The following is a 57,671-nucleotide window of genomic DNA, read 5'->3' as shown; positions in this document are numbered from 1 at the left end:
CTTCAACAAAGCGCTGGAAATCGATCCATCTCATCCGCAAGCGCTGGAGATGATGAATAAAACCTATGAAGAACTTAAAGTTCTGGTCCCATCTCAACCTTAGCGTCACTTTAACAGGCTTCCTGTTTCTGTCGACCGCGACCGCCAGGGCCGATATCGCCTCTGGCGGCGATCATACGCTGACCAGAACTCTTATCGGCTGCACAGGGGTCAATCAAGTGACTTCCGCAGACTATTCCTCGGCCTATGCCGTGGGAGAGGATATCTCCGGCAGTGAATCCACCTTTGGGGATTGGGATGAACTCAACGGCTACTTCGGCGGTCGATTTGGCAATACCTCCTCTTTGAAGCTACTGAGCGCGCAAATTGGATCGACCCGAATTCTGCAGGACGGCTACCAGGTTGGGGTACCGCTCGACGCCGGCATCACGCTGGTCTTTTCGGATCTACTGGATCCCGCTTCGATCCCAACCAACATTCTTGTTTATCTGGATACGGATCACCTGGGGCAGCCACAGAACGTCATTGAGCCAACCTCCTTCCACTACGACATCACCGGTAGCACGGTAACGCTGACCCCTCAAAGTTCCTGGCAGGGAAATACGCTCTACGAGGTTGCTGTCCAGCCCGGGCTGCAAAACATCGATGATTTCTCTCTTGAATCCGCGGTGCATGTTCCCTTTATTACCGTTCTGGATCCCCGTCAGGATAATAATGTCCTCCATCCTTTGGCGGGGTCAGCAAGCGCCGGAGTCGCAACGAACAACTCTCTCCCGGCGATGAATGTTCATGTCCCCTCCGATGCGCTTTCCGATTATTCAACCCTGCTGTTCAGCCAAGACCCATTGAATAAACCGCTTCAAGTCGATCCGGCCATCCTGCAAACGGCGAATGAAAAAGCGCAGGCCACCGGAGGTCCTTACCGCACACCTCTGGCCATCAGTGAAATCTGCGCTTATAACCTGCAAGGCGTTCCCATCAACAGCCTCCATAAGCCGGTTTATTTTTCCATCAACACCAACAACATGGACAGCACCATCCCGCCACTGGTCCGTTCCAGAACGCTGGCGCTTTGGGCGCTCGACACGGAACATCAACTCTGGGTTAAAATTCCGGCCAGTCAGGCGGAGGGGACCCATGTGACCGCTCCCATCACGCGTTTCTCCGTCTTTGCGCTCATGGGTAGTGCAGACGGCAGCGCGGTGGATGTATATGTTTTCCCGACCCCCTGGCGGCCTCATGGACCGAACACCGGTACCGGCTCCGGGCAAACCGGGACGGAAGCGGCAGGCCTGACTTTTGCAAACCTGCCTTCGGAGTGCGCTATCCGCATCTACACACTCAGCGGGGAACTGGTACGTCAGATTCATCATTCGGACGTTACGGGATCCATGGGCCGTGAAAAATGGGACGGCAACACCACCGGCGGCGGCCACGCGGCCAGTGGAGTTTATCTCTGGCGGGTGGAATCCTCAACCGACGGCAAAACTGGCAAATTGATGATTATTCGATGATCTTCCCATGATAAAACGCTCCAGCCATCTCTTTTTCCTGTTGTCCGGACTGTTCTTGATCATGGGTCGTCCCGCAACAGCAAGCCAGAACACTTCTTCTTATCAAGACGGGGTTGCTGCTTTTGAACAACGACGATGGACGGAAGCGATGGAGAAGTTTTTGGAAGTCTTGAAAAAGGACCCTCAAAATCCGAAGGCGCATGCTTATGTGAATCTCATCGCCCGGCAGATCGAGATGCATCGGCGCTCCACGGTCAAGGAAAAACGTCTCGCGCTCCTGGCCAACGCATCCCAACGGCTGGAGGAAAATCGCCGGGACTCCGCCCCCATCACGAACGCTATTCTCGACACAACACAAGCGGAGGAACGCTCGCGAGAAGAGCGCTGGCGCTCTCTCTGCGAGCAGGCCCGTCTTGAACGCGACCTGGGGCATCTCCTGTCGGCCAATGATCTTATTTTAAGAGTGCTTTCTGAAAATCCATCGCATATCGAGTCCCAAAGGGAGCTGAGCGAGCTTCAAAGCCGTTTGCGGACGGCCCTCGATCACGGTGCCACCCTTTCCATAGAAGAGCGCTATTCGTACGAAGGGTTCTATGCTTTCGGCCAGGCCGATTACCCGGCCGCGCTGACCGCATGGCAGAAAGTTCATGCGCTTCTTGAACCCTCGCATGCGGTCGGCGAAGTTGTTCAACATCTCCGAGCCCTTCATTTTCTCACGTACGAAAAAATCGCCCGGGCCCATGCGGACGAAGAAAAGCGTGTGAATGACCTCAGGGCGCTTTTCCAGCGCGGGCTGGCGCTTTATGACCAACATCATTTTGTTGAGGCCCTGGATGTTTTCCGGCAATTGGCCATCCGCGATCCGGAGTATCCGCAGCTGGGAACTTATATTGTCCAGGCCGAGGCGGCCGCCGAGAAAGACCGCGCCCGACGCCTCGGCGAGGAAAAACACCAGCAAATTGCGCAGCTGATCCAGAAGGGTTCCGGGAGTCTTGCACATGAGCAATACCGTCAGGCTAGAGACTCTTTTCGAGAAGCGCTGACGATCGACCCTTCGCATTCACAGGCCCGCACGTATCTGGCGATGGTTGAAACGGAGATGCAGCGCCGCCAGGACCCCAAAGCCGCTCAGCTCCACTATGAAGCGGGTCTCATCGCCTACGCCAGCGGCCGGTTGGACGAAGCCCTGAGGGAATGGCGCGTCGCGACGCGACTGAATCCGAATTATGAGAAAGCTCTAAATGCTCTCGCCAAAGCGCAACGGGAATTGGCGTTTTCCAGGAATGCGCCATGAAGCTCTTCCCGAAGCTGGCTCTGATGGTTTCGAGTCTTTTGATCGGCACAACCTTGTGCCTCAGCGTGGCCTTCTACTTCTCGGAGCGCCGGTCCATAGAGCAGGAAGCGGAACAAGAGCGTCGGGTTGTTCTGCAGAATCTGATACATATCGCCCAAGAATCGTTCTTAACCAATGACGATTTGTTGCTCGTCAAATACACGGGATGGCTCCAAAAGTGGAATCCTTCCCTCATCAGTGCCAGCGTAATCGGGACTCAGGGAGAAATCCTTGCCCATTCGGAACCGACCCAGATCGGGAAAACCTCGGCCCCCCCTGAACTCTCTCGAACGGAGGTGCTGGTTTTGAGCGAACCCATCCGGCTTGGCAACCGCTGGATCGCCACCGCCCGGGCCGAATTTTCCGAGCTGTATTTTCAGAATCTGATTCGTGCCCGTCTTCTGCAACTCCAAAAACGCGTGTCACTGATCGCCGGGACAGCGTTTATTCTTGCGTTGGTGATTTGTTTCCTGCTGGCGCTATCCTGGACGCGACCGATCAGCCGTTTAGCAGAGGCGGCCGGCCTGATCGGGAGCGGGAAATACCAGTTGGACCTCGCCCCGATGGACCGCCGGCCGGATGAACTCGGGTTTCTGGCTCGCGCCTTCCGCCGCATGGCTGAGCAGCTGCGCGAACTGGACCAGATGAAGGAAGATTTTGTTTCGGCGGTCACACATGAGCTGCGTTCCCCGCTGGGCGCTATTGAGTCTTATCTCAATCTCATCGGCCACGAAGGACGGCAGGGCCTGGATCCCGCGAACTGGGACTTATATCTGGAGCGACTGCGCCTGAATACCCAGCGTCTCACCCGCTTTGTCAACGATCTGCTGGACGTGGCGGCCATTGAGCGGGGGAAAATTACCCTGGAACCCCGACGAACACATCTGGCTCACCTGGCGCAGGACGTTCTGGCGCTTTTTCATGCCAAACTCAGGGATAAACAACTGACCGCGGAAGTACAGGCCGCACAGGAAACACCGGAGGCCTTTGTTGACCCGGACAAACTTCGTCAAATTATTACGAATCTCGTGTCCAACGCGATCAAATTCACCCCGGAAAAAGGCTGCTTTGAAATCCGTTTAGAATCTGAAATCGGCCAAGATAGGCTGCGCGTTTCCGTCAAAGACTCCGGGATAGGGATTGCCTTGGAGGACCAGGCGAAAATTTTCAATAAATTTGAACAGGTGCACTCGGCACGGCAAAACGTCAAAGGCCCAAAAGGAACGGGGCTTGGACTTTCCATTTGCAAAGCCCTTGTCGAACTGCACGGCGGCACACTAAGTGTCTCCAGTCAACCGGGAGAAGGAAGTGTATTTTCTTTCACGGTCCCCTCGGCGAGTTCCCAGGCCGAGGCGTTCAAACAAAAGTCGTCACCCCCGAGTGCCACTGTCGGGGGTCTATCATCGCCGAAACAACCTGATAGATCCCCCGTCAGCGGCCACGGGGGATGACGCATTTGATCAGGCGAGGAAAATACCAATGAGCCTCAACCCCATTCTTTACATCGAAGACGAAGAGGATTATCAAATTCTCGTCAAACGCATTCTGGGTCATGCCGGTTTGGAGATTGTTATTGCAGACACCGGCAAACAGGGCTTGGCGCTCTTGCAGGAATGCCGGCCCGGCATGCTGATCCTCGACATTAATCTTCCGGACACCGACGGTTATTCGATTTGCCATCAGTTGCGTCAGGATCCGGCCTGGGAAGATCTTCCGATTCTCCTGTTGACGGTTCGCCGGCGACCGGAGGAGTGGCTGCGAGGGTTCTCCAGTGGCGCCAATGATTACATCTCCAAACCGTTGAACCCGCCTGAGCTTATCGAGCGCGTCGTCAACTGCCTGGAAGGCAAATCACAGCGGTTTAAGTCCGGGGCAACCGCGGAGTACCAACTCATTCAGGCCGCTTCTTCCGGGAATCGCGCGGCCTTCGACATTTTGATTCAGCAATACAAACCACGACTCATCGAAAGCATGCGGCAAACATCTCGAGACGAAACCGAGGCGGAAGACGTTGTCTCGTATGCTTTTATAAAGGCCTTCGAGAGACTTCATACGTTCCGCGGGGAAGCTTCTTTCTATACGTGGCTTTACCGCATCGCGCTAAATGAAGCGATGGCCAGAGGGAAGAAAGAAACTCTTTCAATTGAGGAATTGACCCGCGGAGATGAAACGTTTCTCCCGGCCGCGCTCACGGAGCGGGATTCCGTTCATCAGGAATTAGCTGACCAGGATTCGGTTGCCCATGTCCACGAGGCGTTGAGCCGGGTCCCGGAGCCCTATCGCCGGATGTTGGAACTGTTTTTCTTGAACAACCTGTCCTATGACCAGATCGCTCAACGGCTTCGGGTTCCGGAAGGAACCGTGATGTCCCGCCTATATAAAGCCCGCCGGCTGTTGAAGGAAGCCTGGGAACAAAAACAGGCGCCCGTGGGGGTGTCTGGAGCAGCTTAAAAGAGACATTGTGAAAGAGTGAAATCCCTTATAATCTTCTAAACAGTGGGGCGGCGTACGGAAACCGTTATTTCCCCAAAAATATTAAAAGCGCCCAGGAGAACATTCTCTTCATTCTGGTTGATCCGGTATCGATATGTCTGAGGAAATTCAAAAAAAGAAAACGGGAGTCCCGCGGGAGTATGTTCTAGGAAAAGCGGATTTCATGGAACATCCCTTTGAATGTACTCCTGACACATTGATTCCGAGAAACGAGACGCGGGTTCTTGTGGACACCGCGCTACAGGCGATTCTAGAGAAAGAGGCCTTTGAAAAAGAGCTTCTTTTAATAGAGATTGGAACGGGCTGCGGGAATATCGCCGCCTCCATCGCCATGGGGTCGAAACAGGTCAGGATTCTCGCTTCCGATATCAGCCCGAAGGCAGTGGCGATCGCCCAGCGCAATATCGATGCCTACAAGCTCGGGGACAGGGTTTCTTTATTTTGCGGCGATTTGTTCTCCCCTTTTCAGGACAAAGGATACGAAGGGAAAATCGACTTTATCGTATGCAATCCTCCCTATATCCCCACGGCTTCCCTGGAAAAACTGGCTTCTGAAATCATTGACCACGAGCCGCGCGTCGCGCTGGACGGCGGGCCGTATGGCATCAATATCTTCAGGGGATTAATCGCTGGCGCCTTGAGCCTGCTGAAGCCCAGTGGAATGCTTTTCTTCGAAATTGGCGAACGGCAGGAAAAACTGGCCGCGCGGCTTATTGAAAAAAATGGGGGGTATGAAGATATTTCATATTTCGAATACGAAGGAGCCATTCGCGTTCTGAGAGCCAAAAAACGGGGAGTCATCGCATGACCTGTACCGTGATACCGCTGCGGATGGCTGACCACCGTGAGGATCTGATCCGTCTTTGGACGAACTTTAACAATCTGCGCATCGCGGGCAAGGAAGGGGAACGCCTGAGCTGGTTTTACGACCAGAACCCTCTGGGACCGGCAAAAACCTGGCTGGTGGTCGACGACAACGATAACCGGATTATCGGTTGCGGGTCTATTTTCCCTACCAATAAACACGTGAATGGCCGCCTGCTGAAGGCTGGAGTACCCTCCGAGTTCGCGGTTGAATCCACGCGACGGACCGCGGGGCCCGCGGTAGCCCTCCAACGCGCTCTGCTGGCCGGCTATCCATCGGAAGGATTCGAATTCCTGATCGGGGCCGCCAATCACAAGTCGCTGCCTGTCTGCCTGCGGGTGGGATATCGCTCGATCGGGACCGCCACCCGCTGGGTCAAGCCTCTCCAAGGCGAGTACTGGCTTTCCCGCTATTTGAAGAGTCCGTTCTTGACGAAGGCCGCCGGCTTCCTTGTGACCTGCGCGTTCGCTCTTTTAGACCGCCGGCACTTTACGGAGAGGGGCTCTGTGTGGTCGTGCGAAGACCTTGAAAAAGTCGATGAGCGATTTGATGATCTCTGGAACCGGGGCAAACATCTCTGCCGTATCGCCGGCGAAAGGAACGCCCGTTACTTGAACTGGCGCTATACGGCTTGTCCGGAAAGAAAATACCGCTTTTACGTCCTGCTGGACCGCGACGATCAACGCCTGTTGGCTTATTTGGCTTATTCGATAAACGGACAAGAGGTGACGGTTGCCGATGTGTTCGGCGAGACTCCACAGAGCACCGCGATCGATGCGCTTCTGCTTCGGTTCTCGGATCGCATGCGAGCCGAGGGCCGGCATTCGCTGGCCCTCACCTATTTTGGGAACACGGTATTCGAAAAACACCTGCAACGACTCGGTTTTTTCCGCCGAGAAAAGAGCCAGACAGTTGTGCTGCACGCGGGCTCGGCTCTCCCCGAGGACATCCGAACCACACTTTCCAGCGCTGACCATTGGTGCCTGTTCAGCGGGGAGATGGATGTATGACGCGCCATAGGGCCCCCTTATGTGCGGAATAGCGGGGGCGCTGCATCTGGATGGCGCGAAGGCAGACGCCAGTCTCCTTCGCCGGATGATTGAGAAGATTCCATACCGCGGTCCTGATGACTCCGGTGTTTACACGGATCAACAGGTCGGTTTGGCCCACGTCCGGCTGAGCATCCTTGACCTGGCCGGCGGACACCAGCCCATGCATGACGACTCCGGATCCCTTTCGATCACATTTAACGGCGAAATTTTCAATTATAAAGAACTAAGAGAGGAATGGCTCCGCAAGGGACATCGCTTCGCGACGCACTCCGATACGGAGGTGATTCTGCATCACTATGCCGAAAAAGGGGAGAAGTGCGTAGAGGATTTTAACGGCCAGTGGGCCTTTGCCATCTGGGACAAGAAGAAGCGGAAGCTCTTCCTCTCGCGCGACCGGCTCGGAGTCCGGCCGCTTTTCTATACGCTCCAGGACCGGACCTTTCTCTTTGCTTCGGAGATGAAATCGCTCCTGGCCTATCCGGGAATGCCCCGCCAGATAGACCCTGTCGCTCTTGATCAAATTTTTACCTACTGGTCCGCGTTGCCGCCCAGGACCATTTTTAAAGGAATTCAGGAACTTCCTCCGGGGACCTCGCTTACCGTTCAAAACGGAACGTGTAAGACTCAACGCTACTGGCAGCTCAACTATCCTTCGGATGGCCACAGACCTGGAGGGCCCAAAACGGATCAGGAGTATACGTCGCGCCTGATGGAGCTGCTGGTGGACGCCGCGCGCCTCCGTCTTCGCGCGGACGTGCCGGTGGGAGCGTATTTAAGCGGCGGGCTTGATTCGAGCGTTATCGCCGCTGTGATTAAAAAATGCACGGACACTCCGCTCAAAACATTCTCGGTCGCCTTCGATGACCCGGAATTTGATGAGTCCTCTTATCAGAAGGAAGTCAGTAACGCCCTGGGCGTCGAGCGTCATGAAGTGCGCTGTACCCATGAGGCCATTGGCCAGGTCTTTCCGCGGGTCATCTGGCAAACGGAAAGACCGATCCTTCGAACGGCCCCTGCCCCGCTTTTTATCCTCTCGGAGCTGGTTCGAGACAACGGCTACAAGGTCGTCCTCACGGGCGAAGGCTCGGACGAGATGCTGGGCGGCTATGACATTTTCAAGGAAGCCAAGATTCGCCGGTTCTGGGGCGCGCGTCCGGATTCCAAGATCCGGCCGCTGCTCCTGAAAAAATTGTATCCGTATCTCCCCAGACTGCAAATGCAGTCGACGGAGTATCTCAAAGCGTTCTTCCGGGTGGATGAACAAGATCTCTCGAGCCCGTTTTTCTCGCACCTCCCGAGATGGGGACTGACCTCCATGCTCAAGATGTTTTTCTCCGATGACCTGCGGGCGGAGCTCCGCCGGGCTGAACCTCTCCCGCCGCTGGAGGCCGATTTGCCGGAGGACTACTTCCGCTGGGATCCCTTGTGCCAGGCCCAGTACCTCGAGTCCGCCTATCTGCTGCCGGGCTACATCCTCTCGTCACAAGGCGACCGGATGGCGATGGCTCATTCTATCGAAGGCCGATTTCCCTTTTTGGATCACCGGGTCGTCGAATTTGCGGCCTCTATCCCGCCGCGGCTCAAAATGAAAGCCTTGAATGAGAAATATATCTTGAAGCGCGGCTCGGAAGGCCTTATCCCGGATTCGGTCAGGAACAGGCCCAAACAGCCTTACCGGGCTCCGGAAGGAAAGAGTTTTTTCACGGCAGGGAAGGGCCGCGATTACGTGGAGTCGCTCTTAAGCCCGGATCGCATTCAAAAGAGCGGGCTCTTCCAGCCCGCCGCTGTAGAGAAACTGGTGGACAAATTCCGGCGCGGCCGGGCCATCGGGATCAAAGATAACATGGCACTGGTGGGGATCCTTTCCTCTCAACTCGTGTCAAATCAATTCGTTGAAAACCTAGGAGCGCAATCATGAAAGAGAATCTGCGGAAGTTCATTGTCGACAACTTTTCGTTCGGCCAGAGTGATGTCAAATTTTCCGATGACGAGTCCCTGCTGGAAAAAGGGCTGATCGACTCAACGGGAGTACTGGAGCTGGTGACGTTCCTCGAGACGAAGTATAAAATCCATATCGAGGACAATGAGTTAATCCCCGACAATCTGGATTCGATCGAGAAGATGATTCGGTTTGTAAACAGGAAAGTGGGCAAGGAGGCTTAACCATGCAAGTCGAAGACTTCCTGGAAGACAGCGCCCGCCGCTCGAGTGGCAAGACGGCCCTCGTGGCCGGCCTTCGCCGGCTGACATACAGGGAGCTTGACGAGCAGTGCAATCGGCTGGCGCAGGCCCTGGCGGCCGAAGGGGTGAGCCGCGGCGACCGGGTCGTCATCTATCTGGAAAACTCCGTCGAGGCGGTTGTTTCCATTTTTGCCGTTTTGAAAGCGGGGGCGGTGTTCGTGGTCGTCAATCCCACGACCAAGGCGGACAAGCTGCGCTACCTGGTGGCCAACTGCGCTGCTGTGGCCTTGATCACCCATGCCGCCAAGCTCGAGGCGGCTCGTGAAAGCCTCCAGGAACCTTCCCTTAAAGCTGTATTCGTTGATGGAACGGTAGAGGAGCAGATCAAGGGCATCGCGAAATCCGTGCGGCCTCTGGGGGAAATTCTTCAAGACAAGCGGACCGTGAATCCCCTGCCAAAGCGGTGCATTGATGTCGATTTGGCGGCCCTGATCTATACGTCGGGGTCCACCGGCGGGCCCAAAGGGGTGATGCTGACTCATCTCAACATCGTCTCCGCCGCCACATCCATTACCACTTATCTTGAGAACACGCCCGACGATATTATCCTGAATGTCCTTCCGCTGTCGTTCGACTACGGGCTTTATCAGGTCCTCATGGCTTTCAAGATCGGCGGAACGGTGGTCCTGGAACGTTCGTTCACCTATCCGGCGGCCTGTCTGGACAAGATTGTCCAGGAGAAGGTCACCGGGTTTCCGGTTGTCCCGACCATCGCCGCGATACTGCTTCAGATGGATTTCTCGAAATGGGACCTCTCCAGCCTGCGGTACATGTCCAACACAGCCGCGGCGCTCCCGACCGACCACATCGTGAAACTGCGAAAACTTTTTCCTTCGGTCAGGCTTTATTCGATGTACGGTCTGACGGAATGCAAGCGCGTTTCCTATCTGCCTCCGGATCAGATTGACCTCCGGCCCGGCTCGGTGGGCCGCGGGATGCCGAATGAAGAGGTCTATATTGTGGATGAGCAGGGGAACCGCGTGGGACCGGGCGTGGTGGGCGAGCTGGTGATTCGCGGATCGAATGTCATGAAGGGCTACTGGCAAAAACCGGAAGAGACCGCAAAGGTTCTCAAGCCCGGACCTTTCCCGTGTGAAAATGTCCTCTATTCGGGCGATCTCTTCCGAACCGATGAAGAAGGATACCTCTACTTCGTCGGCCGCAAAGATGACATCATTAAAACGCGCGGCGAGAAAGTCAGCCCCAAAGAAGTGGAAGATATTCTTTATTCGCTGCCCGGGGTCGTCGAGGCCGCCGTGATCGCGGTGCCGGATCCCATTTTGGGAAGTTCGATCAAGGCCGTACTCGTCACGAAGAAAGGTGTCCCGTTGACCGAGAAAGATGTCTTGCGCCACTGTGCCAGCCGGATGGAGGATTTTATGGTACCCAAGTTTGTCGAGTTTCGAGATGAACTTCCGAAAACGCCGAGCGGCAAGATTGCCAAGCGACTTTTGACCACGCCAACGGAGCGCCCATGAAAACTTCATTTTCTAAAGATGTCTTGACGTTGGATGCTCCCAGGGAAGCCGACCGGATCGCCGCGGCGATCCGCGAACAAATCGGGCAACAACTCAAGCGAAAAGGCGCGGTTGTAGGCCTGTCCGGGGGAATTGACAGCAGCGTTGCGGCAGCTTTGTGCGTCCGCGCCCTCGGGGCCGACCGGGTCCTGGGCCTTTTGATGCCGGAGGCGGATTCTTCGCCGGAGAGCCTGCGGCTGGGGCGCGAGCTCGCCCAATCACTCGGGATAACCGCCATCCTCGAAGATGTATCCCCGCTTTTGAAAGCCGCCAGATGTTACCAGCGGCGCGATGTGGCGATTCGCTCGCTCATCCCGGGATACACGGAAGACTACAAATGCAAACTGGTCCTGCCAAGTATCACAGAGGAATCGGCCTATGCGGTCTCCTCCGTCGTGGTGCAGTCGCCGGCGGGGGTTCAAACAAAAGCCCGCGTGACCGCCCAGGCCTATCGGGAAATTATCGCGGCCATGAACTTCAAACAGCGCGTGCGAATCATGATGGAGTATCACCATGCCGACCGGCTCCAGTATGCGGTGATAGGAACACCTAATCGGCTGGAATACGATCTTGGGTTCTTTGTCAAGAATGGAGACGGCGCCGCGGATCTCAAGCCGATCGCCCATCTGTACAAGACGCAGGTTTATCAGCTGGCCGCCTACTTCAACATCCTCCAGGAGATCCAGAGCCGCCCGCCAACAACGGATACATACTCGTTGGAGCAATCCCAGGAAGAGTTCTACTTTTCGCTACCGCTCGCCCAGATGGACTTGTGCCTTTACGGAAAGGACCACCACGTCCCTCCGGCAGAGCTGGCCGCGGCCCTCGGCTTGACGGAAGGGCAAGTGACGCAGGTGTATCAGCAGATTGACTCCAAGCGGAAGGTGTCGGGGTATCTCCACGCGCCGCCTTTATTAATCCAGCCTTAAGGGAATAAACGCGTCATGGTCGTGCGAACGGTTTGGAGCCATTCGTCGCGCTGGGCCGGAGTGCTGGTGACCACCACCCGGAAAATCTCGCGGTGATAATTTGTAACGCCGCATAAACCGAAAACGCAATTTTTCCAGATCGTTTCCAGCGGATCGCCAAAAACAGAGTCTTCCCGGGCCTTCGGCGTATTGGCTGTATTGAAAACAACCGCGGCCTTGGCTTTCATCAGGCCGACGGGAACGCCCTCCCCTGAATCGTTCGTCACAAACCGGTAGGCCTGGCCCGCGCGTAGGACCCGGTCGATCCAGCCGGTCAGAATCGCCGGCGGCTGGCCCCACCAATTGGGATGGACGATCACGATCCCGTCCGCTGAAACGATTTCCTTCCCCTGCGCAACGATGACCGGATGGAGCGTCGCACCGGGGAGTTCTTCGCCTTTGCGAAAGAGGGGATCGAACTTCTCGGTATACAGATCATGGAAATGGACCTCGTGACCGCGCTGCCGCAGTTCATCAGCGGCAGCTTCGGCGATGGCGTGATTAAAGCTTTGCGGATTCGGATGCGCTAAAATAATTGAAATGTTCACCTTCGCCTCCTATTCTCTATTGTTGCGACCATCGCTCACCAAATACAAAGGTGGCGATGGCCCGTACAAAGCGCTTGCGCGTTGTCCGGGTGGCCGGACTTATCGGCAAATTGGTTTGCCCTTTCAGGCGAACCATACCGATGGTTGGTTGATTTTATCTAAAATGACTTCATCCGCTATGGTTTTTCACCTTCATTTCTATTCCCTGCCCCTGAACGAGACGCGCCAGCTGCCGGCGGACTCCGCGTCCGTGCCGGCGTTCATCCAGGCCAGCGGCAAATCCCTTGGGACTATGGAATTTAAAGCCGGAGAAGCGATCCTGTTTTTGAGCGCCGCAGAAGATCTGACGGGACTGGAACTGATGGGGCTCCTCGAATCTCCGATCAGGGAAACCGAGCCGTCCGATGACTATCCCTTCGGCGGGATGGAGGCCGAGGAGATCCGGGCTGTCCGGGCCGCGATCGACGCCGTGTTGGGACAGATGGACGAGGAAACCGCCGGCCTGGCGCATATGGCGGAAGCGCATGATTTAACACCCGAACGGCTCCTGGCGTTGCTGAAAGTCCTCCACCAAATTATGGGTGAAGGACTTGAGGCGGGGGGAGAATTCGTGACCCTCTATAGTTAAAGTTTCCTCTCTTTTCCAAACGAAGGTGCTAGAATAGCCCCATGCCAGAGGCTCCCACCAGCCGTCTTCCAGCGGCCCGCCCAGCCTTATTTTCTTATGTCATCACCGGCCTGGCGGCGCTTCTCACCTTATCGGCGATGCTTTACGTCCGGCGAGTCACGCTGACCTCTGAGCAAACGCGCGTGTCTTCTTACTTCCTCGATACGCAGCAAAACATCCAGCCCAAGCTCGATGGCTATCTGGCGGCGCTTCGCGCGGCGGCCGGGTTCATCCAGGTCAATCCCAAGGTCACCGCCGCCCAGGTGCGCCGTTTCACGCAGCAGCTGGATTTGGAAAAACGTTACCCGGGCCTGCTCAGTCTGGGATTCGTCAAATACCAAAAACCAGCCGCTCGAAACGCCCAAGTGGGCCGCCGCACCCGAATTTTGCCGGGCAACACCCTCTCCTCAGACCCGGTCCGCCGAACGGCGATGGAGCGGGCCCGGGATACAGGCGCAGCCTCGGCTTCCGGCCGGGTTTCTCTTCCTCCTGAAATCGATAAGAATCGGTCCTCCGGTTTTTTCATTTATCTGCCCGTGTATACCGCCAAAGCACCTACCGGCACCCCGGAGCAGAGACGGCGGGCGCTGATTGGATTCGTTTCTGCGGCCTTTCGCGGCGACGATCTTTTACACGGCATTTTCCGCAAGGATTCCGAAGAACATTTTGACTACGCCCTTTATGATGGGGATCAAGCGGTCGACTCGAAGCTTTTGGCGCGCTCCGCTGAGCAACCAAAAGGATGGTTTCAGCGCGCTCGTTTCCGGTCCCTCCAGCCCCTGGAGATAGCGGGCCGCTCCTGGACCCTCGAACTTCGATCGCGTGTCCCCTTTGCGTTTTCCACGGTCTGGATCGGGCCCCTGTTCGTCGGCCTGGCCGGCTTTTTGACCAGCTGGCTGCTCTTTATCGCGCTGCGCATGAGCGAACGCAGGGCCCAGGCCTCTGATCAGAAAAGCGCGGAGCTCCAGCAGCTGAACAAAAATCTGGAACAGCGCTTTCAGGAGTTGGAGACGTTGTTCAGGGTCATGCCGGTCGGCATCGGCACAACCGAGGGCACCGAAGGCGAGCTCGTTTCGGGGAACCCTTATCTGGCGCATCTGCTGGGGCAAGAACCGGACGCTCCCCTGACCAAATCCTATCGGATCCTGCGCCAGGAAGACGAGGAGTTCCTGGCTGACGAACTCCCCATGCCGATGGCCGCGCGCACCGGCGAAGACGTACCCGGGATCGAATGTGACGTCGAACGCGCGGATGGATCGCGGCGCCATCTCTTATGCAGCGCCACCCCGTTGTTCAATCCGGACGGGACGGCCCGGGGCAGCCTGGGCGTTTTTACGGATATCACGGAGCAGAAACAAGCCCGGGAAGACCTCCAGCATTCAAGAGATGAACTTGAGAAGCTGGTTCTCAAACGCCTCGCCGAACTTCATAAAACGAACCAGGCGCTGACGGCTAAGGTTGAAGAACTTTCCAAATCCGCTCCGGATAAAACGGACGTGCCGAAAATCATCGCCCACTTCGATCCCTGATTCCTTCGGACGTATAACCCTGAAATCCTTTCCATCCCTCATGAAAAAAACATCGACCCTTGCGCTTATTATTGGTTGGAGCCTGCTGGTTCATTGGCCGGGGATTACCTCGCCGCTCCTGGACTATCACGCGCACCGCCAATGCCAGACCGCCTCCATGGCGCGCAACTATTTTCGCCACGGCATGCATTTCCTCAAACCGGAAGTGGATACCAACGGACCGGCGGTCTGGACAGGGACGGAGTTCCCGCTTTACAGCTACGGCGTGGCGATGCTCTACAAGCTCTTCGGGTTTCACGAAATTCTGGGACGGCTGCTGAGTATCGCGCTCACCGCCTGGTCCGCTGTTTTCCTGTATGGGCTTGTCCGCCGGCGTCTCGGGGAGACCGTCGGCCTCTGGAGCGCTCTCATCATGTGCGCGATCCCGGTCCACATTTACTTCACGCGCACCGTGCAGCCGGAGTCCATGGCGCTCTGGGCCTTTCTGGGATTCGTCTATTATCTGGACCGGCGACTGGCCGGAGAAGGCCGTCTGTGGGACTGGCCGGTTTTGATCGCCCTGGGAGCGCTGGGGCCGCTCCTGAAGCTGCCCTTCCTGTACCTGGTGGGAGGCCTCTGGCTTATTCTGGGTATCGAATACCGGCGAATCTTCCACCCCGGCTATTGGGGGGCGCTGATCGCGATAATCGGACTCACCGCGGCCTGGTATCACTACGCCCGGCAGGCGCCGGTGCAGGTGCTTCCGCTCGGGGCGGGAGAGCATTGGCAGAACTTAAAGGTTCTGCTGCAGCCGGATTTCTGGCAGGCGAAATTCATCTCGCGCTTCCCCGAGATCGACACGACTTACAGCGGGCTGCTCCTGGGAGCGATCGGGGTGCGGAGCTTATGGCGGTCTGCGGATCAAAAGCAGTCCCGGGATAACCGTCTCTTCTTTACGGGCTGGTGGCTCATCACCGCCGCTTACATCGTGCTTCTCGGCGCTTATGGATGGACCCACAAATACACCGACATCCCCTGGGCGCCCATTAACAGCATATTCATCGCTCTGGGCGTGTTAACAGCGTGGCGGTGGGCAACGTCTTCCGGGGGAAGGCGGGCCCTGGTGATCCTCCTGATCCTTGGAATTCCCGTGCATGCTGCGCTGCGCATCAAACACTGGTATCGCCTGGAACGGTTATGGTTATACCCGGCTCATGACCTTCTGCAGCGTATCAGCCACCCCGGGGACCTTGTGCTCACCAACACCCGAGAAACACCCGTCCTTCTCTATTACATCGACCGCTGCGGATACTGCGTGAATCTGGATACCGCCTCCCAGGTTGAAGTCGATCAATGGCTACCCAAAGTCCGTTTTTTTCTCACCCCGGTCGAGGGGAGCTGGACCCGTCATCCGGAGTGGGCTGCCTTCTTTGAAAAACGGGCGCGCCGGATCCGCAGCGATCCCGAGTATTGCCTCTATGAAGTTCGCCCGCCGCTCTCTTAACGTCATCCGCCGGGCTGTCCTCCTGAGTCTGGCAGGATGCTTGATTTACCTTCTGTGGCTGCCCAACGTCTACGCGCTGCGAAAGCATCACCCCGCGCAAAGCGCGTTCATGCGGCTCCGGGAAAACCAGGCTTTAAAGAACGGGCGGCATTTGAAGCCGCTTCTGATCTGGCGGGATCTCCGGAGTATTTCTCCCAATCTCATTCATGCTGTTTTGTTGGCGGAAGACGACACGTTTTATCAGCATCACGGTTTCGATTTTAAACAGATGCGGATCGCCCTGAAGACCAACTGGGAAAAACGCCGCTTCGCTTACGGAGGAAGCACGCTGACGCAGCAGCTGGCGCGGACGCTTTATCTGTCGCCCCGCAAGAGCCTGCTTCGGAAGGCCAAAGAAGCGCTCATCACCATCGAGTTGGAGTTGTTCCTCAGCAAGTCTCGCCTTCTGGAGCTTTACCTCAATTACGCGGAATGGGGGCGCGGGATCTATGGAGCGGAGGCCGCCGCACAAACGTATTTCAACACCTCCGCCAGCGATCTCACCCCGGACCAGGCGGTGGCATTGGCATCCATCCTGCCAAGCCCCAGGCGATGGAGTCCGATGAGCGAACGCGCCTTCATGTCCCGCCGCCGGGCGCAACTCAATGAACGCATGCGGCGGGAAGGCTACCTGCCGGACGAATTTTAATAGAATGGGCCTATGCGGAATTTTACGTCTAAACTGATCGGCGAAGGCGGTGTCCGTGTTTTTTCCGCCCTGTTCATTTTCCTGCTGGCACGCACCCTCGGCGCCGCTGCTTTTGGCTTTTATTCCACCGCGTTTGCCTTCGCCTCCCTTTTCCTGATCGTCGTTGACCTGGGCCTGAATTCCATTGTTACGCGGGAAATCGCGCGCCACGCGCCTGAACGGACCGCCATTCTGCGCTCGGCCAACACGATTAAATTTTCCGCCGCTCTGCTGGCGATTGTCTGCGTCCATTTCCTCTCCGGGGGGTACCCCTTTGCCCGAACGCATCGCTTGCTGGTCGATACCGTCGCGATCATGGTGGTGACCTACAGCCTCATCGATTATATGGGAGCGGCGCTGGCCGGCAAAGAAGAGATGGGATGGGAAGCTTGCCTGCGGACGCTGTGCCGCATGATCGTTGCCACCTGCGGCATACTCGTTCTGTACCGAACGAGATCGCTCATCCATGTCACCCTGTCCATGAGCATCGCCTCTGTTTTCAGCCTGGGGCTGGGGATGGTGATTTTACGGGCGCGCTTCGGCGGGTTCCCTCTGGGATGGGACAGCGTCATGGCCCGGCGGCTTTTCTCCAGCAGCCTGCCGCTTCTGGGTTCCGTCGTTTTCTGGATCCTCTACGACAACCAGGACATCCTGCTGCTGAATCACTACCATGTGGCCGCCAAAGACATCGGGCTTTATGTGTCCGCCACTAAAATTATCGATGTGCTCAAGGTCGCGCCGGTCCTTTTAGCGGGCGCTTTCTTCCCGGCCTTATCGCGCTACGCGCATGAGCACGAATCCTTTCTCAACAACACGCGCGCCCTGCTGGCGTACGCGATCCTTCTCCTGTTCGTCATCGCCGGCAGCGCCTTTCTGGCAGCCCCTTTTCTGGAAACCCTCCTCTACGGCCCCCAGTTCAGCGAGGCGACACCTCTGCTGCGGATTCTACTGGTGGCGTTTGCGGCGGTTTTCTTGAATCATCTTTGCCTGCAACTCCTGATCGCCAAAGACTGTGAACGCCAATTGCTGCTGGGAACGGTGATCGCGTGTGTGAGCAAGCTGTTGTTCAACATCTGGCTGATCCCGCGCTACGGGACACACGGCGCCTGCTATTCTCTGGTCGCCAGCGCGTTTATCTATCTGGCCTTCCAGGCGAGGATTCTGACCCAGGCGGTTCCGGGGCTGCTGCTGGATCCGTTGACCCTTCTGAACCCCTGGTCATTGATTCGGGAAGATTCGAAAGGAATAATAAAGAGATTCCGTGAAGGGGGCGGGGCGCCATGAAACCCATCGAAAAGCCATATGAATGCTTGTCGATCGAGCACGTGAATTGCGAGAATGGGGAGGAGTAAGCGGCGCTTATCGGCGACGGTTGCGACGCAGCAGTCGCCGGCGGATTCGGGCGGTTCGTTTCAGCATACTGAAGCTATAACCTGAAAAGAGTTTTTTTGCAATAGACCATTAAGGGAGGACTCATTATGAAACGAGAACTAGTTGCTCTATTGGTTTTGGCATTTCTGGCTTATCCCATTCCCCGCCTCTGTGCTGAAGAACCGAAGACGGATTCCACGCTGACCCAGTATCTGGAGCAGCTCCAGGTGAAGCTCGAACATGCGGCGGAGCGGGTCAACAAACCCAACGCGAGCGGCTCCAGCGTAGTCGGCTTACGCGGCGCCAAACAGGAACCCTTATCCCATCAGCTTTATTGGAAGGGAAAAAAGGGGGACACGCCGGTAACCCTCGACGAAGTCAAACTCCTGCGCCAGGCCGTCGAACAGGCACGCGCCGGGCAAAAGACCGAAGCGATTATCGCGCTCCAGTCGTTTGAAAAGAAATATCCCAAGAGCGCGCTTCTTCCGGATGCTCAGGTGACACTCCAGCAGCTCAGCGCTCAGGTCCCGCCGGCCAGCGTGGCGGTTTCGACATCGTCCGCACAGTAATTGGACCGTTCAGGCGAGCGAGTCACACTCGATATTGAGCGGCTCTCGCTCGGCGGCGAAGGCGTGGGGCGTTTAAACAAGCGCGTGATCTTTGTTCCCTACGCCGCGCCCGGAGACCGGCTTGACGTTCAAATCACCGAAACCCACGCGCGATATGCTCGCGCGCAGATCCTTCACGTTCTCAACCCTTCCCCCGATCGTATTACGCCTCCCTGCCCGTATCACTTCCAGTTACAAGTGCCAAGCAGCCGTTGTTGCGGCGGCTGCAACTGGCAGCATCTGCGCTATGACGCTCAGCTCGAAACCAAACGCGCGTTGGTCCAGGAGACGCTGGAGCGGCTGGGAGGGCTGGGCCGGATTCCCGTGAAGCCGGTGCTGGGGATGAAGGACCCCTGGCGCTATCGCAACAAAGTTCAGCAACCGGTGGGCTGGGATTGTCAAACGCGCCGGATGATCTCCGGTTTTTTCAGCCCCGGCACGCACGATATCTTCCCGATCGAAGACTGCCTGGTGCAGCCGGAACTCTCCGTGCGAATTTTAAACCGCACACGCCAACTTTTAGAGCACCACCGATTGCCAGCCTATGATGCCCTACGGTACACCGGCTGGATCCGGCACCTCTTGGTTCGAACGACGACCCCCAAGTCGTCATTTCCCGCAGCCACCCCAACGTCATTCCCCCCGGCCACTGGGGGGGAATCCAAGGATGAAACGACTTCCTGGATCCCCCGCCAGACCCCGCGGGGGATGACTGAACAAGCGGCTTTAATCTTCGTTTCCCGCACACCTGATTTCCCGCATGAGCAAGAGATCATCCAGACCTTGCTCCAGGAATTTCCCCAGCTGACCGGTGTTTATCAAAACGTCAATCCGGCTCGAACCAACGTCATCATCGGCCGGCGGTGGCGCAAGCTGACCGGCGCTGATTTTATCGAAGAGCGGCTGGGCCGGTTGACGTTCCGGCTCTCGCCGGGATCTTTCTTTCAAGTCAACAGCCGCCAGGCGGAGGTTCTCTACAACGTTGTCCGTTCGATGGCCGGCCAGGGGAAACGCCTGCTGGATTTGTACTGCGGCGTCGGTGGCATCGCGTTGTGGCTGGCCGACCATTTTGAAGAAGTCGGCGGAGTCGAAGAAGTGCCCGGCGCGATTCAAGATGCCGGCATCAACGCCGACGTGAACGGCATTCGCAACGCGTGTTTTCGCGCGGCGCCCGTTGAAGCGTTTCTGCGCGGGCTTGACCGCTCCGCGGGGGGGCCGGCGCTGACCGTCACGCTGGACCCGCCGCGGGCCGGCTGCGATCCGGCGGTGCTTAAATCCCTTTGGACCCTGAAACCCGGACGGATCGTCTACGTTTCCTGTGACCCGGGAACGCTGGCCCGGGATTTGGGAATTCTCGCCCAAGGGGGTTACCGGGTGGAAGAGGTGCAGCCGGTCGATTTATTTCCTCAGACCGCGCACATCGAAACCGCGGTAAAATTAACCCGATTATGAAACGGTGTATTCTTTATCTGATGTTTTTTGCGACGGCGGTTTCCGCGGCCTCCCGCGTCGAAATTCGAGACAAGCGGTTTTACGTCGATGGCGAACCTTTTTACATCCGGGGCATCGGCTACTCGCCATGGCGACCGCATCAGCATCCGGGGATTTCGTACGTCGACACGAACCGCCGCTGGACCGCGATGGACTTCAAGCGCATAAAGGAGGCTCATTTCAATGTGGTCCGCACCTGGGATGCCTTAAGCCCGGAGGAGCTGGCGCTGGCGAAAAAATACGGGTTGATGGTGCTTCAGGGAATCTGGCTGGATCCGCATCAGAATTTTGCGGACCAGCACAATCAGGACTCCTGCCTCGCCCAGGTCCAGAATGTAGCGGAACAATCCAGAGATTCCGATAACGTGCTCGGATACGTGATTATGACCGAACCCTGGCCGGAAGCTGTCGTCGAATCCGGCGAACAGGAAACATTGGAGTTCTTCCGCAGGCTCAAGCGCGCCATTCAGGCCATTGATCCGCGCCCGGTCTCGATGGACAGCTGGCCGCCGCTGGCTTTCCTCGATCATCATGCTTTTGATTTCGTAACGATCAATCATTTCTCCTTCTGGCCGAAATCGCTGAATCACGCACTGGGATTTGCTGGCGTGGTCCGCTGGTTTGCCGACCATCTCGCGCAGGATCGGCCCCTGATTATCGGCGAAACAGGCGGGTACGCGGTTTCCCAATCCACGAACGGAGCGCATGGCGGAGCGGGCGGCTATTCCGAATACGACCAGAGTATCAAAGACCTGGAGAGCCTGCGCGGGGCTGTCCAGGGGCACGCGGGAGGATCCGTTCTGGTCTCCTGGATCGACACCTGGCATTACCCCACGGATCCGGACACGCACGACAACGAGCCCTGGGAGTGGGACGGGGTTCTGGCGATCCCAACGGATAGCCGGAAAGACATGGACGGCATCCCCCGGCGTGTTTATCAGGATGTCTCCTCGTTTAACGAAGCCCTGCTGTTGGAACCCAAGGCCGATCATTATTACGGGCTGGCCTCACCCATCGCTGTCGAAGCCTGCGGAGCGGACAATGTGGCGGAGATGCGCCTGAGCGTCAACGGGGGAGACTGGAAACCGCTGGAAGGATCAGGCCATGGAGGATGGCGCGGCTTTTTCTCCCTTCCCAAGCTCGCGCGCCACCGCCAGAGGGTGGCGATTCAAGCGCTGGATTCCGGAGGAAGCCAGCTGAGCACTCAGTCGGTTTCCTTTATCGCGGCGGGGGGACCGGAACAAATTGTTCTTTCGTCCCAACCGGGCGGCCGCTCGAAAGAGGCGCTGACGTTTACTGCCACCGTTACGGACGCCCGCCATGAGCCAATCGCTCAGCGCAAAGTTCATTTCGGATTTTTCTATCCGATCAGCCTCCGGGAAACACAGGGAATCTTGCTTACGGATGACCAGGGACGCGCGACTTTGACCTGCTCTCTGCCGCCGGAACCCAAGGATCAATACCTGTTTGTCGCGGCCGGCACGGACAGCCCGGACCGCGTGCGAGCCGGGGACATGCGCATCTTCCGGCTTGGCCATGAGCGCTGACGATGTAACCTCGATTTAACAATCAACGAATCCCCTCCCGTAATCGGCTCTTTTCGTGCTCCGTGTTTCCTCCCCACTTGTAAGTTCCACCGATAGGTCTTACACTTAAGCATGCCCCGTTTTTCCTCTAAATTTCTTACCAAAAACGAGGGATTTCTGTCGTTGGAATCGATTCTCGGCCTTATTCTGTTGACACTGGTCAGCCTCGCCGCCGGTATTGTCATCATTAAGACCAGCCAGCAGATTGTTCATCAGCAGCTGGCGAAGAAAGCCGCCAAGCTGGGCGAAATGGTGCAGGAATTTTACCAGGACCAGTCGATCGGAGATTTCTATAACCTTGGGCAATGGAACCGTCCAACCCCGGTTCCGGTTCAAACCTTCCTGGGGCTTGCCTATAACCCGGGCAATTTCAGGATCACAACCAATGCCCAATGCGATTCTCAATTCTCCAACTGCATGGTGACGTCAACCATCACGTGGAACGACGGGCAGAAGAACAACTCGGTCATTTTCCGGAAGAATTTCGCCGAGCGGACTCTCGCCGTCCCCAGCGGGACGGCGATGGTGTACGCGGGACCGCCATGCGGGACGCTGACCGATCCTCAGGCGATTGTGGCCGCCTGTCCCAACATGGGCTTCCCGGGCATATTAATCAGCGCGCCAACGCAAGCCAATCCAAACGTCAAAGCCCAGGCGCTGACCGGTTCGGACGGGATCGCCACGCTCGGAGGGGTTCAACTCAGCAGCGGTCCTGGCGTTACAATTCCTTTTACCGCACAAGCGCCAACGACCCCGACGGATTTCGGGACTCCCCGCTCGGATCCGAACTTTGTACAAGGGTATTACCGATCCGGCTCGACGATTGACCCGATCTACGTGGTCACAACCGACAACCTTCCTGTCCCGGTCGTATTCGGGACGCAGGCTCGAGTCGCCTTCACCCAATTTCGCAAGATGGGGCTCATCCATGGAACGGTGGCAGGTCTTCCGTGTGGCGGCGGGAGCGGTTGCACCAGCGCAGAGGTTGAAATCGCGGGGTCCACTCAGTCCGCCGTCGTGGCGGATCCGGGAGCGACCAGCGCCCAGAACGGCTACCGGCCATGCGTCCCCATTTCGGACGTTTGCCGCGTTCATGTCGATGCCTCGGGCAACTATGAATTCAATAACGTGCTGCCCCTCAACACCGTCAACCTCGCGGTGCCCGGCATCACCGGAACTCCCACGGTAATTCTGCAGAATAAGAATGAAGGGACTGTGAGTCATATTTCGGTCCCAACGGAAAATGGATTTGTCAGAGGTTATTCCGATACAACGCCTGTCCCCGTGATCTGGAACGGTTCGACGTCGGACGTTGAACAGCCTTTGCAGGCGGTCGCGATGGGGGACGTACGGATTCGCCTGACGTATGGAGCAAATCCTCAATACGCGCACCCGAATATGTCCGTGATGTATTGGCCGGCGCGTTGGTGGTCAGCGGCTCAAGAAGCAGGGTGCTTTGTATTCCCACGGACGTACGGCCCCGGCGGCCAGTATGGATCAAACACAGGCCTTTTGTATTTGAGCAATGTTGTGACAGGGAACGGGTTATGCCAGGGACTTTCAACCGCAGCCATATACGCGTGGATCCCCATGAGTTGCAATCATCACAATAGCTCGGATCCGGATTACGATCCGTACTGCCGTGACTCCGAATATGAGCGCCCGTCCTGGTCTGCCCCGGATCCGACAAACTTCCCCCAAGGCGTGTTTGGAAGAGTCAACTGCACCGGCACGATGGGGAACACAACTGATTTGACCATCAATCTGACCCCGGGCGAGACACTAACCGGCCAACTTGTGGCTGGGCCTGGTATTGGCTCTATAAGCAACCTGGTGATTTCCTATTATCAGGTTCTTGTGCACTTCTACAATCGAGATGAAAGTGTGAATACGGCTGATCCCAGCGATCCTGTAAATTACGGTCGTTTTGCGCTTCCGTCATGGGCGCGGGTTAAGTTTTGGGACATTCCTCAACATGAAACAGATATTCTTTTTCGCCTTCAGCGTCCTAATAACCTCTCCATGCCGATCAGAATTCAAGCGATAGGAACAGAAGCGACTACGGTGAGCACCTATACGTACGGCTATTCCTGTGCCCAGCCCTGCAGCCATCCGATGAACCCTCGATTAGCTGGCGAAATACCTTTTACAATTAACGGCGGTGATCAGTGCCATACACATGACCACTGTGCCACCGGGTCAAATGGAATGTCCAATGTGATTACCTCCAATGGTCTTCCCTGGGCTTCTTTCAACCAGTATCCTGTCCCAACGGCTCCCTCTTCAGATCTGGGGACTATTATCATCAGTTCCCTGACTGTGATTATGGGTAGTCCGAACAATTCTCATGGTTATGAATGCGACGCGCTTGGGTCAGGCTCTGAATACAAGATATCCGTTAATGACATCAATAGTTTTTACCTTCTCTGCAACCTCAAGGGCTACAGGGTCTATGGCCATGTCAGGGACTTTCTGGGCAATGGCCTTCAAGGTGTTTCGGTTTTTGACTACAATGTTTCCCGCAGCCAGTCCTTGGATATCTCCAACAACCCGATAACGACTGACCCCCATGGCTACTACAGCGCCTATTTTAAACCCAGCAAACCCGGCTTCACGGCCATGGTCTCCGTGGGGACAACGGGGCAGCCGCATTCGACCAGCTACGGCAACATCAACGCGGATGGAAGCGTGACCCTTCTCCTGCCCAATCCACTGACGCCCGATACGGGCCTCGAACAGAATTTCACGCTGGATACCAAGCCGCCTCCTGCCGGTGGGGGAGGGATGTGAAACTCCATCGGGCAAGATCGTGCGCCGGCTTTACGATGATCGAGTTGACGGTTTATATCGGGGTGATCGGGATCGTCGGGCTTTGGGCCGCGAATTTCATGAAAATCCCCAACAAGATCGACCAGTTCCACCAGCAGGCCCGGCTGGAGCGCAATCTCAACAGCACTCTGGACGTGATCATGAGTGATTTGAGGGAAGCCAACCCCGCCAGCATCGACGGCGTCATCGCTACGCTGCCGTCGCCTTCCATCGCCTTCCACACCCGGCCTCCATTTGATATCAACAATCCCTCCGCGACCAGCTCCACGCAAATTGCCTATGGCGTTCAAGGGAGGACGCTGGTCCGGACGGTCACGACGGGCATTTCGGCTGATTCTCAGGTTCTGTTCAAAACGGTGGATGCCTCGACGCTGACGCTGACCTTCAGCGCGGTGGCCGGCTACAATAATACGATCAATGTTCGCCTTGATCATACGGCTCCACCCACGCCTACCGCTCCGATGCCCGTGACAACAACCGTCACCCGCCGGGCCGTCACCCGGAGTTAGCCATGAGCCTTCGACTTAATAATCACGGGAGCGCTGTATTGACCGCGATGATTCTGAGCCTCTTCGTGCTCAGCGCGATTACGCTCTACAGTATGTATGGCTGGTTCCGCGGCCGGGAAAACACCCAGGTTCTCACGCGTCAAAAGGCGCTCGATTACGCGGACGCCGGGCTTAATGACGCCCTGGCCTGGCTGCGCCGGCCCGACGCCGGGCAGCAATTGCGGCCGGGCAACAATATGATTCTGAGCGTGCCCCGGGAAAACGGGAGCTCCCGCACGACCCTCACCCGCTACGACGATGCCCACCGGATGTACATCTCCGCCGACGCCATCGGCTATTACGATCTCTCGACCGGAGACGCGACGGATCCGGTCACGCCGGGGCAACCGCGCGCCCGGATGGCCTCTGTCCATGCCACGATTCTGTTCACGAGCGTCTCGGAGTATGTCGCGGCCGTGAACAGCCCCCTGCATATCGCCGACGGGAGCCAGCTGGGCACCGGGGACGTTTACGCTCCGACATTAATATTTGATGGCGCGGCAACACTCGGCCGGGCTTTCGCCGTCGATCCAATCGATCTTGGCCCGCATCCTGGAACGGTCCACATGACCGGGATGGTCCAGTTGAATACCCCCCTGAATGTGGCGACGATCGACAGTTTTTCCACCCGCCCGTTATTTTTAAACAGAGGGACGGCTCCTCCGGCAGGAGGATTCAGCGGTTTGGTGCCGGAGCCGCCTCCGGACGCGCAGGGGAGATCCTCGCACGTGTATTATGTGCCCGACCCGGCGGGGGTGGATCTCGGGGCGTGGGGCGCCGGACTCACGGTGCGCGGCGTTTACACGATTTATGCGATAGGCCCGATCCGGGTCCATGGCGATATTTCGTTAGCCGACAAAAATTCGTGGGTGGCGCTCGTCAGCGAGGATACGATTTACGTGGCGGGGGATGGGAGTACTCTGGGGCGCGCGCCAGACGTGCTGTCCCTGAACGGGACTTTTGTGGCCAATGGCGGCCTCCAGGCCGAACCCGCCGTCCGGCCGGCAACCCCGGGGAACCCCTGCGCGCTGACGATGACGGGGGGAATCGTCGGCCAATCCCTCAATACCGCGTCCGTTTGGAAAACAGCCGCCGCCCCCAACAACTGTACCCGAACGTACACTTACCCTGACAATACGTATCTCGGCTTCTCAAGCCCTAACCTGTACCTGCCGAATGTCAGCACGCTGCTGGATTACAAGATCACACAGGGCCGCGCGGTGCCGCTCTCCCAGACAGGCCAGCAACCTCTCGCGCATCAGCAATAAGAGAAACGGCGCAATTACGCGATAACGCGATTTGGAACAGCGAAATAATCAACGTAATTGCGTTATGGCGTAATCGCGCCTTTTTCTCATCACGCTGTTAAGTGAAAAATGCTACAAGAATTTAAATGACCGCGACCCGAGACTCCCTTCTTTCCTCCGTACGCTCGCTATGTCCCATGCTTCCGGCCGGCAAACCCGCGAGGCTGACGGGACTGCCCGGAGGCAGCAAAGCCTTTTTTCTGCTGGGACTGGCCAAGCGTTCCCGCGAGTCGCTGGTGGTCGTTACGCGCGATGACGTGGAAGCCGAAGGACTCGTCGCGGACCTGGACGCCTGGGGAAGTTTGTGGCCGGGATCCGAGCGCCCTCTCTTTTTACTTTTCCCGGAGATCGACGAAGCCGCGCGGATTTCGTCGCTGGGCCTCTGGAACACGCGGGACACGTGGGCGATTCTGGTTTGTTCCAAAGACGCGCTGGACAAACCCGCGTTCTCCCCGGCGGATTTGCGGTCCCGGACGCTGGAGCTGCGCGCCGGACGGACCTATCCCCGCTCCTCCCTTCTCGAAAAACTGGCCCAGGGCGGTTACGAGCGCACGGAGATGGTGGAGATGGAAGGGGAAATGGCGGTGCGAGGGGAAGTCGTGGATCTCTGGCCGCCGAACGCTGAAAAACCCTGGCGGCTTCTTTTTGACGGCGACGCGCTTGAGTCCTTGCGCGAATTCAGCTCTGGGACCCAACGCTCGGAAGCGTATCTGGATGCCCGGCCGCTCCTGCCGTTTAAAGAAACCAAGGCCTCCGGGAAACTGATCGACCACATCCCTGAAAACATGACGTGGTTTTGGGATGAGGTGGACCCGGATGTTATCGCCAGCCAAGCCGGCCGTCAGGCAGGCGCGCGCCTTGATTCGTCATTCCCCGCGGGTTCTGGCGGGGAATCCATCATGCCGGGATGTTTAGATCCCCGGCCAGCTACCGCCGGGGATGACGGAGGGGTGGTTGCAGGGGATGACAAGGAGGGGACGGTCTCTCAGGTCATTCTTTACTCTGGTCTTCCCCGGCCGGACGCGCTGGATGCTGGATTTTATTCGTCGCCTTCGGTATCTGCCCCGGGCGTCGCCGGAGCGGCCGCAGAAGCCCGGCGCGTGCGATCCGAGAGTCACCCGGTCTTGTTTTTTAGCCACAACGCCGGGGAAAGCGAACGGCTGCAGGAGCTTCTGGAGGAACACCTGGGCTCCCACGGAACAGCCGGGATGGAATTCCTGCTGGGTCCTCTGCGCGCCGGTTTTTTTCATAAACCGGATCTGCTGGTTCTGACCAACGCTGAAATCTTCGGCCGCACCCGCCCCCGGCCGCGCCTGCCGAAATTCAAAGGCGGCGGAGTTATTCAGGAAATTCAGGACATCAAGCCGGGCCATTATGTCGTGCACGAACACTACGGTATCGGCCGGTACAAGGGACTGGAGCTTCTGCGGGCTGCCGGGCAGGAAGCCGAGTATTTGAAGCTCGAATACGCGAAAGGCGACCGGCTCTATGTCCCGCTGACGGATTTTAAACAGATCCAAAAATACTCCGGCGCGGAAGGGAAGTCTCCACGCCTCAACTCGATTGACACCGCGGCCTGGGAGCGCGTGAAAGAGCGCGTGAAGGAAAACGTCCAGGAGCTGGCCCGGGACCTTCTGCGCGTGCATGCGGCGCGGGCCGCGCTGCCGGGGGTAGCCTTTCCGCCGGACGCGCATCTTGAAGAAGAGTTCGCCGCTTCCTTCCTATACGAGGAAACCACCGATCAGCACCGCTCGATCGAGGCTGTTAAGCAGGACATGGAATCGCCTCATCCCATGGACCGGCTGATCCTGGGGGACGTCGGCTACGGTAAAACCGAAGTGGCGATGCGCGCCGCCTTTAAAGCCGTGGTGAATTCCAAACAAGTGGGGGTGCTCGTTCCGACCACCATTCTGGCGGAACAGCACTTCCGGACCTTTCAGGAACGCTTCGCGGATTACCCGGCGCGCATCGGCATGCTTTCACGCTTCCAGACCGCCCAGGAAGAAAAGGAAACGCTCCTCGGCATGGCCAACGGCACCCTTGACATCGTTATCGGAACACACCGTCTCTTTCAAAAGGACGTGGTCTTCAAGGATCTGGGCCTCTTGATCATCGACGAAGAGCACCGCTTTGGCGTCAAGCACAAGGAACAGCTCAAAAAGATGCGCGCGCATCTGGATGTGCTGACCATGACCGCCACCCCCATCCCGCGCACGCTGTCTTTCGCGCTCTCGGGGATGCGCGAGCTCTCCATAATCGAGACGCCGCCGACCGGCCGTCTGCCGATCTCCACGTTCGTCGGCCCGTACGAAGATTCGGTTATCAAGGAAGCGATCCAAAAGGAACTCGACCGGAACGGTCAGGTCTTTTACGTCCACAACCGCGTACAGTCCTTGAACACGCGGCTCCACTTCCTACAGCAACTTCTGCCGGGGGTCTCCATCGGGGTAGTCCACGGGCAGATGAGCGGCCCATTGATCGAAAAAGTCATGTGGGAATTCCTGCACCGCCGCCACGAGATCCTCTTAGCGACCAGCATCATCGAATCCGGCATCGACATCCCGACAGTCAACACGCTGATCGTGGAGGAAGCGGAAGAGTTCGGCCTGGCGCAGCTCTATCAGCTGCGTGGACGCGTCGGACGCGACCGGCAGAAAGCGTACTGCTACCTTTTCTATTCCCCATCCGTGCCGCTGACCGCGGATGCCCGGGCGCGCCTGGAAGCCCTGCGGGAATTCACGGAGCTTGGCAGCGGTTATCGCCTGGCTATGCGGGATATGGAAATCCGCGGAGCCGGGAATCTTCTGGGCCAGCAGCAGCACGGATTCATCGCTGCGGTCGGACTCGATCTTTATTCACAGATGCTGCAGGAGGAGATCGCCCGGCTCAAAGGAGAACCCGCTCCCTCCGCCGCCCGTTTCCCGAATCTGGATCTGGCGGTTCACGCTTTCTTGCCTCATGAGTACATGCCCAGCGAAGAACTGCGTATCCTCTTTTATAAAAAGCTGGTCTCCGCGGAAACCTCGGCGGCTCTAGAAGCGGTCAAAGCCGAACTGGAAGACCGCTTCGGCCCGCCGCCTCTGGAAGCCGAGATGCTCCTGGAAGTATCTGCCCTGCGCCTGACGGCCCGGGACCTTGGCGTGGCCGCGGTCATTCAGAAGCCCTCCTCACTCGATATTCAATTCCTGCAAAACACTCCGGTGGAACCGAATACGCTCCTCCAGCTGGCGCAGGAGCGCTCCAACATCCGCTTCCGCCCCGGTCCGCCTTTTACCCTCCAGGCCCAGCCGGTGGCCTATGAATCCAACGGCCCTGTTCATTACCTGAAGGATCTCTTCGCCCGCCTGGACAAATAAATACTGGCCCAATCGGGATCAGATCGCTTTTTCTGTTGATGGGTGAATATTTCTCCCCATTCGCCCTCTAAGAGATAGAAACCTGTGAATCCCTTATCCCCGTTGCCCCATCATCAGGATCATTTGCTTGGAGATATCCGGCTTCTGATCGAAACCACTAAGACGCAAGTCGCTCAAACAGTCAACGCAGGATTAACGTTGCTTTACTGGGATATTGGTCGCCGGATTCGGCGAAAGGAATCTGGCGCGGTTTCTTCTATTTGCAGAGCGGTTCCCGGATGGGAAAATCATTGTGGCGCTATCGCGACAATTAGGATGGAGCCACTTTGTGGAATTGATTTCACTGAAAGATCGTCTTCAAAGAGATTTCTATGCAGAAATGTGTCGTGTTGAGAGATGGAGCATAAGGGTCCTGCGGGCCAAAATTGGTTCCATGCTGTTTGAGCGTACGGCTTTGTCTCGAAAATCAGCGCGGGTTATCAAACAAGAAATACGGACCCTTCGAACAGAAGATCGTCTAACACCAAGCCTGATCTTCCGAGATCCGTACCTGCTGGACTTTCTTAACCTCAAAGGTGCTTATCAAGAGAAAGATCTTGAAGCCGCGATTTTGCGTGAGATGGAAGCTTTCGTCCTCGAGCTCGGGGGTGGGTTTACGTTTGTCGCGCGTCAGAAAAGAATCAGCGTCGGCCCCGATGATTTCTATTTGGATTTGCTGTTCTACCACCGCGGACTTAAACGCCTGGTTGCGGTGGAGCTAAAGCTCGGTAAATTTCGGCCCGAATACAAAGGTCAGATGGAATTATATCTGCGCTGGTTGGATCGGAATGAAAGAAAACCCGGCGAAGAGTCGCCCCTGGGGCTCATTCTCTGTGCGGGGAAATCAAACGAACAAATCGAACTGCTTCAGCTGGACCGCTGCGGAATCCAGGTAGCCCAATATCTGACAGATCTCCCTCCTCGCCGGCTTCTGGAAAAGAAGCTGCGTGAAGCAATCCGTTTTGCCCGCAAACAACTGATACCCCCAACCGGCTGAAGCGATTCAACCGCTAGCGGGATTAACTATCAAATTTGCCTGATTTGGCTGCCTCTATTGAATTTGGTATAGTCCGATCGAACCCCACGTCAGCGTGGGGTTTATGTTTATGATCCCTCGAAAATTTCTCGTTTTATCCGCTCTGATTTCAGCCGGAGGAGGGCTTCTGGCCTGCCGGAATTCCCAGGATCCGGTGATCGCGCGGCTGGCCGGGACTTCCATCACCAAAAGCGAAGCCGAATTCCGCATGCAGGCCACACCTGCCGAGTACCAGCAATACCTTGTTTCCGCCGAAGGCCGGCGGCAGTTTATCCAGTTGTTGATTCGGGAAAAAGTATTGGTCGCGGAGGCGCGCCGGGCGGGACTCGCGAAAAACAGCGCTTATCGGGACGCGCTCCGCCGGTTCGACCGCTTTCTGAAGCTGCGGCGGAAGGAATACGAAGAGGATTTGCTCGCCAGCAGCTATTCCCGCCAGCTGCGTTCAGGGGATCTGGCGGTCACCGATGCGGAAACCCGGCGCTATTACGAAGATCGCAAGAACGATTACGACAAGCCTGAAGAGATTCGCGTCAGCCATATCCTCGTGAGCTCGGAACCGGAAACCCTGGAAGTCCTGGCCCGGCTGAGGGCCAATGAACCTTTTGAGAAAGTTGCCCGCGAGATGTCCAAAGATCCGGCCACGGCCTCACGTGGGGGGAAACTCTCGCCGTTGCGGCATGGCGCCCTGATGCCGGAATTTGAGGATGTGGCTTTTCGCCTGAAAGTCGGGGAGGTCTCCGGAGCCGTGAAGACCCCGTTTGGATTTCATATCATTAAAAAACTAGGGCAGGCGCAATTGCCGCCCCAGTCCTACGAATCCGTCAAGGAAGGCATTCGCGCTCGATTAGAACGCGAGAAATTCGACCAATGGGTGACGAAAAAGAAGGAAGCGCTCGGCGTCACAATAGACGAGAAGGCTCTCGCCTCGCTGGAACCGCTTTCGGCTTCGGCCGCCCCACAGGAGCCCCCACAACCATGAACAAGAAATTTTACGCGTCTTCTCTCTTAAGCCGTCATCCCCGAGTGACTCTGTCGGGGATCTATGCTTGGATTCCCCGTCCCGTCCGTCTGTCGAAGTGCTCGATGGTCGGGACGGCCCCGACGATAGAGAACTCCACGGGTGGACGGGGCCGCCAGTGGCTGCGGGGAATGACGTCATTGGTGGCAGCCTCTGGGATGGGGACGCTATTGCTCCTGCCAGCGCAGGCCAAGGTCCTGGACCGTACTCTGGCGACCATCAACGGGCAAGCCATTCTTTTATCTGAATTTGAAAAAAATGCCACGCCCATTCTGGACCAATTCAAGAAAATGGCTCCGGCCAGCGAGCAGACGCCGGAGCATGTGGCGGATATCAAGAAACGCGTCCTGGACCAGATGATTGAAGACCGGCTCCTCACCCAGGAAGCGAAAAAGAAATCGATCCGGATCAGCCAGTTGGAAATCGACGACGGGGTTAAGAAGGTCCGAGGCCGCTTTGCCACCGAAGAAGAATTCAAGCAGGAGATGCAGAAGGCCGGGATGAACAACGAGGAGTTTCGCGGCCATCTTCAGGACCAGCTCTCCACCATCAAACTCATTGATCAGGAAGTCAAAGCCAAGGTACCGCCTCCATCGGACACCGACGTGAAGGATCTTTATGACACCCTCCAGGCGATCCTGCAGGACAAGCCGATCCCGGGCAGCCATACCCCGAGCGAAATTGATGAGCTCAAATCGTTGGCCCAGAGCGTTCAGCGCCGCTTTGGCGAGCGCGTCCGGGCCCGCCATATTCTGATTCGGACGTCGGCGGGTTCGTCCAAGAGCCAGCGCGACGAAGCCCAGAAAACGATCAAGGACATTCAGAGCCAACTAAAGAAAGGCGCTGATTTCTCGGAACTCTCCAAAAAATACTCCGAAGATCCTCAATCCAAAGAGCGTGGAGGGGACCTGGGTTATTTTTCGCGAAATGAAATGGTGCCTCCCTTTGAAAAAGCAGCCTTCGGCCTGGCCGTCGGCCAGACATCGGATATTGTTGAGACGGACTTCGGCTATCACTTGATTCTCGTCGATGAGAAAAAGGCTTCTCGTAAACCCAATTTCGACGAACTCAAAGACGATCTGCGTGAATATCTCTTCCAGCAACGGGCGGCCAAACGCCTGGAAAGCTACGTTAAAGAACTACGCTCCAAAGCGGAGATCAAGGTCAACAACTTCGAGTAACCGGATCTCGCCGCGCTCCACCATTCTTCTATGAAGCCTCGCATTGTTATCGCGCTGGGTGATCCGGCCGGCATCGGACCGGAGATTGTTTCAAAAGCCCTGCAGGATGAACGGGTGCACGCCTGCTGCACGCCTCTGGTGGTCGGGGACCCGTTGGCCCTGACGCTTCACCGGCAGCCGCTTCCCCGCGCGCCCATGCTGGCCGTTCCAGGCCTGAACAAACGCCTTCGCCTGGGACACCCTTCTGCCGAAGCGGGCCGATCGGCTATTGATTCGCTAACCCAGGCCACGACACTCTTAATGGCCGGACAGGCGGAAGCCCTGGTCACCGCTCCGGTTTCCAAGGAATCCTTTGATTCAGCCGGTCTCGGTTTTCCTGGACATACCGAGTGGCTGGCCGTGCAAGTCGGCTCCAAACCCGTAGCCATGTTGATGGTTGCCGGACCTCTCCGGACGATTCTAATGACCCGACATATCCCTTTGCAGGACGTTTCATGCTGTTTGACCGCTGCGAGGGTGCGCGAATCCGCGCGGTTGGGGTTCGACTTTATCCGACGGATTCTGAAAAAGAAGCATCCACGCCTCGTTGCCTGCGGCGTGAACCCTCATGCCGGCGACGGGGGATTAATCGGAAAAGATGAAATGAAAACGCTCCGGCCGGCTTTGCGGGCCCTGGCGCGGGAAGGTATTCTCGTCACAGGACCGCTCTCCGCAGACAGCGTCTTCCGGGACATGGCTAAGGGTACGTATGATTTGGTCCTGGCCGCTTATCACGACCAGGGGATGATCCCCTTGAAACTTTACGCGCCGGACCGGTTGGTCAACATCACGCTGGGCCTTCCTTTTATAAGGACCTCACCAGGTCATGGCACCGCCTTTGATATCGCGGGGAAAAATCGCGCGGATGCCCGGCCCATGATCGAAGCGATTATTCTGGCCGCTCGTTACAGCCAATGACGCATCGTCCTCCCCTGGGTCAACATTTTTTACGCGATCCGAATGTCATCAAAACCATTCTCGCTGCCGCTGAATTGACTCCGAACACCACGGCGCTCGAAATAGGCCCCGGCAAAGGAATCCTGACGGAGGCGCTGGTTCCGAGGGTCGGGACGCTGGTAGTCGTTGAGCTGGACAAAACCCTCGCGCGTGATCTCCAGCATCGCTTTCAGGATAACGTCCATGTGACGATTATCCCCGGCGATTTTTTGCGGGTGGATCTCTCCAGTCTGTTCCCCCGGGACGACGCCCGCCAACCTATGAAAATTCTTGGCAACCTTCCTTATTCCATCACGTCTCCTATCTTTGAGAAGATTTTGACCTGGCCTGCCTGGGATACGGGGGTCTTCCTCATCCAAAGAGAGGTAGCCGATCGCATGCGGAGCGGCCCGGGTTCCCGGAGCTTTGGAATTTTGTCGTTGGCGGTCCAGCTGTTTGCCAAAGTCGAACTGATCCTAAATGTGAAACCCGGGGCTTTCCGGCCGCCTCCGAAAGTCCAATCCGCGGTGATCCGCCTGCGCCGGAAGGTGCGCCCGGACGTGCCACCGGAAACGATCCCCTCTTTTTTCGATCTGGCGCACGGCGCCTTCGCGCACCGGCGAAAGACGCTGGGCAACAGCCTTTCGTATCACAGCGGCCTCGCCAAAAAAGCGGTGGAAAACTGGCTCAAGCAACAAAGTGTGGATCCCGGGAAACGCGCGGAAACTTTGGAGTTGGAGGATTATGTCCGGCTCTCCGAGAAATGGGCAATTTTCCGTCGAGAAAATGGATTTGACATCGCTCCTGACAACGTCTACAATACCGAACGTTTCTCAGACTAATCTTTCCCCGTTTTTCCCAATGGAGTGACGAAGCATGCACAGTGTCGTTGAGAGCTTGTGGGACGACGTTTTGTCTGTTTTGCGGCCGGAGATGAATAGCGAGTCGTTTGATCTCTGGTTAAAACCGATTAAAGCACTCTCCTTGGACGGGAACCGTTTAGTCCTCCAGGTCCCCAACGCCTTTTTCGCAGATTGGCTTCGCGACCACTACCAGAACCGTATTGAATCCCTTTTAAAAGAACGGTCCAGCGATCCGGTCACGCTGAGCTTCCAGGTGCTTCGCTCGACCGAAGATCACGACTCCCCATCCAATCCCGGTCCCTCGTTTATTCCGCTGACTCCCGCAGCCGCTCCGGTGACTCCTCCGATTGAGTCTTATCTGAATTCACGTTATACCTTTGAGTCTTTTGTCGTTGGGCATTCCAATCGTTTTGCGCAAGCCGCTTCCCAAGCGGTGTCTAAAGACCCTGGGAAAGCCTACAACCCTCTCTTCTTATACGGCGGGGTTGGTCTTGGGAAAACCCACCTCATGCACGCGATCGGGCATCATGTTTTGAAGATCAACCCGCGGGCGCGAGTTCTCTATACAACGTCCGAGAAATTCATCAATGAATTTATCGATTCGCTACGATTTGAGAGGATGAATCAATTCCGGCAGAAGTATAGGAATCTGGACTGTTTGCTCATCGATGACATCCAGTTTCTCGTGAACAAGGAAAGCTCGCAAGAAGAATTCTTCTACACCTTTAATACGCTTTACGACTCCCGCAAGCAGATCGTCATTTCCAGCGACCGTCCGCCGAAAGAAATTCCGACCCTTCAGGAACGCCTAATCACTCGTTTTGAATGGGGGGTGGTGGCGGATGTTCAGGCGCCGGAGTTGGAGACCCGCATCGCCATTTTGCGTGAAAAAGCTGAAGGGGAACACCTTTTTGTTCCGGATGATGTTATTTTGTTCCTCGCCAGCCATGTGCGAACTAATATCCGCGAGCTGGAGGGATCGCTGATTCGTGTTGTGGCCCATGCGTCTTTGACCGGGGTGCCGCTGACCGTTGATTCCGCCAAAGAAACCCTGCGAGACGTGCTGGCTAAAGAAGAAGCGGCGTCACCGGTATCACTTGAAAAGATCCAGGACGTGGTCGCGAAGCATTACCATCTGGACGTGCATGACATGAAATCCAAGCGCCGCACAGATGCGATCGCTTTTCCGCGGCAAATCGCGATGTACCTGACCCGAACGCTCACGGACATGTCGACCACCCAAATCGGCGATGCGTTTGGCGGCAAAGACCATACCACGGTCATGCATGCGACTAATAAAGTGAAAAACCGCCTGGGAACTGATCCCTTCTTTGCGGCCTTAATCAATAAAATTATTCAAGAGATTCGTTGGGGCACAAAGCAGGGATAACTCCCTGAAGGTGTGGACAAGTTCCTCCCTTGTGAGTAACGGGGATAACTATCACCAATTATCCAGAGGATGTTCTTCTTAATCATTCCTCTTAAAAACGTTGAGTTAAATGCTTTTTAAAATTCTAAAATCTCTTATCCTTACTATACAGACTACTACGACTACGGCTACGTATTTATTACAATAGAGTGATAACAGATAGGACTGTGTAAAACTCATGCAAATCGTTTGTTCTAAACCCGAACTCCTCAAAGGCATTCAGATTGTTCAATCCGCCGTATCTTCCAAAAGTACGTTGCCTGTATTGAGTAATATTCTCCTGGAAACAAAAACAACCCAATTAAAATTAGCGGCTACGGATTTAGAAGTAGGCGTTCGGTGTGTTATTAAAGCGGAAGTCGTCCAGGAAGGTTCTTTAACCATCCCAGCCAAAACATTTAGTGATTTTATTCGGACCCTTCAAGATAGCGAAGAAATACGCATTGTGACACAAGAAGCAACGCGCATGGAAATCCGAAGTGGGAAAACGCGGTGTGTGTTATTAGGTTTACCCAAGGAAGACTTTCCCGTCTTACCCGAGTTCCCTGAAGATAATTCAGTTTCCATGGAAGCTAAAACGGTGCAAGAGATGATTAGGAAGACAGCCTACTCAGTCTCAACGGATGAGACCCGTTATATTTTGAATGGTATTTATTTTATTCTTGATAAAGGCATCGCCCGCATGGTGGCGACGGATGGAAGACGGCTTGCCTATATCGCCCGTGTGGTAGCGGATAAAAAGATGTCCATTTCAGCGATTATTCCATCCAAAGCAATTCGCGAGGTAGAACGGTTGCTGGCTTCAGGGGATTCAGGGACAACCCAGGTCCAACTCAGTATTACGGAGAACCAGGTCGCTTTTAAGCTAGGAGAGACAGTCATTATCTCACGGCTGATTGAGGGGCACTTCCCTAATTACGAGCAAGTCATCCCGAAAAGTTCTGATGTCAAAGTTCAAGTTCCAACAAAAAGTCTGTTGACTATGACGCAGCGCGCGGCCCTCGGTTCCGGCGACCGTGGAGGGGCGGTGCGTTTTGTTTTGGAAAAAGGGCGTTTGCGCGCGCTGGGATCGGCGCAGGGACGCGTGGAAGTAGAAGATGAATTACCGGTTGATTTCTCGGGGAAAAACTTAGAGATTTCTTTTAATCCAAGTTTTGTTCTGGATGTGTTGAAAAATATTGATACAGGGGAAGCCTTGTTGGAGTTCTCGAGTTCGCTCAATCCAGGCGTGATACGTCCCGTGGGGGATGACCAGGCCCTGTCGGTCATCATGCCGATGCGGGCTTAACGGAATGGCTTTAAGCCCTATCCAGCAGGAAGTACGGTCGTTTTGCCGGGAGAAAGGTCTCTCGAATCACCTCCCCCTGTTAGAAAAGGCCTGGCAGGCTGAAATGGGCGGATGGGACGGGCAAGCGCGCATTGTGGCGCTGGATAATTTTTCGTTAATTGTTGAGGTGAAGTCCTCCCCCGCCATGCAGGAAATCAACCTGCGCCGACGCGAGCTCGTCCGACGACTCAACCGGTATTTTCAAAAAGCCTTTTTACGCGATATTTCGGTAAGGATGATGTCGGATGACAACTAAGACCATGGAAACCTACGATTCCTCGAAAATCACCGTTCTGGAGGGCCTCGAAGCGGTCCGCCAGCGGCCGAGCATGTACATCGGCTCCACAGGCCCGTCGGGTCTTCACCATCTGGTCTACGAAGTCGTCGACAACTCCATCGACGAAGTGCTGGCGGGGTACGCCAAGTCCGTCGATGTCACCATTCATCCCGACAATTCCGTGACGGTTTTGGATGATGGGCGCGGGATTCCCGTTGACCCGATGAAAGATGTTAAAGACCCCAAGCTGAAAAATAAACCCGCGCTGGAAGTCGTGATGACGGTTCTGCACGCCGGCGGCAAGTTCGACAAGAAGTCCTACAACTACTCCGGAGGTCTTCACGGCGTCGGCATCTCCGTTGTAAACGCCCTGTCGGAGTGGCTCGAGGTGGAAGTTTACCGGGACGGTAAGATTTACGTCCAGCGGTATCAGCGGGGTATCCCGGCGGGTACCGTGACGGTTAAAGGCAAGACCGACGACCACGGCACCAAAGTTAGTTTCAAGCCGGATCCGAAGATATTTACAGAGGCTCAATATTCGTTTGACACCCTCTCCAACCGGCTGCGCGAACTGGCCTTCCTCAACCAGGGCACCCGCATTACACTGATCGACGAGCGCGAAGATAAAGAGCACACCTTTCACTACGAAGGCGGCATTATTTCCTTCGTCAAATTCCTTAACGCGAATAAGTCGGTTCTTTACCCGGAACCCATTTATTTCAAAAAGGAAAGGGAAGGCGTTTACGTGGAAGTCGCCATCCAGTACAACGACAGCTACAACGAGCAACTCTTTTCCTTCGTCAACAATATCAACACCATACACGGCGGCACCCACCTGACGGGTTTCCGCAGTGCTCTGACCCGCGTCCTCAACGATTACCTTCGAAAGAACGACCTCTTAAAGGGCCGCCCCATCACGATTTCGGGCGACGATGCCCGCGAAGGGCTATCTACGGTACTCTCCGTTAAAGTGCCGAATCCACAGTTTGAAGGTCAAACCAAAACGAAGCTAGGCAACAGCGAGGTGGAAGGGATCGTGAAATCGATCGCCGGAGACGCCCTGACCGCCTTTTTTGAGGAGCATCCCCCGATCGTGTCGAAGATTTGTGAGAAAATTATTGTGGCGGCGGAAGCGCGGGAAGCGGCGCGGAAAGCGCGCGAACTCACCCGCCGCAAGGGAGCGTTGGATTCGGCTTCGCTGCCCGGCAAGCTCGCCGACTGCTCGGACCGGGACCCGGAACGTACCGAACTCTACATTGTGGAGGGCGATTCAGCCGGCGGCAGCGCCAAGCAGGGCCGCGACCGCAGTTTTCAAGCCATTTTGCCGTTGCGCGGGAAAATCATCAATGTGGAAAAATCCCGTCTAACGAAGGTCCTCTCCAATGAGGAAATCCGGACCATGATCACGGCCATCGGCACCGGCGTGGGAGAAGAGGATTTTAAACTGGAGAAGGCGCGCTACAAGAAAATCATCATCATGACCGATGCCGACGTGGATGGCGCGCATATCCGCACGCTGCTCCTGACCTTCTTTTTCCGGCAGATGACGCTGCTCATCAAAGAGGGCTACATTTATATCGCCCAGCCGCCGCTCTTCAAGATTAAGAAAGACAAGAAAGAGATGTATTTGGATGCCGACGAGGCGCTCGATCAATGGCTCCTCGGCGAAGGCCTGGAGCACGTGGAGCTCTATACGCTCAACAAGGGCAAGGTCGTCAAAAAAATCGAAACTACCCAGTTGAAGCAGGCGCTCAAATGGCTGACCGACCTTGAAGCGCTGCTCCGCAAGCTCTCGAAAAAGGGGCTGGGCCTGGCGAATTATTTCGAATTCAAGAATAAGGACAAGATGCCGCTTTACCGGATTGATCAAGAGGACGGCCCCCGCTACATCTGGACGGAGAAGGAATGGAAACAATTTAAGGGAGCGTATCTGAATGCCCGCAAGGAAAAAGTAGAGCAAGAGATGAAGGCCGCGGGCGAAGAAGTAACGAGCGCCGGCGAAATCGAAGAAGAGATGGGGCCCGAAGTCAAAGATTTATGGGAGTTGCCGAAGATCGACCAACTGGTCGATAAGTTAACCCAGGCCGGTTTTGAGGTAGCGTCAGCCCCGGGCGGGAAAGAAGATGAGCGCAAACCCATTTACCGGATTATTTCCGAAGGGGACGTCCGCGAGCTGATCGATGTGCGGGAGCTCCTGGCCGCCATCAAGGATTTTGGGCGCAAGGGCGCTTACATCCAGCGCTACAAAGGTCTCGGCGAAATGAACCCCACTCAACTTTGGGAAACGACGATGGATCCAAAAAAACGCCGGCTCCTGCAAGTGAAGCTGGAGGATGCAGTCAGCGCGGACCAGGTCTTTAATACGTTGATGGGCGACCGCGTGGAGCCGCGGCGGCTTTTTATCGAAAGCCACGCCCTCGAAGTCAGGAATTTGGATATTTAAATGGCTGAGCCGACTTTACCGACCGAACAACCCAGCGATCGCGTCCTTCCCCGCAATATCGAAGACGAGATGAAGACGTCCTATATCGATTACGCGATGAGCGTAATCGTCGGGCGCGCGCTGCCGGATGTGCGTGACGGCTTGAAACCGGTTCATCGCCGGATTCTGTTTGCCATGCGCGAGATGGGGCTGACGCACCGTTCCGCCTTCAAGAAGAGCGCTCGCGTCGTCGGTGATGTGTTGGGTAAATACCATCCGCATGGCGACCTCTCCGTCTACGACGCCATGGTGCGCATGGTCCAGGATTTCAGCCTGCGATATCCCCTGGTGAACGGGCAGGGCAACTTTGGCAGCGTTGACGGCGATCCCCCGGCGGCCATGCGGTATACCGAGGTACGGCTGGGTGCCATCGCCGACGAGCTCCTGGGCGATATTGACAAGGACACCGTCGCCTTCGTTCCGAACTATGACGGCTCCATGACTGAACCGTCTATTCTGCCAGCCAAACTGCCGAACCTGCTGGTCAACGGCTCCTCCGGAATCGCGGTCGGCATGGCGACGAACATCCCGCCGCACAACTTGAACGAAGTCTGCGACGCCATCAGCGCCTATATTGGAAACCCCGAGATTACGACCCCGGAGATCCTGAAAATCATGAAAGGCCCGGATTTCCCGACCGCCGGTTTCATTATGGGCCGTCAGGGCATCAAGGATTATTTTGAAACCGGACGCGGTTCCGTAACCATCCGCGCCAAAACCGAGATCGAGGATATTCGCGGTGGCCGCCAGGCGATTATCGTTAATGAGATCCCCTATCAGGTCAATAAGACGACGCTGCTGGAGACCATTGCGGGGCTGGTGCGCGATAAAAGGATTGAGGACATTTCCGACATCCGCGATGAATCTGACCGCGACGGCATCCGGGTCGTCATCGAAATCAAACGAGAAGGCAACGCCCAGATCGTTTTAAACCAGTTGTTCAAGCACACCTCCCTGGAAACGTCTTTCGGCGTGATCATGCTGGCGCTCGTCAACGGCAAGCCCAAAGTTCTTCCGATAAAAGAAGTCCTGCGCCATTATGTCGAGTACCGGCGCGAAATCGTGATCCGGCGTACACGCTATGAACTGGCCAAGGCAGAGGCCCGCGCGCATATCCTGGAAGGCCTGAAAATTGCGTTGGATCATTTGGACCGGATCATCAAAACGATCCGGGAGTCCAAGGATACGGATACGGCTCGCCAACGCTTGATCGAAAACTTTAAACTCAGCCGTCTTCAGGCCCAGGCGATTCTGGACATGCGTTTGCAGCAACTCACGGGCCTGGAACGCAAAAAGATCGAAGATGAATACGAAGAGTTGCTGAAAACCATTGCGCGGCTGAAAGGCATTCTGATCGATTCTCGCAAGGTCCTTAGCATTATTGAGGAAGAGCTCCAGCAGCTCAAGGAAAAATATGGCGATGAGCGCCGCACCAAGATTACCAGCGCTGCCCAGGAGTTCGACATCGAAGATCTCGTCGTAGAGGAAGATGTCGTCGTCACCATTTCGCATGCCGGCTATATCAAGCGGCTTCCCGTGACGGCCTATCGTGCCCAGCGCCGCGGCGGCAAGGGCGCGACCGGTATGACCACGCGCGAAGAGGATTTCGCCGAGGAGCTTTTTGTCACCAGCACGCACGCTTATCTCCTGCTCTTCACGAACAAGGGGCGCGTGTACTGGACACGCGTCTTCGAGATCCCCGAAGCCGGCCGCGCGGCCAAGGGGAAGGCGATCGTCAATTTTGTCCAGCTCTCGGCGCAGGATGAGAAAATCACCGCCGCCATCCCGGTGCGCACCTTTGTGGAAGAGAAAGGCAAGGAAACCAATCTGTTGATGTGCACCCAGATGGGAGCGATTAAAAAAACCGTCCTCGCTGAATTCGCGAACCCGCGCCGCGGCGGCATCATCGCCATCAAGCTGGAAGACGGGGACAGTCTCATTGCCGTGAAGCACACAGACGGCAAGTCTCAGATTGTGATCGGGACGCGCGACGGTCTGGCGATCCGGTTCAAGGAAGATGAGGTTCGTCCCATCGGCCGGGCCGGTCGGGGGGTGCGTGGCATCCGGCTGAAGGGGAAAGATTTGGTTGTCGGCATGGAAGCCGTAGGGCCGAAGGACGTGTTTTTAACCGCCACCGAAAACGGCTACGGCAAACGCACGGAGATCGGCGAGTACCGTCTGCAATCCCGCGGCGGCAAGGGTGTCATCAACATGAAGACGAACGAGCGCAACGGGAAAGTCGTCGGCCTGGTCAAAGCCAACAACGGCGAAGACATCATGCTGATGACCTCCAAAGGCATGAGCATCCGCATGCCGGCCAAGGACATTTCGATCATCGGGCGCAATGTGCAGGGGGTTCGTCTGCTCCGCCAGGAGCAAGACGACAAGCTGGCCGCCATCGCGCCTCTCGCCAAAGAAGACGAAGACGACGAAAAGCAGGAAGAACTTCCGCTGAAGAAATAGTCGTTGACGGTTGGGATACTCATATCGAATCAGGGGGGATCATGAAAAAAGTCCAGGTCTTGATCGGAGCCGCCTTTTTAGCATTGTCGCTGGGAGAGGGTCGTGTGGCCGCAGAAACCGATGCGAAGCCTGTTTTAAACGCTAAATCCGTTCAAATTGAGAAAGTCGCCGTAGGAACAGCCATCGAAAACCGGGAGCTTCTCGGGGAAGCCAAAACCTTTGAAGAATCGGTTCCGCGCGTGTATTGCTGGACCAAAGTGATGACGGAGCATGCGCCTCTCAAGATTAAACATGTCTGGTATGCCGACGGGGAAAAGGAAGCTGAGGTGGCACTGGACGTGAATTACTCGGCGGTTCGCACGTGGAGCAGCAAGAGCATATGGCCGGGTTCCTGGAAAGTGGACATTACGAACGAAGTGGATGAGGTTTTAGCGACCAGCGAGTTTACAGTCCAACCAACGAAGCCATAACGTTGAGGGCAGGTGAGGGGCAGCCTCGCGTTTATCGCAAGTGGGCGAGTGTTTTGGCGCGGGCAAATCCAGCGACGACAAGCCCCAGACCAATCCACAAACCATTGAGTGCCAGGAAGTCCATAAAATCCTCCTGGTCATAGGTTAGCCCTGGTACGTTACGGTGTTATGAACCCAATGTTAATTTCAGGTTACGGGGCATGACCGAACCCAACAGCCTAAAACGAGCCCTCGGGCTTTTTTCCTGCACCATGCTGGTCGTCGGCAACATGATCGGGGTTGGGATTTTCACGACCCCTGGCCGTATCGCTTCGCTTTTGCCTTCCTCAGGGGTCATGATTCTGGCCTGGATCCTGGGGGCTTTCCTCGCCATCAGCGGGGCGCTTTCCTACGCCGAACTCGGGGCCGCTTATCCCCGGGCCGGGGGGAATTACGTATTCCTGCGGGAAGCGTACGGCCCCTTCTGGGGTTTTCTCTATGGATGGGCAGCGGTTTTAATCACCCAATCGGGCACCGTAGCGATTTTGGCGGTCGGTTTTACCAAATATATCGGGCTGACAAATCCCCTCCACGTTCAAGGCTGTGCCATCAGCTTGATACTCATCTTCGGCGCGCTGAATTATTTAGGAGTCCAGGTCGGTGCCGCTGTTGTCGATGCCATCACCTTTCTGAAAATGGTCGCGATTATCGGGTTTGCCCTGGCCGGGGCGTTCTTTGGGTCCGGCCACCTCTCCAATGCCTTGCCCCTCCTGACGACCCACCCCACTGGATGGCTGGCGGGAATCGCTATGGCGCTCATCCCCATCATGTATGCCTACAGCGGGTGGAATGCGACCGTCTATGTGGGGGGAGAAGTGAAACGGCCTGAGCGCACCATCCCGCTCTCTCTCATCGCCGGGGTGCTGCTGACCGCGTCGTTGTATCTTTTGCTGAACGTGGTCTATCTCTACGCGATGCCGGTGACGGAAATGCAGGGGGTCATCGCGATCGCCAGGTCAGCCTCTGAAAGAATGTTCAGCCCGAACGCGGCGCGCTTTGTTTCGTTTTTCATCGCCTTTTCAGTTCTCGGGTGTTTGAACGCCACCCTTTTGACCGCGCCGCGGATTCCGTTCGCCATGGCCCAGGAGGGTTATTTTTTCCATCGATTCAGCCGGATCCACCCCCGGTTTCGAACCCCTGGCGATTCCATCGTGCTGGTGACGCTCTGGGGCGCTCTTCTGGCGCTTTGGGGCGGGGTGGACCATACCCACTTTTACCGTTTACTGGACGATTACGTGACAGTCCCCAGCCTCCTGATCAATGCTCTGACCGTGAGCGCCTTATTCGTTCTGCGCCGCTTGAAGCCCGATTTACCGAGACCCTATAAGGCGTGGGGATACCCGGTTCTTCCAATCGCGTTCATTCTCATCGTAGGCTGGATGGTTTTTCATGAGTTCCAACAGGATTGGCGAGCCGCCCTGGCAGGGATTGGGATGATTGCGGCTGGGGCGCCATTCTTTTTTCTTTTTCGGAGGCCTTCTAATGAAACGCGCTAGGACCATGACCCTCTGGCTTGGAGTTATTTTTCTGTTCAGCAAGCCCGCTTACGCGGCGCCCCCCATCGATCCGGATGCTGAGCCAGCCGCCGGTGCGCCGCAGGCTGTTTTTAATTTCGATAAAGACATCCCCAACCAATTGCCGAAAGGATTCTCTCTCCCGAATTTGACACGGGTTTCCACGGCCTGCTGGAGCGTACAGGGGAAATCCCGCCCGGTTTCGCGGCCACATGTTTTGGTGCAAAACGGTCAAGCCGGCCCCGGGAACCCTTTTTCCCTGATTCTGGTGAAGGATCTTTTTCTGGAAGATGGCGACATCACCGTCAAATTTAAGGTGACGGAAAATCCGGGGAGCGAGTCTTTGGGAATTGTCTACCGGTATCAAAACCCGGAACTCTACCATGTTGCGGTCATTGACACAAAGGATATCGGTTGTTCGCTGTATCGGGTTAAGAAGGACAAATTAAAGCAACTCGACAATAAAGGGGCGATCGTCTCGCCCTACACCTGGCATACCTTGCGGCTTCTTTTCCGTAAGTCTTTATATACGCTTTACCTGGATGGGCAGCTCGTCATGGGGGGGAAAGATAAAACCGACCTCCGTCCGGGCCAGGTCGGTCTCTGGACCACGGATGGCACCACAGCGGAGTTTGACGATCTGGTGATCGCACCGTAGAGACCGTACCTATTCGTCATCCCCGGCGGTAGCTGGCCGGGGATCCAAGCATCTTGGCATGATGGATTCCCCGCCTGTGGCCGCGGGGAATGACGTTTTAGGTTATAGATCCTGGACGAGGTCTGTGACCCGGACATTGAGCCGCCTGGCAATTTTAGAGAGGCTGAGCAGAGAGGCTGAATTCTTGGCGTTTTCGATTTGAGAAATCAGACTTTTGGAGAGTTGTGTTTGGGCGGCCAGTTTGGTGATGGTCCAATTCCGGCGCAGGCGGAACTCTTTGATCCGTTGCCCTATTCGCTGGTTAACGACAATTTCGTTGTCCTGAAAAAATCCCTTCTCTTCGAGTAACCGTTTGACCACGGCTTTCAAGTCATCAATCTTGTAAGGTTTCTTCACGTAATCATAAGCCCCGGTTTTCAGGGTGGCCAGGGCGGTATCCACCGAAGGATAAGCGGTTAAAATGATCAGCCCTATTTCCGGATCTTTTTCGCGAATCCTCTGGAAAAGCTCAACGCCGTCCATGCGCGGCATCTTGAGATCCAGAATACCGACCTGAAAACACCCCCGGCGGACCTGCTGAAGGGCTTGACGGGGGTCAAGGATCCAAAGGGCTTTGGCGATTTGATTTGAGAGTTGTTCCTGGAGAAAAAGCCCATTTTCACGGTCGTCATCGACAATCAAAATTCGCGCGGTATCACGTCTCATGGCGTTCCTCCATTGGCATTATCGGCAGATGAACAAGGGCCCGGGTGCCCCCTGTCGCGGTGATAGGGCTTTCCAGGCGGATGGTCCCGCCGTGACGTTCCACCATCGCCCGGCTCAGGGTCAAGCCGACCCCTCTGCGGCCGACCTGCTGCTTGGTGGTGAAAAAGGCGTCAAAAACACGATCCCGCGCTTCCGGCGGGATGCCGGCACCGGTATCCATGATACTAATCTCAACGAGGTTTGTGAGGGACTGCAGGGAGATCGTCAGGGTCCCTCCGTCCGGCATGGCTTGCCGGGCGTTCTGGATGAGATTGGTCAGCACCTGCACAATCTGGCCGCGATGAATGAAAGCGGTGGCGGAGTGATCGATCTCCTTGACCAGGTGAATAGCCGGGTCGTCTTGAATCCCAAGGAGATCAATCGCCTCATCGATTAAATCCGCCACCGGGATGGCTGTTCGCTGCAGGGACATCTGTGGAGAAAGCATGGTAAAGCTTTCGAGGATTTCGGATGCTCGAAGCGTTTCTTTTTCAATTCGCGCCAGGCCCTCCGACGATTCTCCCTTTAAGGTTTGCTGCAAACCGGCTTCGGCGTTCAGAATCCGGGTCAGGGGTTGGGCCAGTTCATGCGCCAACTCCGTCGCCAGAATCCCCATCGCCGCCATCTCGCGCGTCTTCTCCAGTAACCCGCGTTGTTTCTCGAACTTTTGAACCATCATTGACATGTTCATCGCCAGCGCCAACTGGTTGGCGACCGCTTGAAACTTCTGCGTGATTTCACGCGGCCACATGTCTCTGGCGTGGCGTGCGCCCAGTAGCCAAACTCCAAGGAAATGATTCTGAAAATGAACGGGGACCAACGTGGCGGCTTGATGGGCGAGAAGCCAGTCACGCAAAGGGAACAAGTTGGTATTCTCGACAGGGTTAATGTTCAACCGCCACTCCAGATCCCGCGTGAACAGGGGCCGATGCCCGGTTTGCTCCAGCCACTCCGGACGAAAAGAGTCTCCCGACATGGCCGAAGTCAATCCTTGGGTTGCAACGCAATTCAATCGCTCGTGGGCCGGGTCCCACAGCCAAAGAGAAGCGTGTTCCACTTGCAGGTCTTCCAGACTGCAGCGAATAACCGCCTCCCCGATTTTCTGAAGATCCAGGCACGTACACACTAATATCCCCAGATCCTCTAATTTCTGTTTGAGCCATTGCCATTCTGAAAAAAGGTGCTGCTCCACCCAGGGCTGGATCTTGTTTTTCAGTGTCGGCGTGGCGAGGACGGTTGGAGGCATTGCCAGCAGCCAGGCGCCCCAGGGATTGCTGCTGGAACTGGCCGCCAGAAGCTTGTCGATGATAAACACCATGGCGATATACGTCAGCGTTAAAGCCGTACCGAGCGAGCCATACACCACGCTCTGCCGGAGCGCCAGCCGGATGTCCATCCACTGGTAAGAAACGATGGCATAGGCCACGGCCAGGCTGTAAAGGATGTTGAAAAAGTTCCCATAGGGGTAAATCTCGACGCCATGAATAGCCAGAACATTCAGACCCCCCCCCACGTAGCCGATCAATGCGCCCCAAAATACATACAGCAATTGATTTCGTTGTACATCAAAGGACTGACGTACGGCGGACCTCAAAAGAACTAACGAATAAACAGAACTGACGGCCATGACAGAGTCGAGGAGAGTTGATCCCAAACCTCCAACGGGCGCCCATCCCCAGAATCGATGGATGGCACCTACGACAAGAAAGTTTTTACTCGTTAAGGAAAATAGCAAAAGTAATGAGCCCATCAAATAAAGCCCATGAAGCAAATAGCCCTGGAGTTTGGTGCGGGGCCCTTTTAGTAGCAACACCAAATGTAAAAATAAGGCAGGAATCCAAACAATACCGAAACCGCAAAGACGAGTCCACCAAACTGCGGCCAATTCAGAGGAGGCTCCATAACCCCCGAAAGAGCCAAGATTCCATATACATATGGCGAGATTCCAGACGACAAAGGCCCGGCGAATCGGTTGTCCTGTTCCATGCATCGATACGACAAAAAGGACAAGCCCCGCGTTCAAAATCGCGGCAAGCAGAACGGGAAGGTTATAGAGATTAAGTTCTGGAAGTAGTAGTATCACGATCCCCATAGATAGCCAATGCTGACAGCGGTTGAAGTCGCTTCCTTGCGCAGTTTTCTGCTTCCCAATTGTTCAGACCCGACGGCATACTGTTCTCCAAAGCTCCAGCGCCAGCTGCCTCGTTGATAGGTAAAGCCGGCGGTGTAGTAGCGAAGGTCCACGTCAACCAGTTGCGTTAAACTCTGAGTCTCAAAAGAGACCGCCCGGGGATCCCGAAAATAACCCAGCTGCACACCCCAGGCTTTAACGGGTTTCCACTCTAAGCCGAGGCGATAGCGAGAGGTCGAGTTCCAGCCGGGGTCCAGACGTTGATTTTGAAGGCTCATCCCCGGAGTGTCAAAACTGACGTCCACGCGCGAGGCGCTCCACTGGGTGCGCTGCCAGTCAGCGGCCAGCATCAGCGTAGGAAGCAGCTTAAAGGAAAGGCCGACCCCAAACGTGGTTGGATCACGCAGCACTTGCTGATAATCGCTGAATTCGTTTTGAAACGTTCCAAGCCCCGGGATTGTGAGCGGGAACAGGGAATCCGAAAGCGATGCTCTTCCGTGAAGGGTCACATCATATCCGGTGCGATAAACACCCCCAACCCGTAAGCGATCATTCAGTCGGGCCAGGATGCCGAAGACGCCTTGAATTCCGACCCCGTTGGCGGAAGAGGAGGAAGCATACTTCTCTGTCGGAGCGGTCTTATCCGCCGAGCGCTCCATATGAGCCTGGATCAGATTCGTTCCAGCTCCAAGATAAACGCCATGCCAGACTTCCCGCGAAAGACTTATGTTATGGTGCAGAATGTATCCCCTGCTCTTAAAAGTGACGTCATAGCCCGGGACCGACTGGTCCTTTGTTTCTTGGGCAAACCCTAAAGGGGCATAAGACCCGATGGCTCCGGTAAAGCCTTTCCAGGTTTTGTAATAACCGATCGCCGGCAATGGAACGCCGAATGAAGAATCCAGCGCATTAAACTGCGCCGGTTCTCCTCCCAATTGGACAAAGGCGTCTCCCCGAAGGATGTTGGCTGATGCCAAAGGGGGGACCGGATTGGCTAAACCGTTTGAATCATGTGCTCGAGCGTGCAGGTATTCCAAAGAAGAATTAATGCCTGAGCCAGTCAATTGAGCAAGTCCGGCTGGATTCCAATAAAGTGCTGTCCAGTCATCTGCAACGCCGATAAAAGCGCCTCCCATGCTGGTGGCACGCGGTCCAAGTCCGGGTCCTTCGAAAGCGCCGGCCCATGCGCACGTTGAAAATGCCAAGATCCCCATAAACAAGCCCAACACAAGACACACTTCTCTTTTCATATTAGATGGTCTATCCTTTCGTATTGAATAACCCGCATTTAATTCAACATGCAGCTTGGCCCGAAAATAATCAAGGAAACGAAATGCAGCGGTTAATCAGCCCCCCTGAATCAGCCAGACCAAAAAAAGTTAATTGCATCGTCAGAAACACCGGCGAGAACCAGAACAGCATCACTGAAACCTATGAATAATTATCTTATCAGTAAGAAAGGAAATTAGACAGTATTAGTGGACAGAGTGTACAAAGTCCATTGCCGGAGTTCCAGCGGGGAAAAAGTTCTCCCTCCCCCCCTAAAGGCATTCGAGGGAAGGGAGAAAAATGGCTCAATAGCAGAGACTACTTTCGACGCGCAATAAGAAGTTGTCGTCCTGCCCCGGTAGGACGGATCTCTTCCAGGCAAAAACCCGTATCCGTAAGCATCGCCTCGAACTCCGCCCGGCTGTACTCTTGGGCGCCCTCCAGCATCACGAGCATGTTGAGAGAGCACAAGGTCGCCGGTAAGGGCTCTGTTTTGGCGTCGTTGAGCACTTGCTCGCTGATGAGAAGCGTGCCGCCTGGTTTGCAGGCTTCGGCGCATTGGGTGAGGATCCGGCGGGCGTTTTCAGGGGCCCAGTTGTGCAAAATCCCGGAAAGCAGAAGAACATCCGCTGTTTTGGGTAAAGGGTCGGTAAAAAAATCACCGGCAACCAAACGGACACAGTTTTGAAGGCCTATTTTTTGCAGATTGCGAGCCGCTATCTCGCACACGGGGGGCCGATCAAAAACCGTTACCCGCAGGTGAGGGTGACGCTCCAAAATGGCGACCGACATAGCCCCGGTACCTCCTGCAACATCCAGGAGTTCTTTATGGGGGGAAAAGTCATAAACATGCGCGAGCGCATCGCCTTCCAGCTGGCTGTGTTCCTCCATGGTTTGCATAAAGTTCTCGAGATCTTTGGTTTGGCGATCAATAGCTTGGAAAAAGTGATCATCGGTTTGGCCAATGACTTGCTGGATTTGAGCGTGACCTGTTTTGATCGCCTCTTCCAAATGGATCCAGGCAGGATACATATGGTCGTTAAAATGACCCATGAAATCGCCCAGATATCCACGCTGGCCCGGGACAAGAAACCGCTGAGTCAAGGGGGTGTTCCGGTAAGCCCCATCACTTTTCTCACAGAGTTTCAATGATACACAGGCGTTTAAAAGCATTTCTGTTGTGTGGCTCGGCATTTTTTTTGCTTTCGCAATCTCCCCTGCTGTTCTCGATCCTTTGGCCAGAGCAGCAAAAAATCCAAGGCGTTGAGCAACCAGGAGAACTTTTGTGGCCGCAAATCCCAAGGCCAGCTGGTATAGAGGAATTGGGCTGATATCCGTCTCTTCTTTTTGTTTTTGCTTTTGAAGCGTTTCAAGCATGGGAGCCTCCAATTAGTTATAGGCTGCTAAAACGGCAGCGCTGTTTTTACCTGAAAATCCTGCGGAGTTTACCAAGACGGCGGATAAAGACACCTCCCGCGCGTGATTCGGTACACAATCCAGATCACAGGAGGGGTCCTGCGCTTCATAGTTAATGGTCGGTGGCGCCATCTGATGGACCAAAGACAGGGCGGCCGAAATGATCTGAAGGATACCGGCAGACCCCAGCGTATGGCCGATCATGGATTTAATGCTCATCAAAAGCATTCGTTGCGCGTGATTCCCGAAAGCCTTTTTCACAGCCAACGTTTCCACTGTTTCGTTCAAAGGAGTGGAGCTGCCATGCGCCATAAAAAGTCCAATGGATTCGTTCGGCACCTCCGCGTCCTCCAGCGCCAGCCGGAAGGCCCGTGCGGTTTGAATAGCGGAGGGATCCGGCGCTGTCATGTGGTAGGCGTTGGACGTGGTGCCATATCCCTTCAATTCGGCGTAGATAGGAGCGCCGCGGGCCTTGGCGTGTTCCAGCGACTCTAGAACAACCACCGCGCCCCCTTCCGACAAAATAAAGCCATCCCGGTCCTTATCAAAGGGTCGGCTGGCATGGGTGGGGTCGTCGTTGCGCGTCGATAAAGCGCGCATCGAACAAAACGAGTTCAGGCACACCGGCGTCAGCGGCGCTTCTGTACCGCCAGCCAGGGCGAAGTCTTCCCAGCCGTCGCGAATTGATTGGAAAGCCATTCCTGTGGCATCAAGCGAAGAGGAGCACCCCGTGGAAACGACTTGGCTGCTTCCCTGGAACCCAAGAATGAGTGAGATGTAGCCGGAGCAGGCGCTGGGGAACCAACTGTGATACCAGTTCTTGTGAACAGCCGGGAGGCCAGCTTCTTTCAGAAGCCGGAAATCGCGCTCATAACCGTCCAACCCGGCTATTCCAAGCCCCATGTAGACGCCCCCGCGGGTCCGATCGAGGCATTCCAGCTCCATCCCGGCATCTTCAACGGCCTGCAGAGCAGCGGTAACCCCCAGTTGATAAGCCCGGTCCATCTGCGGTAAATGCTCAGCCGGGATGCGCGGATGCGGTGTGAAGTTTTTTACCTCTCCGCCAAACCGGGTTGAAAACGAGCTGGCATCAAAACGGGTAATGGGACCGATGGCATTCTGGCCGTTTACGAGAGCGTTCCAGAAAGCGTCCTTGCCGATGCCGTTGGGGGCAACCACGCCGATACCGGTGATGACCACACGACGCTTACTCATGTCACCCTCCGGAAAACGAGTGAGCTGTTCTTCCCCATGAAGCAGTACGAGTTTTGAACAACAACATTCACGGGACCTGGTTCCGGGTGCCGCTTCATCCAATGCAGCGGATACGCCGGATCCGGGTCGTCCAAATTGTCTGTTGGCGGGAAGGTCTGGCGCTCCAGCGCCAGAGCTGAGAGAGCCGCCTGGATTCCTCCCAGCGCCCCGATTGGGTTGCCGATCCAGGAGCTGATCGCGCTGATGCGGGGGCGATGCCCAATCGGGCCAAAGACCTCCTGCATGCAGCGGCTTTCCATCTGATCGTAAACGGGGATGGAGAATCCTTGAGCATTCACCCAGTCGACTTGCGTCAAGGGTATTTGCGCTTCCTGAAGAGCCATTTTCATGGTGCGCACGATTCCCATTCCATTCGGTTCAGGATGAAACACATCAAAAGCGCTGTTCGCGCTGGAATAGCCACCGACTTCCGCATAAATCCGGGCGCTGCGGGTTTTGGCGTGCTCCAGGTTTTCCAGGATCAAAATCCCAGCCCCCTCGCTGAGAACCATGCCGTCGGCTGAACGGTCAAAGGGACGGGAGGCTTTTCCGGGAGAATCGTTGTTCTTAGATAGCCACCCATCGCGCGCCAGCGATCCGACACATAAAGGGATCAGAGGCGCCTCAATCCCGCCGGCCATCATCACATCCGCTTTGCCATTGCGGATCAATCGGTAGGCCATCCCGACCGCATCGGAACCGGAGGTGTTGCCGTTGCTGAAAGTAAGCACAGGGCCCTTCATGTTAAAACGGATCGAAAGAAGCCCATTGGAACCGCAGGGGAAAAACGCAATCGCGAGATAAGGGCTTCCCCACCGTGGGCCTTTGCTGTAGACGACATCGCTTTCTTTCTGGGCATACTCGATGCCGCAGACGGCATTCCCGATGGAACTGCCGATCCGTTCCGGATTTTCACGGGCCAGGTCCAACCCCGCGTCCTGGATGGCCATGGCTCCGGCGGCTACCGCAAAGATATTGCTGCGGTCGACCTTTTTAAGTTCGTGGGGTTCGAAATACACCAGCGGATCCAGGTCTGTGACTTCTCCCGCGATGTGGGTGTCTAACGAGCTGGAGTCGAAGCGCCGAATGGGTCGGACCCCTGAGAGTCCATTCGTCAGCGCCTGCCAGAACGCTTCCTTCCCTAGCCCATTCGGCGCTACGACCCCGATACCCGTTACAACCACACGTTTAGTCATGATCAGTTTCTGTGAAATCGGGAAAGGATATTCCAGCGCGGCCAGAACGCCCCAACCTCACGTTCGTAAACTCGATACGCCTCTCCGAGGGCGGCTCGAAGCGTACGTTCTTCCAGCCATTTCCTGAGGTAAATAAGGGGCATGTAAACGCCAAATCCGACAAATATCAATGTTGCGTAGGCATTGAAGACCATCCCCAGCCCGACAATTTCCAAAGCCATGCAGGCCAGAAGTGGATGGCGGACATAGCGGTAGAAACCCGTTTTCACAACTTGATGCTGATGACGGATCTCGATGTCTGGGCTGAAGAAACGGCCTAGGTCATGCATGGCTTTTTCGCGAAGCGTCAATGACGTGAGATAAAGGAATAAACCTGCGAAAGACAAAGCCCATGAAAAAGCATTTAAGCGGCGCTGGTTTTCCATGACGCAGAGAACCAGAAAAACCACATAGCTGATAGTCATGATCCAGAACATGGGTCTTGCTGCCGTGCGCCCTGAATTCCGAAATTTGGCTTTGCGAATCGCGATGACGAGGCGCGTCAGCCGGAAGCCGAGGCTTAAGACCAGAAAAATCGTGATGAAAAGTGAAACCGTGTTCATTGTTTCTCCCGCATTTCCGCTGCTCGTTTAATCGCTTCCAGGACTGCTCGGGCTGTTTTTTCGATAGCGGGCTTGGCGATCCAGCGTTCCAGCCACCACTTTTTCCACCAGGGCTTCACGCGCACATCATGCACAATGCGAAGTTTGGTCGCTTGGCCTTTCGGCTCCATGTCCCAATGAACGCGCATCCCTTCTAAGGGACCCTCCAATTGCCGGAAGTGAATTGAGCACCCTTCTTCCAAAGACACTTCCGATTTCCAGCGACGCACTCGTCCATGGATGATGGCCTCTCGTTGCAGAACAAAGGTGTCCGCTCGACGTTCCACAATGGAACTTTCAAGGTACCCCGGGAGCAGATTAACGTGGTGCTCTACATCGCTGATCAATTTGAAAAGAGGAGCCGGGGGGCAATCAATCTCAATGGCATCTTCTAAGAGCATAGGGGGTCCTCCACCAGAGCCACCGCACGCACCCAGCCGGCGCTGCCGCGCTCAATTTTGACGGGGAAACAACAGAACAGGAATCCGTGGGATACCGGGACCTGTTCCAGGTTGGCCAACTTCTCAATGTGACAGTATTCCCGCTCCCGTCCGACCATATGCGCCGGCAAAAGGCAGGAGGAGTCCTGAGTGCGGAGGTAATCCCGCAGCATATTCCCTGCAGGCCGGTCGAAACCCCATCCATCGATCCCGATCACTTTGATCCCCCGGTCGAGCAGCCACAAAGTGGCTTCGCGTCCCATGCCGGCATACGCTGAAAAATAGTCGGGTTGGTCGCAATGCTTGTCAGCCCCGGTCATGAGTAGAACAATGTCTTTTGGCTGCAGCGTGTGGTGGATTTGTTTCAAAGCTTTTTCAAGGTCGAGGGGCGTAATTTCTTCTCCTGGTTGCTTATGGCGAAGGTCCAGAATAACCCCCGGGCCAAAGCACCATTCCAGTGGCACTTGGTCAATGGTTTTGGCGGTCTGACCTTGACAGAGCGGCCCAAAATGCCAGGGGGCATCCATGTGTGTCCCTGCGTGAGAATCTAAATAAAGGTTTTCGTTTGCTAGCCCGAGGCTGTCTGGAAAGGCTTTTTCGGTCAGGGGGGGGACCATTTTGTCGCTGCCTTGCCTTAACAACTGCGTTGCAACGGCAGCCAGTTCTTTGGCCGCATGACGATGGTCTACATATTCGATTTTAGGGGGCTGCGGCTCGGCTGTTTTGGTCGAGATGGATACGCTGAGATCAATGCAACGCAACTGTTGAAGCTCCCTAAGATGACGGCCCATAGAAGGACCTCCTTAGGACTTCAGGGGATACATTTAAGGAAGCAAATTCACTTATACTGACCTGGCAGGCCATGCTCTTTTGAGCGATTCACACTCTACTATAAGGCTGTTTTTATTGTCAAGAACATAATAAAATATTCGCAGAGTTTACTATTACAAAACCTATAAAAACGTATCTAAAAATAAAGCTGAAAAGAAAGCGCTTGTGAAAACTAGAATGTCCTGTTAGGAAATAGGCGTATGCGCAAAGCCTTTTTTGTTTTTTTTCTCCTGGTCTCCGCACTGTCTATCAAGGCCGCCGATCCATCAGTTGTTGTCCCGCGGATGAATCAGATGAACGGCTCCATCTTGTCTATCGATACGGATTCCCGCGTCATCCGCGTGACCGTTGAAGATGGGTTTAATGTGGAGTTCGCTTATAGTTCGAAGACGCAGATTAGTGATCGTGAGCATTCAGTGGAAATCGGCGAACTGGGTTACGGTGACCAGGTCATCGTGAAATATGAGGGACGGGAGCTGATCGCCAAGCGCATTGAACGTTTGGAAAAGGCGCACCGCACGTTGCCGACTCTCCCCCCGGAAACCGCCGGCACAGAAGCCTCTTCAGATTTGTTGTCATCCAGCCCCGCTGTCCCGGCCAACCAGCCTACGAATTAGAATCCATTCGTTGTTTATATTAGAATCTGGTTTCAATGAGTTTGATACCACAGTTTTCTTCCCGGCGATCAAGACGCTTGTTTTATGTCGGAGCGGTTCTCCTGGCGCCTCTGGCCATCGTCTGGGTGATTGCCGGCTCAGACCGTCTCTTCCTGCGCACCGTGCCACTGGAGCAACGGCTCGTTTCTCCCAATGAAACTATCCGGAAAAGAGCCCAGCAGGATCTGCTAGGGTTTGAATCCGAAGCGAAACAACGCGTGGCTGAACAGCTTATCCCGTCCCTGGATCCGGCGAATGATCCATTCACCCGAAAATGGGCGACGATCGCGATCGCGCTGATCGGACCCCCGGCGCAAGAAGCGATTCCGGCCCTTTTGCAGGGGGTCAGCGCTCCACAAAGGGATGTGGCGCAAGCCAGCAAGGTGGCGCTTTCCGAAGTGGGCGCGCCTGATCCGCAGCAGCTCCCGGCGCTTCTCCAGTCTTTGGGAGATCCGAGGGAGCCCGTGCAATGCGAGGCGGCCAACTCCATCGCTAAAATGGGTCCTGCTGCCGAAAAATCCATTCCTGTTTTGATCTCCCGGCTAAAAAAAGAAAATCCCGCGCCCCCTTGTTTTGTTTCCGCCATATCTCAACTATGTGTTTTTTTGCCTCAAGCCGTTGATCCGCTCCTGGAATTGTTGCAGGACCCGCGCCCCGGAGTGAGGCGTAACGCTGTTGCTGTTCTGGGGCAGGTCGAAACGCTCCCGGTAGAGGCAGAGCAGGCTCTTCTGACCGTGCTGGGGATTGATGCTGACAGCGACGTGCGCCGAGATGCCGCCAGAGCATTGGCACTGCCTTTCCCCCCGGATCGCGGACTTTTGCCCACCTTGCAATTTGCCTTGCGCCGGTCCAAGAACGACAGCGTTCGACTGTCGGCCATCGGTCAGCTGAAAAAAACCGCTTCTTCAACAGAAGAAATGGTTCCAGTGCTGGCCGAGGCGCTCCGCGACCCTGGCGCGGAGGTGCGTTTGGCTTCTCTTCGCTGGTTGGCGGAGCTCGATGGACGCTCCCGGCCTGCCCTGGGGGTTCTTTTGCAGTTATTGAAAGACCCGGATGTTCGAGTGAAGCGCGCTTCATTGGGTGTTTTAAGACAGATTCTGATCCGGCGCGGGGACGCCTTGCCCCTGATTGCGCGCGCCCAGCGGGATCCCGATCCGATGGTCCGCTGTCTGGCGGCTGAGCAACTTGTGGAAATGGGAGCATGGGACCGAATCGCGGTTGAGCGGCTGGTCGCGGATCTCAGCGCGGAGGGAGAAGGAACGCTTTGCGCTCGGGAGGCGCTGTCCCAG

At 55.9% G+C, this 57,671-nt stretch carries 47 protein-coding genes and 1 pseudogene (2 of these 48 only partly in view); 38 read left to right on the top strand and 10 right to left on the bottom strand.

What is annotated here, in order from left to right; translation table 11 throughout:
- The 11 genes from WC859_04150 to nadE all read left to right on the top strand — a co-directional run.
- Positions 1-103 carry the 3' portion of a PorV/PorQ family protein gene (locus tag WC859_04150; protein MFA5975339.1) on the top strand. It extends 1,028 nt beyond the left edge of the window, so 103 of the gene's 1,131 nt are visible here — the last part of the coding sequence; its start codon lies off the left edge, out of view; the stop codon is at positions 101-103.
- Positions 66-1,514 (top strand): Ig-like domain-containing protein, encoded by a 1,449-nt coding sequence (locus WC859_04145; GenBank protein ID MFA5975338.1) that lies wholly within the window; start codon positions 66-68, stop codon positions 1,512-1,514. The genes WC859_04150 and WC859_04145 overlap by 38 nt, the downstream gene beginning before the upstream one ends.
- Positions 1,515-1,521: 7 nt before the next feature.
- Positions 1,522-2,808: a tetratricopeptide repeat protein gene (locus tag WC859_04140; protein MFA5975337.1), complete on the top strand. Its 1,287-nt coding sequence runs from the start codon at positions 1,522-1,524 to the stop codon at positions 2,806-2,808.
- Positions 2,805-4,298: a HAMP domain-containing sensor histidine kinase gene (locus WC859_04135; protein MFA5975336.1), complete on the top strand. Its 1,494-nt coding sequence runs from the start codon at positions 2,805-2,807 to the stop codon at positions 4,296-4,298. Before WC859_04140 ends, WC859_04135 begins: the two co-directional genes overlap by 4 nt.
- Positions 4,299-4,326: 28 nt before the next feature.
- On the top strand, positions 4,327-5,298 hold the full coding sequence (locus tag WC859_04130) for a sigma-70 family RNA polymerase sigma factor (protein MFA5975335.1): 972 nt from the start codon (positions 4,327-4,329) through the stop codon (positions 5,296-5,298).
- Between the two features lie 136 nt (positions 5,299-5,434).
- A complete protein-coding gene (locus WC859_04125) occupies positions 5,435-6,148 on the top strand; it encodes a HemK/PrmC family methyltransferase (protein MFA5975334.1) in 714 nt (237 codons plus the stop codon).
- Complete coding sequence (locus WC859_04120; GenBank protein MFA5975333.1) at positions 6,145-7,215, top strand: hypothetical protein; 1,071 nt, start codon at positions 6,145-6,147, stop codon at positions 7,213-7,215. The genes WC859_04125 and WC859_04120 overlap by 4 nt, the downstream gene beginning before the upstream one ends.
- A gap of 19 nt (positions 7,216-7,234) precedes the next feature.
- Entirely contained in the window at positions 7,235-9,175 is a 1,941-nt protein-coding gene (gene asnB / locus WC859_04115; GenBank protein ID MFA5975332.1) for an asparagine synthase (glutamine-hydrolyzing), read from the top strand.
- Positions 9,172-9,420, top strand: coding sequence for an acyl carrier protein (locus tag WC859_04110; GenBank protein MFA5975331.1), 249 nt, complete (start codon positions 9,172-9,174; stop codon positions 9,418-9,420). Before asnB ends, WC859_04110 begins: the two co-directional genes overlap by 4 nt.
- A 2-nt stretch (positions 9,421-9,422) precedes the next feature.
- Positions 9,423-10,976 carry an AMP-binding protein gene (locus WC859_04105; GenBank protein ID MFA5975330.1) on the top strand — a complete coding sequence of 518 codons (1,554 nt, stop codon included), beginning with the start codon at positions 9,423-9,425 and terminating at the stop codon, positions 10,974-10,976.
- Positions 10,973-11,944, top strand: a complete 972-nt coding sequence (gene nadE, locus WC859_04100; protein MFA5975329.1) for an NAD(+) synthase — start codon at positions 10,973-10,975, stop codon at positions 11,942-11,944. The genes WC859_04105 and nadE overlap by 4 nt, the downstream gene beginning before the upstream one ends.
- Here the strand turns inward: nadE and WC859_04095 are convergent.
- Entirely contained in the window at positions 11,941-12,531 is a 591-nt protein-coding gene (locus WC859_04095) for an NAD(P)H-dependent oxidoreductase (GenBank protein ID MFA5975328.1), read from the bottom strand. The genes nadE and WC859_04095 overlap by 4 nt on opposite strands.
- A gap of 178 nt (positions 12,532-12,709) precedes the next feature.
- Here WC859_04095 and WC859_04090 point away from each other — a divergent pair, with 178 nt between their 5' ends.
- The 25 genes and pseudogenes from WC859_04090 (at position 12,710) to WC859_03970 (ending at position 45,804) form a co-directional block, all read left to right on the top strand.
- The gene (locus WC859_04090; protein MFA5975327.1) at positions 12,710-13,159 is read left to right on the top strand and encodes a hypothetical protein; all 450 of its coding nucleotides are present in this window, start codon (positions 12,710-12,712) and stop codon (positions 13,157-13,159) included.
- A gap of 41 nt (positions 13,160-13,200) precedes the next feature.
- The gene (locus WC859_04085; GenBank protein ID MFA5975326.1) at positions 13,201-14,727 is read left to right on the top strand and encodes a CHASE domain-containing protein; all 1,527 of its coding nucleotides are present in this window, start codon (positions 13,201-13,203) and stop codon (positions 14,725-14,727) included.
- Between the two features lie 40 nt (positions 14,728-14,767).
- Positions 14,768-16,210 (top strand): glycosyltransferase family 39 protein, encoded by a 1,443-nt coding sequence (locus WC859_04080; protein ID MFA5975325.1) that lies wholly within the window; start codon positions 14,768-14,770, stop codon positions 16,208-16,210.
- On the top strand, positions 16,185-16,898 hold the full coding sequence (gene mtgA / locus WC859_04075) for a monofunctional biosynthetic peptidoglycan transglycosylase (protein ID MFA5975324.1): 714 nt from the start codon (positions 16,185-16,187) through the stop codon (positions 16,896-16,898). The genes WC859_04080 and mtgA overlap by 26 nt, the downstream gene beginning before the upstream one ends.
- Positions 16,899-16,910: 12 nt before the next feature.
- On the top strand, positions 16,911-18,221 hold the full coding sequence (locus tag WC859_04070) for a flippase (GenBank protein MFA5975323.1): 1,311 nt from the start codon (positions 16,911-16,913) through the stop codon (positions 18,219-18,221).
- Between the two features lie 194 nt (positions 18,222-18,415).
- Positions 18,416-18,877 carry a hypothetical protein gene (locus WC859_04065; GenBank protein MFA5975322.1) on the top strand — a complete coding sequence of 154 codons (462 nt, stop codon included), beginning with the start codon at positions 18,416-18,418 and terminating at the stop codon, positions 18,875-18,877.
- Positions 18,878-20,368: a 23S rRNA (uracil(1939)-C(5))-methyltransferase RlmD gene (gene rlmD / locus WC859_04060; GenBank protein ID MFA5975321.1), complete on the top strand. Its 1,491-nt coding sequence runs from the start codon at positions 18,878-18,880 to the stop codon at positions 20,366-20,368.
- Positions 20,365-21,954: a glycoside hydrolase family 2 TIM barrel-domain containing protein gene (locus WC859_04055; GenBank protein MFA5975320.1), complete on the top strand. Its 1,590-nt coding sequence runs from the start codon at positions 20,365-20,367 to the stop codon at positions 21,952-21,954. Before rlmD ends, WC859_04055 begins: the two co-directional genes overlap by 4 nt.
- A 162-nt stretch (positions 21,955-22,116) precedes the next feature.
- Complete coding sequence (locus tag WC859_04050; GenBank protein MFA5975319.1) at positions 22,117-24,783, top strand: hypothetical protein; 2,667 nt, start codon at positions 22,117-22,119, stop codon at positions 24,781-24,783.
- Positions 24,780-25,331, top strand: coding sequence for a type II secretion system protein (locus tag WC859_04045; protein ID MFA5975318.1), 552 nt, complete (start codon positions 24,780-24,782; stop codon positions 25,329-25,331). The genes WC859_04050 and WC859_04045 overlap by 4 nt, the downstream gene beginning before the upstream one ends.
- A 2-nt stretch (positions 25,332-25,333) precedes the next feature.
- On the top strand, positions 25,334-26,638 hold the full coding sequence (locus WC859_04040; protein ID MFA5975317.1) for a hypothetical protein: 1,305 nt from the start codon (positions 25,334-25,336) through the stop codon (positions 26,636-26,638).
- Between the two features lie 125 nt (positions 26,639-26,763).
- On the top strand, positions 26,764-30,033 hold the full coding sequence (mfd, locus tag WC859_04035; protein MFA5975316.1) for a transcription-repair coupling factor: 3,270 nt from the start codon (positions 26,764-26,766) through the stop codon (positions 30,031-30,033).
- A gap of 84 nt (positions 30,034-30,117) precedes the next feature.
- Positions 30,118-31,069 (top strand): annotated as a pseudogene (locus WC859_04030) (PDDEXK nuclease domain-containing protein).
- A gap of 109 nt (positions 31,070-31,178) precedes the next feature.
- Positions 31,179-32,087 carry a peptidylprolyl isomerase gene (locus WC859_04025; GenBank protein ID MFA5975315.1) on the top strand — a complete coding sequence of 303 codons (909 nt, stop codon included), beginning with the start codon at positions 31,179-31,181 and terminating at the stop codon, positions 32,085-32,087.
- On the top strand, positions 32,084-33,307 hold the full coding sequence (locus tag WC859_04020; protein MFA5975314.1) for a peptidylprolyl isomerase: 1,224 nt from the start codon (positions 32,084-32,086) through the stop codon (positions 33,305-33,307). Before WC859_04025 ends, WC859_04020 begins: the two co-directional genes overlap by 4 nt.
- A gap of 30 nt (positions 33,308-33,337) precedes the next feature.
- Positions 33,338-34,264 carry a 4-hydroxythreonine-4-phosphate dehydrogenase PdxA gene (gene pdxA / locus WC859_04015; protein MFA5975313.1) on the top strand — a complete coding sequence of 309 codons (927 nt, stop codon included), beginning with the start codon at positions 33,338-33,340 and terminating at the stop codon, positions 34,262-34,264.
- Positions 34,261-35,124 (top strand): 16S rRNA (adenine(1518)-N(6)/adenine(1519)-N(6))-dimethyltransferase RsmA, encoded by an 864-nt coding sequence (gene rsmA, locus WC859_04010; GenBank protein MFA5975312.1) that lies wholly within the window; start codon positions 34,261-34,263, stop codon positions 35,122-35,124. The genes pdxA and rsmA overlap by 4 nt, the downstream gene beginning before the upstream one ends.
- A gap of 34 nt (positions 35,125-35,158) precedes the next feature.
- Positions 35,159-36,535: a chromosomal replication initiator protein DnaA gene (dnaA, locus tag WC859_04005; GenBank protein ID MFA5975311.1), complete on the top strand. Its 1,377-nt coding sequence runs from the start codon at positions 35,159-35,161 to the stop codon at positions 36,533-36,535.
- A gap of 217 nt (positions 36,536-36,752) precedes the next feature.
- Positions 36,753-37,862, top strand: a complete 1,110-nt coding sequence (dnaN, locus tag WC859_04000) for a DNA polymerase III subunit beta (protein ID MFA5975310.1) — start codon at positions 36,753-36,755, stop codon at positions 37,860-37,862.
- 4 nt (positions 37,863-37,866) lie between these two features.
- On the top strand, positions 37,867-38,157 hold the full coding sequence (locus tag WC859_03995) for a DciA family protein (GenBank protein ID MFA5975309.1): 291 nt from the start codon (positions 37,867-37,869) through the stop codon (positions 38,155-38,157).
- On the top strand, positions 38,147-40,621 hold the full coding sequence (gene gyrB / locus WC859_03990; GenBank protein MFA5975308.1) for a DNA topoisomerase (ATP-hydrolyzing) subunit B: 2,475 nt from the start codon (positions 38,147-38,149) through the stop codon (positions 40,619-40,621). The genes WC859_03995 and gyrB overlap by 11 nt, the downstream gene beginning before the upstream one ends.
- Positions 40,622-43,123 carry a DNA gyrase subunit A gene (gyrA, locus tag WC859_03985; protein ID MFA5975307.1) on the top strand — a complete coding sequence of 834 codons (2,502 nt, stop codon included), beginning with the start codon at positions 40,622-40,624 and terminating at the stop codon, positions 43,121-43,123. It abuts the gene before it with no gap.
- 41 nt (positions 43,124-43,164) lie between these two features.
- A complete protein-coding gene (locus WC859_03980) occupies positions 43,165-43,593 on the top strand; it encodes a DUF2914 domain-containing protein (GenBank protein ID MFA5975306.1) in 429 nt (142 codons plus the stop codon).
- Positions 43,594-43,793: 200 nt separating this feature from the next.
- A complete protein-coding gene (locus tag WC859_03975) occupies positions 43,794-45,128 on the top strand; it encodes an amino acid permease (GenBank protein ID MFA5975305.1) in 1,335 nt (444 codons plus the stop codon).
- On the top strand, positions 45,115-45,804 hold the full coding sequence (locus WC859_03970; protein ID MFA5975304.1) for a family 16 glycoside hydrolase: 690 nt from the start codon (positions 45,115-45,117) through the stop codon (positions 45,802-45,804). Before WC859_03975 ends, WC859_03970 begins: the two co-directional genes overlap by 14 nt.
- Positions 45,805-45,906: 102 nt before the next feature.
- On the opposite strand, the gene WC859_03965 is transcribed toward WC859_03970, so the two are convergent.
- The 9 genes from WC859_03965 to WC859_03925 form a co-directional block, all read right to left on the bottom strand.
- Positions 45,907-46,509, bottom strand: coding sequence for a response regulator (locus WC859_03965; protein ID MFA5975303.1), 603 nt, complete (start codon positions 46,507-46,509; stop codon positions 45,907-45,909).
- The gene (locus WC859_03960; protein ID MFA5975302.1) at positions 46,499-48,640 is read right to left on the bottom strand and encodes an ATP-binding protein; all 2,142 of its coding nucleotides are present in this window, start codon (positions 48,638-48,640) and stop codon (positions 46,499-46,501) included. The genes WC859_03965 and WC859_03960 overlap by 11 nt, the downstream gene beginning before the upstream one ends.
- Positions 48,628-49,929, bottom strand: coding sequence for an outer membrane protein transport protein (locus WC859_03955; GenBank protein ID MFA5975301.1), 1,302 nt, complete (start codon positions 49,927-49,929; stop codon positions 48,628-48,630). Before WC859_03955 ends, WC859_03960 begins: the two co-directional genes overlap by 13 nt.
- 337 nt (positions 49,930-50,266) lie before the next feature.
- Positions 50,267-51,325, bottom strand: coding sequence for a methyltransferase (locus WC859_03950; protein MFA5975300.1), 1,059 nt, complete (start codon positions 51,323-51,325; stop codon positions 50,267-50,269).
- Positions 51,326-51,337: 12 nt separating this feature from the next.
- Positions 51,338-52,579: a beta-ketoacyl-ACP synthase II gene (locus WC859_03945; GenBank protein MFA5975299.1), complete on the bottom strand. Its 1,242-nt coding sequence runs from the start codon at positions 52,577-52,579 to the stop codon at positions 51,338-51,340.
- On the bottom strand, positions 52,576-53,814 hold the full coding sequence (locus WC859_03940; protein MFA5975298.1) for a beta-ketoacyl-[acyl-carrier-protein] synthase family protein: 1,239 nt from the start codon (positions 53,812-53,814) through the stop codon (positions 52,576-52,578). The genes WC859_03945 and WC859_03940 overlap by 4 nt, the downstream gene beginning before the upstream one ends.
- Positions 53,815-53,816: 2 nt before the next feature.
- Positions 53,817-54,416: an isoprenylcysteine carboxylmethyltransferase family protein gene (locus WC859_03935; GenBank protein MFA5975297.1), complete on the bottom strand. Its 600-nt coding sequence runs from the start codon at positions 54,414-54,416 to the stop codon at positions 53,817-53,819.
- Entirely contained in the window at positions 54,413-54,856 is a 444-nt protein-coding gene (locus tag WC859_03930) for an SRPBCC family protein (GenBank protein MFA5975296.1), read from the bottom strand. Before WC859_03930 ends, WC859_03935 begins: the two co-directional genes overlap by 4 nt.
- Entirely contained in the window at positions 54,847-55,686 is an 840-nt protein-coding gene (locus WC859_03925) for a cyclase family protein (GenBank protein MFA5975295.1), read from the bottom strand. The genes WC859_03930 and WC859_03925 overlap by 10 nt, the downstream gene beginning before the upstream one ends.
- A gap of 240 nt (positions 55,687-55,926) precedes the next feature.
- On the opposite strand from WC859_03925, the gene WC859_03920 reads away from it, so the two are divergent.
- Entirely contained in the window at positions 55,927-56,343 is a 417-nt protein-coding gene (locus WC859_03920) for a hypothetical protein (protein ID MFA5975294.1), read from the top strand.
- 35 nt (positions 56,344-56,378) lie between these two features.
- Positions 56,379-57,671, top strand: the 5' portion of a protein-coding gene (locus WC859_03915) for a HEAT repeat domain-containing protein (protein ID MFA5975293.1). The gene runs 228 nt beyond the window's last position; 1,293 of the gene's 1,521 nt are visible here — the first part of the coding sequence; the start codon lies at positions 56,379-56,381; the stop codon falls past the right edge of the window.

This window comes from Elusimicrobiota bacterium, assembly GCA_041660185.1.
Classification (GTDB): Bacteria; Elusimicrobiota; Elusimicrobia; order 2-01-FULL-59-12; family 2-01-FULL-59-12; genus JBAZWU01.
Note: the sequence above shows the minus strand (reverse complement) of the source record. Positions and strands in the feature narration are given on the sequence as shown.

Excerpts from the sequence above, each read along its gene's own strand:
- WC859_04145 (MFA5975338.1), top strand. The coding sequence starts at position 66 with ATGAAGAACTTAAAGTTCTGGTCCCATCTCAACCTTAGCGTCACTTTA.
- WC859_04140 (MFA5975337.1), top strand. The coding sequence starts at position 1,522 with ATGATAAAACGCTCCAGCCATCTCTTTTTCCTGTTGTCCGGACTGTTC.
- WC859_04135 (MFA5975336.1), top strand. The coding sequence starts at position 2,805 with ATGAAGCTCTTCCCGAAGCTGGCTCTGATGGTTTCGAGTCTTTTGATC.
- WC859_04130 (MFA5975335.1), top strand. The coding sequence starts at position 4,327 with ATGAGCCTCAACCCCATTCTTTACATCGAAGACGAAGAGGATTATCAA.
- WC859_04125 (MFA5975334.1), top strand. The coding sequence starts at position 5,435 with ATGTCTGAGGAAATTCAAAAAAAGAAAACGGGAGTCCCGCGGGAGTAT.
- WC859_04120 (MFA5975333.1), top strand. The coding sequence starts at position 6,145 with ATGACCTGTACCGTGATACCGCTGCGGATGGCTGACCACCGTGAGGAT.
- asnB (MFA5975332.1), top strand. The coding sequence starts at position 7,235 with ATGTGCGGAATAGCGGGGGCGCTGCATCTGGATGGCGCGAAGGCAGAC.
- WC859_04110 (MFA5975331.1), top strand. The coding sequence starts at position 9,172 with ATGAAAGAGAATCTGCGGAAGTTCATTGTCGACAACTTTTCGTTCGGC.
- WC859_04105 (MFA5975330.1), top strand. The coding sequence starts at position 9,423 with ATGCAAGTCGAAGACTTCCTGGAAGACAGCGCCCGCCGCTCGAGTGGC.
- nadE (MFA5975329.1), top strand. The coding sequence starts at position 10,973 with ATGAAAACTTCATTTTCTAAAGATGTCTTGACGTTGGATGCTCCCAGG.
- WC859_04090 (MFA5975327.1), top strand. The coding sequence starts at position 12,710 with ATGGTTTTTCACCTTCATTTCTATTCCCTGCCCCTGAACGAGACGCGC.
- WC859_04085 (MFA5975326.1), top strand. The coding sequence starts at position 13,201 with ATGCCAGAGGCTCCCACCAGCCGTCTTCCAGCGGCCCGCCCAGCCTTA.
- WC859_04080 (MFA5975325.1), top strand. The coding sequence starts at position 14,768 with ATGAAAAAAACATCGACCCTTGCGCTTATTATTGGTTGGAGCCTGCTG.
- mtgA (MFA5975324.1), top strand. The coding sequence starts at position 16,185 with ATGAAGTTCGCCCGCCGCTCTCTTAACGTCATCCGCCGGGCTGTCCTC.
- WC859_04070 (MFA5975323.1), top strand. The coding sequence starts at position 16,911 with ATGCGGAATTTTACGTCTAAACTGATCGGCGAAGGCGGTGTCCGTGTT.
- WC859_04065 (MFA5975322.1), top strand. The coding sequence starts at position 18,416 with ATGAAACGAGAACTAGTTGCTCTATTGGTTTTGGCATTTCTGGCTTAT.
- WC859_04055 (MFA5975320.1), top strand. The coding sequence starts at position 20,365 with ATGAAACGGTGTATTCTTTATCTGATGTTTTTTGCGACGGCGGTTTCC.
- WC859_04040 (MFA5975317.1), top strand. The coding sequence starts at position 25,334 with ATGAGCCTTCGACTTAATAATCACGGGAGCGCTGTATTGACCGCGATG.
- mfd (MFA5975316.1), top strand. The coding sequence starts at position 26,764 with ATGACCGCGACCCGAGACTCCCTTCTTTCCTCCGTACGCTCGCTATGT.
- WC859_04025 (MFA5975315.1), top strand. The coding sequence starts at position 31,179 with ATGATCCCTCGAAAATTTCTCGTTTTATCCGCTCTGATTTCAGCCGGA.
- WC859_04020 (MFA5975314.1), top strand. The coding sequence starts at position 32,084 with ATGAACAAGAAATTTTACGCGTCTTCTCTCTTAAGCCGTCATCCCCGA.
- pdxA (MFA5975313.1), top strand. The coding sequence starts at position 33,338 with ATGAAGCCTCGCATTGTTATCGCGCTGGGTGATCCGGCCGGCATCGGA.
- rsmA (MFA5975312.1), top strand. The coding sequence starts at position 34,261 with ATGACGCATCGTCCTCCCCTGGGTCAACATTTTTTACGCGATCCGAAT.
- dnaA (MFA5975311.1), top strand. The coding sequence starts at position 35,159 with ATGCACAGTGTCGTTGAGAGCTTGTGGGACGACGTTTTGTCTGTTTTG.
- dnaN (MFA5975310.1), top strand. The coding sequence starts at position 36,753 with ATGCAAATCGTTTGTTCTAAACCCGAACTCCTCAAAGGCATTCAGATT.
- WC859_03995 (MFA5975309.1), top strand. The coding sequence starts at position 37,867 with ATGGCTTTAAGCCCTATCCAGCAGGAAGTACGGTCGTTTTGCCGGGAG.
- gyrB (MFA5975308.1), top strand. The coding sequence starts at position 38,147 with ATGACAACTAAGACCATGGAAACCTACGATTCCTCGAAAATCACCGTT.
- gyrA (MFA5975307.1), top strand. The coding sequence starts at position 40,622 with ATGGCTGAGCCGACTTTACCGACCGAACAACCCAGCGATCGCGTCCTT.
- WC859_03980 (MFA5975306.1), top strand. The coding sequence starts at position 43,165 with ATGAAAAAAGTCCAGGTCTTGATCGGAGCCGCCTTTTTAGCATTGTCG.
- WC859_03975 (MFA5975305.1), top strand. The coding sequence starts at position 43,794 with ATGACCGAACCCAACAGCCTAAAACGAGCCCTCGGGCTTTTTTCCTGC.
- WC859_03970 (MFA5975304.1), top strand. The coding sequence starts at position 45,115 with ATGAAACGCGCTAGGACCATGACCCTCTGGCTTGGAGTTATTTTTCTG.
- WC859_03965 (MFA5975303.1), bottom strand. The coding sequence starts at position 46,509 with ATGAGACGTGATACCGCGCGAATTTTGATTGTCGATGACGACCGTGAA.
- WC859_03960 (MFA5975302.1), bottom strand. The coding sequence starts at position 48,640 with ATGGGGATCGTGATACTACTACTTCCAGAACTTAATCTCTATAACCTT.
- WC859_03955 (MFA5975301.1), bottom strand. The coding sequence starts at position 49,929 with ATGAAAAGAGAAGTGTGTCTTGTGTTGGGCTTGTTTATGGGGATCTTG.
- WC859_03950 (MFA5975300.1), bottom strand. The coding sequence starts at position 51,325 with ATGCTTGAAACGCTTCAAAAGCAAAAACAAAAAGAAGAGACGGATATC.
- WC859_03945 (MFA5975299.1), bottom strand. The coding sequence starts at position 52,579 with ATGAGTAAGCGTCGTGTGGTCATCACCGGTATCGGCGTGGTTGCCCCC.
- WC859_03940 (MFA5975298.1), bottom strand. The coding sequence starts at position 53,814 with ATGACTAAACGTGTGGTTGTAACGGGTATCGGGGTCGTAGCGCCGAAT.
- WC859_03935 (MFA5975297.1), bottom strand. The coding sequence starts at position 54,416 with ATGAACACGGTTTCACTTTTCATCACGATTTTTCTGGTCTTAAGCCTC.
- WC859_03930 (MFA5975296.1), bottom strand. The coding sequence starts at position 54,856 with ATGCTCTTAGAAGATGCCATTGAGATTGATTGCCCCCCGGCTCCTCTT.
- WC859_03925 (MFA5975295.1), bottom strand. The coding sequence starts at position 55,686 with ATGGGCCGTCATCTTAGGGAGCTTCAACAGTTGCGTTGCATTGATCTC.
- WC859_03920 (MFA5975294.1), top strand. The coding sequence starts at position 55,927 with ATGCGCAAAGCCTTTTTTGTTTTTTTTCTCCTGGTCTCCGCACTGTCT.